Origin of the sequence: Massilia mucilaginosa (genome assembly GCF_011682145.1) — a bacterium.
In the GTDB taxonomy this organism is placed as follows: domain Bacteria; phylum Pseudomonadota; class Gammaproteobacteria; order Burkholderiales; family Burkholderiaceae_D; genus Telluria_A; species Telluria_A mucilaginosa.
On record NZ_WHJH01000011.1, the window covers coordinates 1 to 56842 of the forward strand.

Annotated in this window: 50 protein-coding genes, 1 tRNA gene and 1 pseudogene (1 of these 52 cut by a window edge); 27 read left to right on the plus strand and 25 right to left on the minus strand. The window is 64.6% G+C overall.

The annotated features are described in order from the left end of the window. Nucleotides 1-178: 178 nt before the first annotated feature. Nucleotides 179-2131, plus strand: a complete 1953-nt coding sequence (locus tag F2P45_RS11760) for a PAS domain S-box protein (protein ID WP_166874598.1) — start codon at nucleotides 179-181, stop codon at nucleotides 2129-2131. An 84-nt stretch (nucleotides 2132-2215) separates the two neighbouring features. After that, nucleotides 2216-2647, plus strand: a complete 432-nt coding sequence (locus tag F2P45_RS11765) for a group I truncated hemoglobin (RefSeq protein ID WP_166874601.1) — start codon at nucleotides 2216-2218, stop codon at nucleotides 2645-2647. 56 nt (nucleotides 2648-2703) lie between these two features. Here the strand turns inward: F2P45_RS11765 and F2P45_RS11770 are convergent, their stop codons facing one another. Both F2P45_RS11770 and F2P45_RS11775 read right to left on the minus strand, forming a co-directional pair. After that, on the minus strand, nucleotides 2704-3408 hold the full coding sequence (locus F2P45_RS11770; RefSeq protein WP_166874604.1) for an anti-sigma factor: 705 nt from the start codon (nucleotides 3406-3408) through the stop codon (nucleotides 2704-2706). Continuing rightward, on the minus strand, nucleotides 3405-3995 hold the full coding sequence (locus F2P45_RS11775) for a sigma-70 family RNA polymerase sigma factor (RefSeq protein WP_166874607.1): 591 nt from the start codon (nucleotides 3993-3995) through the stop codon (nucleotides 3405-3407). Before F2P45_RS11775 ends, F2P45_RS11770 begins: the two co-directional genes overlap by 4 nt. A gap of 217 nt (nucleotides 3996-4212) precedes the next feature. On the opposite strand from F2P45_RS11775, the gene F2P45_RS11780 reads away from it, so the two are divergent. After that, nucleotides 4213-5094, plus strand: coding sequence for a DUF3034 family protein (locus F2P45_RS11780; protein ID WP_229505050.1), 882 nt, complete (start codon nucleotides 4213-4215; stop codon nucleotides 5092-5094). Between the two features lie 69 nt (nucleotides 5095-5163). On the opposite strand, the gene F2P45_RS11785 is transcribed toward F2P45_RS11780, so the two are convergent. The 5 genes from F2P45_RS11785 to F2P45_RS11805 all read right to left on the minus strand — a co-directional run bounded on the left by F2P45_RS11785 (nucleotide 5164) and on the right by F2P45_RS11805 (nucleotide 8720). Continuing rightward, complete coding sequence (locus F2P45_RS11785) at nucleotides 5164-5718, minus strand: peroxiredoxin family protein (RefSeq protein ID WP_229505041.1); 555 nt, start codon at nucleotides 5716-5718, stop codon at nucleotides 5164-5166. A 67-nt stretch (nucleotides 5719-5785) separates the two neighbouring features. Then, nucleotides 5786-6424 carry a BON domain-containing protein gene (locus F2P45_RS11790; RefSeq protein WP_166874616.1) on the minus strand — a complete coding sequence of 213 codons (639 nt, stop codon included), beginning with the start codon at nucleotides 6422-6424 and terminating at the stop codon, nucleotides 5786-5788. Beyond that, on the minus strand, nucleotides 6417-7013 hold the full coding sequence (locus F2P45_RS11795; RefSeq protein ID WP_054265336.1) for a phosphoheptose isomerase: 597 nt from the start codon (nucleotides 7011-7013) through the stop codon (nucleotides 6417-6419). Before F2P45_RS11795 ends, F2P45_RS11790 begins: the two co-directional genes overlap by 8 nt. A 68-nt stretch (nucleotides 7014-7081) precedes the next feature. Further along, the gene (locus tag F2P45_RS11800) at nucleotides 7082-7441 is read right to left on the minus strand and encodes a YraN family protein (protein ID WP_166874618.1); all 360 of its coding nucleotides are present in this window, start codon (nucleotides 7439-7441) and stop codon (nucleotides 7082-7084) included. A gap of 1 nt (nucleotide 7442) precedes the next feature. After that, nucleotides 7443-8720 carry a penicillin-binding protein activator gene (locus tag F2P45_RS11805; RefSeq protein WP_229505042.1) on the minus strand — a complete coding sequence of 426 codons (1278 nt, stop codon included), beginning with the start codon at nucleotides 8718-8720 and terminating at the stop codon, nucleotides 7443-7445. Nucleotides 8721-8732: 12 nt separating this feature from the next. On the opposite strand from F2P45_RS11805, the gene rsmI reads away from it, so the two are divergent. The 3 genes from rsmI to F2P45_RS11820 all read left to right on the plus strand — a co-directional run bounded on the left by rsmI (nucleotide 8733) and on the right by F2P45_RS11820 (nucleotide 11791). After that, entirely contained in the window at nucleotides 8733-9644 is a 912-nt protein-coding gene (gene rsmI, locus F2P45_RS11810) for a 16S rRNA (cytidine(1402)-2'-O)-methyltransferase (RefSeq protein WP_166874621.1), read from the plus strand. 298 nt (nucleotides 9645-9942) lie between these two features. Next, a complete protein-coding gene (locus tag F2P45_RS11815) occupies nucleotides 9943-10731 on the plus strand; it encodes an alpha/beta fold hydrolase (protein ID WP_188130135.1) in 789 nt (262 codons plus the stop codon). A 55-nt stretch (nucleotides 10732-10786) separates the two neighbouring features. Beyond that, nucleotides 10787-11791 carry an alpha/beta hydrolase gene (locus F2P45_RS11820; protein WP_166874624.1) on the plus strand — a complete coding sequence of 335 codons (1005 nt, stop codon included), beginning with the start codon at nucleotides 10787-10789 and terminating at the stop codon, nucleotides 11789-11791. A gap of 43 nt (nucleotides 11792-11834) precedes the next feature. Here F2P45_RS11820 and F2P45_RS11825 read toward each other — a convergent pair whose 3' ends face one another. Further along, nucleotides 11835-12494 carry a hypothetical protein gene (locus F2P45_RS11825; RefSeq protein ID WP_166874627.1) on the minus strand — a complete coding sequence of 220 codons (660 nt, stop codon included), beginning with the start codon at nucleotides 12492-12494 and terminating at the stop codon, nucleotides 11835-11837. Nucleotides 12495-12570: 76 nt separating this feature from the next. On the opposite strand from F2P45_RS11825, the gene F2P45_RS11830 reads away from it, so the two are divergent. Next, nucleotides 12571-12647: transfer RNA gene (locus F2P45_RS11830), tRNA-Pro, on the plus strand. Between the two features lie 76 nt (nucleotides 12648-12723). Here F2P45_RS11830 and F2P45_RS11835 read toward each other — a convergent pair. Next, the gene (locus F2P45_RS11835; RefSeq protein ID WP_166874630.1) at nucleotides 12724-13239 is read right to left on the minus strand and encodes a cupin domain-containing protein; all 516 of its coding nucleotides are present in this window, start codon (nucleotides 13237-13239) and stop codon (nucleotides 12724-12726) included. 110 nt (nucleotides 13240-13349) lie between these two features. Here F2P45_RS11835 and F2P45_RS11840 point away from each other — a divergent pair, with 110 nt between their 5' ends. Then, nucleotides 13350-14246, plus strand: a complete 897-nt coding sequence (locus F2P45_RS11840; protein WP_166874633.1) for a LysR family transcriptional regulator — start codon at nucleotides 13350-13352, stop codon at nucleotides 14244-14246. A 4-nt stretch (nucleotides 14247-14250) separates the two neighbouring features. On the opposite strand, the gene F2P45_RS11845 is transcribed toward F2P45_RS11840, so the two are convergent. From F2P45_RS11845 to F2P45_RS11890, 10 genes are all read right to left on the minus strand, one after another. Continuing rightward, nucleotides 14251-15162 carry a hydroxymethylglutaryl-CoA lyase gene (locus tag F2P45_RS11845; RefSeq protein WP_166874636.1) on the minus strand — a complete coding sequence of 304 codons (912 nt, stop codon included), beginning with the start codon at nucleotides 15160-15162 and terminating at the stop codon, nucleotides 14251-14253. Between the two features lie 35 nt (nucleotides 15163-15197). Next, complete coding sequence (locus tag F2P45_RS11850; RefSeq protein ID WP_166874639.1) at nucleotides 15198-16127, minus strand: 2-hydroxyacid dehydrogenase; 930 nt, start codon at nucleotides 16125-16127, stop codon at nucleotides 15198-15200. A gap of 41 nt (nucleotides 16128-16168) precedes the next feature. After that, nucleotides 16169-18211, minus strand: coding sequence for an acetyl/propionyl/methylcrotonyl-CoA carboxylase subunit alpha (locus F2P45_RS11855; RefSeq protein ID WP_166874642.1), 2043 nt, complete (start codon nucleotides 18209-18211; stop codon nucleotides 16169-16171). 164 nt (nucleotides 18212-18375) lie between these two features. Then, nucleotides 18376-19404, minus strand: a complete 1029-nt coding sequence (bioB, locus tag F2P45_RS11860) for a biotin synthase BioB (protein WP_166874646.1) — start codon at nucleotides 19402-19404, stop codon at nucleotides 18376-18378. 16 nt (nucleotides 19405-19420) lie between these two features. After that, on the minus strand, nucleotides 19421-20227 hold the full coding sequence (bioD, locus tag F2P45_RS11865) for a dethiobiotin synthase (protein ID WP_166874649.1): 807 nt from the start codon (nucleotides 20225-20227) through the stop codon (nucleotides 19421-19423). A 1-nt stretch (nucleotide 20228) separates the two neighbouring features. Then, a complete protein-coding gene (bioF, locus tag F2P45_RS11870; RefSeq protein WP_166874652.1) occupies nucleotides 20229-21410 on the minus strand; it encodes an 8-amino-7-oxononanoate synthase in 1182 nt (393 codons plus the stop codon). A 3-nt stretch (nucleotides 21411-21413) separates the two neighbouring features. Continuing rightward, nucleotides 21414-22742 (minus strand): adenosylmethionine--8-amino-7-oxononanoate transaminase, encoded by a 1329-nt coding sequence (gene bioA / locus F2P45_RS11875; RefSeq protein ID WP_229505043.1) that lies wholly within the window; start codon nucleotides 22740-22742, stop codon nucleotides 21414-21416. Between the two features lie 13 nt (nucleotides 22743-22755). Then, nucleotides 22756-23541, minus strand: a complete 786-nt coding sequence (locus F2P45_RS11880; protein ID WP_166874658.1) for an enoyl-CoA hydratase/isomerase family protein — start codon at nucleotides 23539-23541, stop codon at nucleotides 22756-22758. 21 nt (nucleotides 23542-23562) lie between these two features. Next, nucleotides 23563-25170: a carboxyl transferase domain-containing protein gene (locus F2P45_RS11885; protein ID WP_166874661.1), complete on the minus strand. Its 1608-nt coding sequence runs from the start codon at nucleotides 25168-25170 to the stop codon at nucleotides 23563-23565. A gap of 12 nt (nucleotides 25171-25182) precedes the next feature. Beyond that, nucleotides 25183-25608 (minus strand): YchJ family protein, encoded by a 426-nt coding sequence (locus F2P45_RS11890; RefSeq protein ID WP_187367165.1) that lies wholly within the window; start codon nucleotides 25606-25608, stop codon nucleotides 25183-25185. A 150-nt stretch (nucleotides 25609-25758) separates the two neighbouring features. Here F2P45_RS11890 and F2P45_RS11895 point away from each other — a divergent pair, with 150 nt between their 5' ends. The 3 genes from F2P45_RS11895 (at nucleotide 25759) to F2P45_RS11905 (ending at nucleotide 27550) form a co-directional block, all read left to right on the plus strand. Beyond that, nucleotides 25759-26706 (plus strand): zeta toxin family protein, encoded by a 948-nt coding sequence (locus F2P45_RS11895; protein ID WP_166874664.1) that lies wholly within the window; start codon nucleotides 25759-25761, stop codon nucleotides 26704-26706. Beyond that, nucleotides 26703-27014, plus strand: coding sequence for a hypothetical protein (locus tag F2P45_RS11900; protein WP_166874666.1), 312 nt, complete (start codon nucleotides 26703-26705; stop codon nucleotides 27012-27014). The genes F2P45_RS11895 and F2P45_RS11900 overlap by 4 nt, the downstream gene beginning before the upstream one ends. 296 nt (nucleotides 27015-27310) lie before the next feature. Next, entirely contained in the window at nucleotides 27311-27550 is a 240-nt protein-coding gene (locus F2P45_RS11905) for a DUF2283 domain-containing protein (protein ID WP_166874668.1), read from the plus strand. A gap of 96 nt (nucleotides 27551-27646) precedes the next feature. Here the strand turns inward: F2P45_RS11905 and F2P45_RS11910 are convergent, their stop codons facing one another. Continuing rightward, on the minus strand, nucleotides 27647-28882 hold the full coding sequence (locus F2P45_RS11910; RefSeq protein ID WP_166874671.1) for a D-amino acid dehydrogenase: 1236 nt from the start codon (nucleotides 28880-28882) through the stop codon (nucleotides 27647-27649). Nucleotides 28883-29243: 361 nt separating this feature from the next. On the opposite strand from F2P45_RS11910, the gene F2P45_RS11915 reads away from it, so the two are divergent. The 10 genes from F2P45_RS11915 to F2P45_RS37240 all read left to right on the plus strand — a co-directional run bounded on the left by F2P45_RS11915 (nucleotide 29244) and on the right by F2P45_RS37240 (nucleotide 38903). Then, on the plus strand, nucleotides 29244-29984 hold the full coding sequence (locus F2P45_RS11915; protein WP_166874674.1) for a GntR family transcriptional regulator: 741 nt from the start codon (nucleotides 29244-29246) through the stop codon (nucleotides 29982-29984). Between the two features lie 71 nt (nucleotides 29985-30055). Next, complete coding sequence (locus F2P45_RS11920) at nucleotides 30056-30937, plus strand: N-acetylmuramic acid 6-phosphate etherase (protein ID WP_166874677.1); 882 nt, start codon at nucleotides 30056-30058, stop codon at nucleotides 30935-30937. A gap of 91 nt (nucleotides 30938-31028) precedes the next feature. After that, a complete protein-coding gene (locus F2P45_RS11925) occupies nucleotides 31029-32303 on the plus strand; it encodes an MFS transporter (RefSeq protein WP_166874680.1) in 1275 nt (424 codons plus the stop codon). After that, nucleotides 32300-33424, plus strand: coding sequence for an acyltransferase family protein (locus F2P45_RS11930; RefSeq protein ID WP_166874684.1), 1125 nt, complete (start codon nucleotides 32300-32302; stop codon nucleotides 33422-33424). The genes F2P45_RS11925 and F2P45_RS11930 overlap by 4 nt, the downstream gene beginning before the upstream one ends. Nucleotides 33425-33509: 85 nt before the next feature. Continuing rightward, on the plus strand, nucleotides 33510-35069 hold the full coding sequence (locus tag F2P45_RS11935; RefSeq protein ID WP_229505044.1) for a glycoside hydrolase family 10-like protein: 1560 nt from the start codon (nucleotides 33510-33512) through the stop codon (nucleotides 35067-35069). Further along, nucleotides 35066-36010, plus strand: a complete 945-nt coding sequence (locus F2P45_RS11940; protein ID WP_166874690.1) for an N-acetylglucosamine kinase — start codon at nucleotides 35066-35068, stop codon at nucleotides 36008-36010. The genes F2P45_RS11935 and F2P45_RS11940 overlap by 4 nt, the downstream gene beginning before the upstream one ends. A gap of 70 nt (nucleotides 36011-36080) precedes the next feature. Further along, the gene (locus F2P45_RS11945; protein WP_370663239.1) at nucleotides 36081-36896 is read left to right on the plus strand and encodes an N-acetylmuramoyl-L-alanine amidase; all 816 of its coding nucleotides are present in this window, start codon (nucleotides 36081-36083) and stop codon (nucleotides 36894-36896) included. A 17-nt stretch (nucleotides 36897-36913) separates the two neighbouring features. Next, a complete protein-coding gene (locus tag F2P45_RS11950; protein WP_166874695.1) occupies nucleotides 36914-37822 on the plus strand; it encodes a LysR family transcriptional regulator in 909 nt (302 codons plus the stop codon). Then, on the plus strand, nucleotides 37819-38430 hold the full coding sequence (locus tag F2P45_RS11955; protein WP_166874698.1) for a M15 family metallopeptidase: 612 nt from the start codon (nucleotides 37819-37821) through the stop codon (nucleotides 38428-38430). Before F2P45_RS11950 ends, F2P45_RS11955 begins: the two co-directional genes overlap by 4 nt. A gap of 167 nt (nucleotides 38431-38597) precedes the next feature. Beyond that, the gene (locus F2P45_RS37240; RefSeq protein ID WP_370663240.1) at nucleotides 38598-38903 is read left to right on the plus strand and encodes a GNAT family N-acetyltransferase; all 306 of its coding nucleotides are present in this window, start codon (nucleotides 38598-38600) and stop codon (nucleotides 38901-38903) included. A 432-nt stretch (nucleotides 38904-39335) separates the two neighbouring features. Here the strand turns inward: F2P45_RS37240 and F2P45_RS37245 are convergent. From F2P45_RS37245 to F2P45_RS11980, 4 genes and pseudogenes are all read right to left on the minus strand, one after another. Further along, nucleotides 39336-40286: pseudogene (locus F2P45_RS37245) on the minus strand (Fic family protein); the annotation flags it as partial. 193 nt (nucleotides 40287-40479) lie between these two features. Next, the gene (locus tag F2P45_RS11970; RefSeq protein WP_166874701.1) at nucleotides 40480-41196 is read right to left on the minus strand and encodes a hypothetical protein; all 717 of its coding nucleotides are present in this window, start codon (nucleotides 41194-41196) and stop codon (nucleotides 40480-40482) included. A gap of 13 nt (nucleotides 41197-41209) precedes the next feature. Beyond that, nucleotides 41210-42667 (minus strand): D-alanyl-D-alanine carboxypeptidase/D-alanyl-D-alanine endopeptidase, encoded by a 1458-nt coding sequence (gene dacB, locus F2P45_RS11975; protein WP_166874704.1) that lies wholly within the window; start codon nucleotides 42665-42667, stop codon nucleotides 41210-41212. 14 nt (nucleotides 42668-42681) lie between these two features. Next, nucleotides 42682-43920 (minus strand): spore maturation protein, encoded by a 1239-nt coding sequence (locus F2P45_RS11980; protein WP_166874707.1) that lies wholly within the window; start codon nucleotides 43918-43920, stop codon nucleotides 42682-42684. A gap of 149 nt (nucleotides 43921-44069) precedes the next feature. Here F2P45_RS11980 and F2P45_RS11985 point away from each other — a divergent pair, with 149 nt between their 5' ends. The 3 genes from F2P45_RS11985 (at nucleotide 44070) to F2P45_RS11995 (ending at nucleotide 49970) form a co-directional block, all read left to right on the plus strand. Next, nucleotides 44070-45791, plus strand: a complete 1722-nt coding sequence (locus F2P45_RS11985) for an ABC transporter substrate-binding protein (RefSeq protein WP_166874710.1) — start codon at nucleotides 44070-44072, stop codon at nucleotides 45789-45791. A 210-nt stretch (nucleotides 45792-46001) separates the two neighbouring features. Next, complete coding sequence (locus tag F2P45_RS11990) at nucleotides 46002-48830, plus strand: TonB-dependent receptor domain-containing protein (protein ID WP_166874714.1); 2829 nt, start codon at nucleotides 46002-46004, stop codon at nucleotides 48828-48830. A gap of 180 nt (nucleotides 48831-49010) precedes the next feature. Next, nucleotides 49011-49970, plus strand: a complete 960-nt coding sequence (locus F2P45_RS11995) for a S66 peptidase family protein (protein WP_229505046.1) — start codon at nucleotides 49011-49013, stop codon at nucleotides 49968-49970. 39 nt (nucleotides 49971-50009) lie between these two features. On the opposite strand, the gene F2P45_RS12000 is transcribed toward F2P45_RS11995, so the two are convergent. Continuing rightward, complete coding sequence (locus tag F2P45_RS12000; protein WP_166874720.1) at nucleotides 50010-50672, minus strand: hypothetical protein; 663 nt, start codon at nucleotides 50670-50672, stop codon at nucleotides 50010-50012. A gap of 751 nt (nucleotides 50673-51423) precedes the next feature. On the opposite strand from F2P45_RS12000, the gene F2P45_RS12005 reads away from it, so the two are divergent. The 3 genes from F2P45_RS12005 to F2P45_RS12015 form a co-directional block, all read left to right on the plus strand. Then, nucleotides 51424-53952, plus strand: a complete 2529-nt coding sequence (locus F2P45_RS12005) for a M4 family metallopeptidase (RefSeq protein ID WP_166874723.1) — start codon at nucleotides 51424-51426, stop codon at nucleotides 53950-53952. A 153-nt stretch (nucleotides 53953-54105) separates the two neighbouring features. Continuing rightward, nucleotides 54106-55290 (plus strand): type II secretion system F family protein, encoded by a 1185-nt coding sequence (locus F2P45_RS12010; protein WP_166874727.1) that lies wholly within the window; start codon nucleotides 54106-54108, stop codon nucleotides 55288-55290. Continuing rightward, nucleotides 55287-56842, plus strand: partial view of a GspE/PulE family protein gene (locus F2P45_RS12015; protein ID WP_166874730.1) — the 5' portion only. Its footprint extends 148 nt past the window's final position; 1556 of the gene's 1704 nt are visible here — the first part of the coding sequence; it begins with the start codon at nucleotides 55287-55289; the stop codon falls past the right edge of the window. Before F2P45_RS12010 ends, F2P45_RS12015 begins: the two co-directional genes overlap by 4 nt.

The window sequence follows — 56842 nt, forward strand, 5'->3', positions numbered from 1 at the left end:
AGGCACGAATCGTTTGCCCGGATTCGGCCTGCGCCTGCAGGCGCGCCGGCCAGAGTTCGTGCTTCGTTGGCTCTTGCATGTTCGTGACTCCTGAGTTGATGGAGTACCGATTCTGGATGCCGAAAATTAGCAATGGAAGGTGGGGTAAATAGACCGCTTACTCTCGACCAAGCGCGACATGACGCAGGCCAAGGCCGCGCGCGACACCCTGCTGATCGAAGCGAAGTTCCGCGACCTGCTCGAATCGACCCCGGACAGCATCATCATGGCCAACCCGACCGGCACCATCGTGCTGGCCAACGCCCAGGCCGAGCGCCTGTTCGGCTACGAAAGGGGCGAACTGAACGGCAAGCTGATCGAAGTCCTGCTGCCGGCCCGCTTCCAGCACGGCCACGTGGGGCACCGCTCGCGCTACTTCGAGCAGTCGCGCACGCGCACCATGGGTGCCGGGCTGGAGCTGTACGGCGTGCGCAAGGACGCGATCGAGTTCCCGGTCGAAATCAGTCTTTCGCCGATCAGCACGGATGCCGGGGCCTTCGTCATCAGCGCGATTCGCGATGTGGGCGAGCGCAAGAAGGCCGAACAGAAATTTCGCGGCCTGCTCGAATCGGCGCCGGACGCGATCGTGATCGTCAACCGCGACGGCGAAATCGTGCTGGTCAATTCGCAGACCGAAAACCTGTTCGGCTATCCGCGCAGCGAGCTGCTCGGCAAGAAAGTCGAGATCCTGATCCCGCAGCGCTTCGCCGGCCAGCATCCGCATTTCCGCACCAGCTTTTCGGCCGAGCCGCGCCCGCGCTCGATGGGCGCCGGGCTGGAACTGTACGGCTTGCGCCGCGACGGCACCGAGTTTCCGGTCGAAATCAGTCTCTCGCCGCTGGAAACCGAGGACGGCGTGCTGGTCTCGTCGGCGATTCGCGACATCACCGATCGCAAGCGCATCGAACGCGCCCTCAACGACAAGAAGGTCGAGCTCGAACGCGCCAACCAGGCCAAGGATTTGTTCCTGACCAGCATGTCGCACGAGCTGCGTACCCCGCTCAACGCCATTCTCGGCTTCGCCCAGCTGCTGGCCAACGAATCGCTGCCGTCCACCGCCGTGCAAAAGCGCAGCTTCGTGCGTAATATCCTGACGGCCGGCGAGCACCTGCTGACCCTGATCAACGAAATCCTCGACCTCGCCAAGATCGAATCGGGCACCCTGAGCGTGTCGCTCGAAGCGGTGATGCTGTCCGGCGTGCTGGACGAAGTGCAGGCCATGGTGGGCGACAGCGCCACCCAGCGCGGCATCCGCATGGTGTTCCCCAGGCCCGAGCCGCTGACGGTGGTGGCCGACCACACGCGCCTCAAGCAGATCATGCTGAACCTGCTGTCGAACGCCATCAAGTACAACCGCGAGCAGGGCGTGGTGGTGGTCAACGTCAACCTGATCGGCCCGGCGCGGGTGCGCATGTCGGTGCAGGATACCGGCAAGGGCTTGCGTCCCGACCAGCTCAGCGCCCTGTTCCAGCCGTTCAACCGGCTCGGCCAGGAAGGCGGCAGCGAAGAAGGCACCGGCATCGGGCTGGTGGTGACCAAGCGCCTGGTCGAGCTGATGGGCGGCACCATGGGAGTGTCGAGCACGGCCGGTATCGGCAGCGTGTTCTGGATCGAGCTGGAACTGAGCGGCAATGCCCCTATGGTGCAGGGCGTGGCCGCCGCGCCCGCGCCGCGCGCCCTGCCGGCCGTGGCCGAGGGCGACCCGTCGGTGTCGACCCTGCTGTACGTGGAAGACAATCCGGCCAACCTGATGCTGGTCGAAGAAATCGTCGGCTTCCGGCCCGACCTGGCGCTGATTTCCGCGCCCAGCGCCGAGCTTGGCATTGCACTGGCGCAGAGTTACCTGCCGCACGTGATCCTGATGGACATCAACCTGCCCGGCATGGATGGGTACGAAGCGCAGCGCCTGCTGCGCAACGACCCGCGCACGGCGCACATTCCGGTCATTGCGCTCAGCGCGAATGCGATGGAGCGCGACGTCAAGCGCAGCATTGCCGCCGGTTTTTTTGCGTACCTGACCAAGCCGATCGATATCGACGCCTTCACGGCGGCGGTGGACCGGGCGCTGGCGCCTGCGGCCGCGCCCGATTAGGCGCGTGGTTTTACGGCACAGCTGTTGCGGCGGATGCGATTCATTGTTAATTTCAACGCGCTGTTAACCCTGATCGGAGAGAGAATGAAAACGCTGTCTCAGCTTGTTTGCATCGGCACGCTGGCGCTGGCGACCGGCTGCGTCCACAGTCCCGCCACCGGCGACAGCACCTACCAGGGGCTCGGCGGCCAGGGCGGAATCAAGAAGATCGTGGACACCTTCGTGCCGATCATCATGGCGGACGCGCGCATCAAGGAATCGTTCAAGGATACCGACCTGAAGAACCTGTCGATGCGGCTGGAAGAGCAGTTTTGCGCATTGTCCGGCGGCCCGTGCAAGTACAAGGGCAAGGACATGAAAGATATTCACGACGGCTTGAACATCACCAACGCCCAGTTCAACGCCCTGGCCGAGGATTTGCAGGCGGCCATGGACAAGCATGGCGTGGCGCCGGCGGTGCAGAACAAGCTGGTGGCCAAGCTGGCGCCGATGCAGAAGGATATTGTGACGAAGTAGCGCGCCGCCGGCAGCATCCGTCGTTTCCGGCAATGCCAGAAACGACGGCGCCAACGTTACAACCTTACCCAGTTACCCTTGTACACAATCGGCCCGGTCGGTCCATTCGGGTCCGGCGAGCCGCCCTTCGGCTCCAGGGTCACCGCCAGCACCGCGATATCGTCGCTGATCGCATTTTCCGTCAACGTAAACCGGCCCTTGTTGTCAGCCAAAACCCCCAGCGAACGCGGTTTGCCCGACTTCGGCACCGCCCACAGATGCAGGCTCTTGTCGGCCGCAAGCTGGTCGCCGCCCACCACCCGCGCTTCGAGTGCGTGGTGCTTGCGGTCGGCGGTCAGCACCATGGCGGTCTGCGCCTTGTCGTCGCTCAGGGTCGCCACGTACGAAATGACCGGCGCATCGACCGGACGGTTGGTTAACACGACCACCAGCAGCAAGGCCGCCATGGTGGTCGACACCATGCCCAGGCTGCGCCAGAACGCCAGGTTCTCGTTCAGCCAGAAGCGCCAGCCGCCCGCCTTCCCGGCCTTGAGATCGAGACGCCGTTCGATTCCGGTCCACACGCTTTTCGGCGGCTTCACGTCACCGGCAAACTCGGCCATGGGCGCCAGGCGCTGCTGCCATTCGGCGGTGATGTTGCGCAAGTCGGCGTCCTGGTGCATCCAGCCTTCGAAACGGCGCCGCGCGCCGCCCCTGAGCGTGCCCAGCACGTATTCCGCCGCCAGTTTCTGGCGCAGCACGATGTTATGTCGGATGTTCATGTTTGCTCCCGTTTCGCGAGGCAGGTGCGCAGTTTTTCAAGACTGCGCCTGATCCAGGTTTTCACGGTTCCGACTGGTAGCTTCATCTGCTCGGCCACTTCGCTGTGCGACAGGTCGTGGTAATAGGCCAGCGCGACAACCTGGCGATGCATGCCTTCGAGCGCGGACATGCACCACGCCAGCGCTTTCGCATCGCCACTCATCTGCAACGCTTCGATCGGCGTCGCCTGCGGATCCTGTAGAGCATTCATGACTTCACTATCAAACTGTTCCGCATCTATTTCAACCGGGACGTCGCTGCGCCGGAGGTGGTCGAAAGCCTTGTTCCGGACAATGGTCGCCATCCAGGTCATCGGCGCTGCAAGATGGCTCTGGTAGTTCGCGGCATTGTTCCAGATCGCGACATAGCTCTCTTGCAAAACCTCTTCAGCGAGCTCGCGCTTGTGCAATATACGCAGCGCGAAGCCAAACAGTTTCGGCGAAGTTGCATCGTAGAGGGAACGGAAGGCGCCGCCATCGCGTTTGCCGGCTGCCAGAAGCCAGATGCGTAGTTGCTGCGGGTCGAGCGGATTGACGTCGGTGGACACTGAGCGCCTTGAAAGTGGGGTCGGGTGGCCGCGGCGTGGCGCGGAGTGCTCGGTGAGGTTATCCCAAAGCCATACCGGAATACAACAAACTTATTTGCAAAATACAGCAAAATAGTTGAATCCAATCGGGCGCCGTTTGCGTACGCAGTATTGTAAAGACGGCTAACTTTGGTTCGTGCAGCACTTATCACCCTAACGAGGAGAGAATATGCAGATCATGCGCGTGGGTGGCTTGTTCTTGGCGGCAAGTTTGACAGCCGGCACGGCGTACGCACAGGGCCGGCCCGACTTGGGCAAGCTGACCGCGACCGGCGGCGTGAGCCAGCTCGAAGGCGCGGGCGGCGGCGGCCTGACGCCGTGGGCCTTGATCACCGGCTACGGCAGCCGCGACAGCTGGGGCGCGAACGCGCACTACACCGGCGTGCGCACCCAGGATTACACCCTCGACACGGCCGGGGTGGCGCTCGGGCTGGCCGATCGGATCGAACTGTCGCTGGCGCGGCAGCACTTCAAGGGCAGCCTGGCGCCGCTGAACCAGCTCAGCATCAAGCAGGATATCCTGGGCGTGAAGGTGAAACTGGCGGGCGACGCCGTGTACGGGCAGGACAGCCTCACCCCGCAGATCGCCGTCGGCGCAATGTATAAACGCAACAAGGGCGTGGGCGGGCTGGGGGCGCTGGGCGTGACCAATGTGACGCAGCTGGGCGCGAAGGATGACAGCGGGACCGATGTGTACGTGGCCGCGACCAAGCTGCTGTTGCAGCAGAGTCTGCTGCTGAACGGCACCGTGCGCGCGACCAGGGCCAATCAGATGGGCTTGCTGGGGTTTGGCGGCGACAAGGGCGATTCGTACAAGGCGATGCTGGAAGTGTCGGCCGCGTACATGATCGACCGCCAGCTGGTGGCCGGCGTGGAATACCGCCGCAAGCCGCACAATCTGGGGGTGGACAATGAAAAGGCGTATTACGATGTGTTCGTGGCCTGGTTCCCGAGCAAACATGTGTCGGTGACGGCGGCCTACGCGGTGCTGGGGGATATTACGGTGTTCAACCCGACGCGCCAGCGCGGCGCGTATCTGTCGGTGCAGACGGGGTTTTGAACGCTACCCACCGAACCGACTTCCCGGCATTGCCGGAACCGACTTCCCGCGGAGGCGGGAACGACGAAATCAGCCCGCGATCGTCTTTTCCAGCAACTTATGCAAGGCCGGGAAATCCGGTTCCCCCACATAGCGCTTGATGATCTTGCCATCCTTGTCGATCAAAAACGTGGTCGGCGTCAAGGTCACATCCCCGAACGCCTTGGCAATATCCCCGCCGCTATCGAGCGCCACGGTGAACGGCAAACGGTTGGTCTCGGCATAATTGACCACGTAATTCGGCGCGTCGTACTTCATCGCCACGGCCACGAATTCCATGCCCTGGCCCTTGAACTTGTTGTACGTATCGACCATCTGCGGCATTTCCTTGACGCAGGTTACGCACGAGGTTGCCCAAAAATTGACCATGACCACCTTGCCGCGCAAGCTTTGCGAGCTGATCTTCTGGCCTTTGATGTCGATGAAGGTCACGTCCGGCGCGGGCGTGCTGCGCGCCAGCGAGGAATAGCCGATGGCGGCAATGGCCACCACCGCCGCGCCGATAAGCGCCGGTTTGAGCCAGGAAGTACGGGGCGGAGTCTGGGTGGACATGACGGTGGACACGGGAATGGAACAGAAAGTCATTATAGCCGCGCTGCAAAAACGCTGCCCGCGCGGCCATCCACAGGGGGCTGGACGCCCGCGCGTTGAACTACAGCTGGACCGACGACGAGCGTGGCGAGATCGCCTTGAGTTCCTCGTCGCTGATGTACTCCAGCACTTTGACCACTTTTTTCACGCCCGACACGCCGCGCGCCACATCGGCGGCGACCTGGCCTTCGCGCTGGGTCACGCGGCCCATCAGGAACACGGTGCCGCGCTCGGTGATGACCTTGAACGAGGTTGCCGAAATGGTCTGCATGTCCACCAGGCTGGCCTTGACCTTGGTGGTGATCAGCGAATCGCTCGACCGCGAGGTATAGGTCGCGGGCGAACCGATCTCGAGTTCGTTGATCACGATCGCCACGCCATCGATGTTGGCCACTTCGCGCTCGACCGCCGCCTTCATGGCTTCGTCGCGCACTTCGCCGGTCAGCAGCACCTTGCGGTTGAAGCTGTTGACGTTGATGTGCACGTCTTCACCGGTAATTTTCGGCAAGCGCATGTCGGCCTTGAGCGCAATGGCCTTGTCGTCGGCTTGCGCCCCGAGCGTGCGGCGGTCGGCCGTGGCCACCGCGCCAGCCACGGCGCCGCCCACGAACAGGCCCACGCAGCCCTGCAGGCTGCCCAGCAGGGCCACCGCGACGATGGCCTTGGCCAGCGGACGCATTGCACGTAATGAATCATTCATTCACATCTCCTCCGAACAGCGCGACGTCGATACCGTCGCAAATGCAGTGTATGGTCACCAGGTGGACTTCCTGGATGCGCGCGGTGCGCGCATGCGGTACGCAGATATGCACGTCGGCGTCGGTGAGCATCTTGCCGAGCGCGCCGCCATCCTTGCCGGTCAGCGCCACGATGCGCATTTCACGCTCGAGCGCCGCTTCGACCGCGGCAATCACGTTGGCCGAGTTGCCCGAGGTGGAAATGGCCAGCAGCACGTCGCCGGCCTGGCCGAAGGCTTGCACCTGCTTCGAGAAAATCTCGCGGTAGCTGTAATCGTTGCCCACCGCCGTCATGATCGAGGTATCGGTGGTCAGCGCCAGCGCCGGCAGCGGAAAGCGCTCGCGCTCGAAACGGCCCACCAGCTCGGCCGCGAAGTGCTGGCAGTCGGCAGCCGAACCGCCATTACCGCAAGCAAGAATCTTGTTGCCGTTCGACAAAGCGAAGAACATCAGTTCGATCGCCTGTGAAATGGGTTGAGCCAGGGCAGAAGCCGCCTGAATCTTGAGTTCGGCGCTTTCGTGGAAGTGGGCGAGGATGCGTTGAGTATTCATAGTGGGGGATTATAGTGCAGCAGCCCGCGAACCCGGAGAAGTACGATGAAATTTGCTCCGGTACGCTCTTACAACTGGATGGCGTTGCGCAGCCATTCCATGCGTTCGCCGTCGATGGCGATGACGTCGAAGCGGCACGGCGGCACCTGCGCAAAGCGCAGCAGGTAGGTCTGGGCCGCGCGCACCATGCGGCCAATCTTGGCGGGGGTGATGCTGGCGGCCGCGCCGCCGTGGCTGCTGCTTGCGCGCTGGCGTACTTCGACGAACACCAGTTCCTCGCCGTGGCGCAAAATCAGGTCGATTTCGCCGCCCCGGCAGCGGTAATTCGCTTCCACCAGGCGCAAGCCCTGGCTTGTCAGATAGTCGAGCGCTTTCTGTTCCCACTGCTGGCCCTGGCGCTGCTTGCCGCTCAGCCGGGCCGGCCACATCTTACTGCCCGCCGCCCGACGGCTTGAAGCTGCCGCCCTGGTAGACCGCGGTCGGCTGGACCCGCTCGAAGCGCGCCGGACCATCGCCGAAGCTGACCGACAGCCGTCCCGTCACGCCGTCCATGGTGAACGGCGCGCCCGGATGCAGGGTGATCTCGCGCGCCACGCGAAACGCATCGATGCCGAGCGCGTACAGGCGGTCGAGGTCGAGCGTGCGGCGGCTGGCGTTCCAGCGCGGATACACCATCACGGCAGGATGGTCGGGCTGGACTTCCCACGGCAGGTCGAGCAGGCGCACGCCGTCGAGTTCGGCCAGGGCCTTGCCCGGTTCGGTGCCCGGATTGACCGACGAGGTGCCGTAGGCCGGCACACTGGTGCCGAGCGAGGCGCGTACCTGGCGCAGCTGGTCGGCGTCGAGCGCGGTAAACAGCAGGGTCGGCTGTTCGGCATCGACCCGGTTTCTCAGCTGCGAGATGCCCGATTCGCTCAGGTAACCGTTGGAGGCGGCCAGTTCCACCGTCTGCGACTCGTTGCCCAGCTGCTTCCACTGGGCTGCGAAGGCATTGGCGATGCGGCGCTGCCAGGCGTTGGCGCCGGACACCACCAGTGCGCGCGCACCCGGATGCTCGCTCGCGGCCCACTGGGCCACCTGGCGCGCTTCGTCTTCGATCGACAGGCCCATCACCAGCAGATTGTGCGGCAGCGCGCCGCCGGTGCCGCGACCTTCCGGATGGTTCAGGGCGATGGTCGGCTTGCTGACGGCCACGCCGGCGCCGGCGATCGCGCTTACCGCCGAGCGTGCCAATGGGCCGACCACGATATCGTTCTCCGTCAGCGCGGTGGCATAGGCGGCCAGCACGTCTTGCGGGCTGTCACCGGTTTCGATCAGCTTGACTTCGAAGCCGGTGCGGTCGCGCTCGTAAGCGGCCATGAAACCGGCGCGCAGCGCGCCAGCCGGTGGGCCGAGCGCATCGGAACGCGTGGGCAGCAGCAGGCCGATGCGGGTGGCGGGTTTGCTGTCAACGGCCAGGTCGGCCGCGCGCGGATTTCCGCTGGGAACGCTGGCGCCGGGCGGCGCGTCGACCGGCATGGTCTCGACCTCGGCTTCCGGGATGACCGGTGCGATGATTTCCGGCGCACGCGGCGGGACCGGTGCGACGCTTGTGTTTGGCTCGATAGGCGCGCACAATCCCCCCGGCCTGTCGCAGGGCGTGCTGCAGGCACTCAACATCGTGAGCGCACTAACGGCGAACAGGCCCTTCAGACTTTTAATCAGCATTACCACTCCCAAATGACAGAATTCCAGACCAGTCCGATCGCCCAGCTTCCCGTCATTGGCGAGGCCGTGCATCAGTCCTATCCTACAGCAACCCTGTATATCGTGGCTACTCCCATCGGCAACGTCACCGACATCACCGTGCGCGCCTTGCACGTGCTGTCGCTGGTCGACGCGGTCGCTTGCGAAGACACGCGCAACACCGGCAATCTGCTGACCCGCTTCGGCCTGTCGCGCCCGATGATCGCCGCGCACCAGCACAACGAACGCGAAGTGGCCGACAAGCTGATCGCGCGCCTGCAGGCCGGCGAGCGCATCGCGCTGGTGTCGGATGCCGGCACGCCGGGCGTCTCCGACCCGGGCGCGCGCATTGTCGACGCTGTGCGCGCCGCCGGCCTGCGCGTGGTGCCGGTGCCGGGTGCTTCGGCGGCGGTGACGGCGCTCTCGGCCAGCGGGCTGGTCAACGACCAGTTCTATTTCGTGGGCTTCCTGCCGGCCAAGGCCAAGCAGCGCGAAACCGCCCTGCAAAAACTGCTGACGGTCGGCGCGACCATGGTGTTCTATGAAGCGCCGCACCGCATTCTCGATTGCGTGGAAGCGCTGGCCGGCGTGTTCGAGCCGGCGCGCCAGGTCGTGTTCGCGCGCGAGCTGACCAAGCTGTTCGAAGAAATCCATCGTTGCCCCTTGTCCGAGGCGCTGGCCTGGGTCAAGGCCGATGCGCACCGCGAAAAGGGCGAGTACGTGGTGCTGCTCGAAGGCGCGCAGGCCGAGGGCGATGCGGAGGAAGCCGAGGCCGAGCGCATCCTCAATATCTTGCTGGCCGAGTGTTCGGTCAAGCAGGCCGCCAACCTGACCGCGCAAATTACCGGGCGCAAGAAGAATGCCCTGTACGACCGCGCGCTCGAAATCAAGGGCCAGCAGGACTGATCTGCATCAATCGCACTTTCGCGTCATCGCCATTGTCCAAGCGTGACGCGGGCTGCTTCGAACCAACCGTCGTGCAAGTCGTCTCGGGGGACTATGCCCGGCGGCTGCCGCGGAGCAGCGCGCGTACCGGCGGCGCTCGAACATTCGGCCGATAAGAATTCTTTAAAAAATAGCTTGCTATTCGATAGTGCACTACTTATACTTCTTCACATGGACGGCAAACAAACAAACCGCCTGATGCAAAATGTAGTGCACTATACAATAGCCAACTAACTTAAATCTTTGAAAAGGAAACATCATGAAAGCCATCAACACCATCGCCCTCGCCCTGTCGATCACCGCCGCAGCCGCAGCAACCCCGGCACTGGCAGCGCCAGTCGCCGTCAAGCCAACCGTCATCCTGGTGCATGGCGCCTTTGCCGACGCAGGCAGCTGGAACGGCGTGGCCGCCAAGCTGCGCGCCGACGGCTACAGCGTGATCGGCGCGGCCAACCCGCTGCGCAGCGTCAAGGGCGACGCCAGCGTGGTGTCCGACATCGTCAAGAGCGTCAAGGGCCCGGTGGTGCTGGTCGGTCACTCCTACGGCGGCGCCGTGATCTCGACCGCCGCCAACGGCAACCCGAACGTGAAAAGCCTGGTCTACGTGGCAGCCTTCGCTCCGGACCAGGGCGAGACGGCACTTGAATTGTCCGGCCGCTTCCCCGGCGGCACGCTGGGTCAGGCGCTGGCCGAGCCGGTCTCCATCGCTGGCGGCGGCAAGGATTTCTACATCCAGCAAGACAAGTTTCATCAACAGTTCGCCGCCGACGTGCCGAAGGCCGATGCCCAGCTGATGGCAATCGCCCAGCGTCCGATCGCCGAAGCCGCGCTGACCGAAGCGTCCGGCGCACCGGCCTGGAAGAACCTGCCGTCGTACTTCATCTACGGCACCGGCGACAAGAACATTCCGGCCGCAGCACTCGGCTTCATGGCCGAACGCGCCAAATCGCGCAAAACGGTTGAAATCAAGGGCGCCTCGCACGTCGTGATGACCTCGAACCCGGCCGCCGTTGCCCGCCTGATCGAAGACGCCGCACAGACCAAGTAAGCCGATCAAATATATAGCTCACTACTTAATAGACATCAAACTAAAAGGAAACACCATGAAATCCGCTCTCGCCCTGACCCTGCTCGCCGCTTCCCTCTCGACCGCCCACGCAGCCAGCCTGCCCGGCGTCGAACGCAACACCGCGCAATTCCTGAAAGCGATCGAAGGCGGCAAGCCGCTCAACCAGATGACGCCCGATGACGCGCGCGCCGTGCTGGTCGGCGCGCAGGCGGGCAGCAAGGTGGCGCTGGCGCCGGCCGATGTGAGCGAAAAGACCGTCACCCTCGACGGCAAGGCGGTCAAGCTGAGCATCGTGCGCCCGGCTGGCGCCAAGGGCAAGATTCCGGCTTTCATGTTCTTCCACGGCGGCGGCTGGGTGCTGGGCGACTATCCGACCCACGAGCGCCTGGTGCGCGACCTGGTGGCCGGTTCCGGCGCGGCGGCGGTGTTCGTCAACTACACGCCGTCGCCGGAAGCGGGCTACGGGGTGGCGGTCAAGCAGGCGTATGCGGCGACCCGCTGGGTGTCCGAGAATGGCGACGCCATCAACGTCGACGGCAAGCGCCTGGCGGTGGCCGGCAACAGCGTGGGCGGCAACATGGCGGCGGTGGTCAGCCTGATGGCCAAGGACCAGGGCGCCCCCAAGCTGCGGGCCCAGGTGCTGATGTGGCCCGTGACCGACGCCAACTTCGATACGCCGTCGTACAAGCAGTTCGCCGACGGCCACTTTCTGACCCGCGACCTGATGGTCTGGTTCTGGGACCACTACACCAAGGATGCGAGCGCCCGCAAGGAGATCTACGCTTCGCCCCTGCAAGCGAGCAACGCGCAACTGCAAGGCTTGCCGCCGACCTTGATCCAGACCGCCGAATTCGACGTGCTGCGCGACGAAGGCGAAGCCTATGCCCGCAAGCTCGACGCGGCTGGGGTGGATGTGAAAAGCGTGCGCTACAACGGCATGATCCACGACTTCGGGCTGCTCAACGCGCTGGCCACCTTGCCGGGTACCCGCAGCGCACTTGAGCAAGCGTCGCAGGAATTGAAGCTGCGCTTGAAATAGGCAGTCGTGACCGGGCCTGCGCCAGACAGAACCGGTCGATTATCTACCACTTGCACCCGCTGTCCTTCTTGTCGAGCAGGAGGACGAGCGGGGCCAGCAATCCGCCGGGAATCCCATCTTTGCAGTCCGCCCGTTTCGCCTGGGCAATCACACGGGCTGCCTTGGTTTCGGTGGCGTACGGTGTGGGTGGAATCTGCGCCACCGCCATGCCGGCGCGCGCCGGGTCCGGTTTGGTGGCGATCTCGCGCGCAAACTTGCGGGCCGCGTCCGGATCGAACTGCGGCGGGCCGGACGGCGGCGCCACCGTGAATGCTCCGGCCGCAGTCGCTTCCGTCTCCGGCAACGCAATCACATCAGGCGCCATGATACTGTCGGCTGGCGCCTCTGTCGCCGCCTCCGCCTGCGCTGTTTTCTCCCTTTCCGCTTTGAACGCTGGCGTCGGTTTCAATGCCGGCTTCGGTTTCACCTCGGGCTCAGTCTTCGGCGCCGCTTCAGGCAGGATCTCCGCCGTCGGCGCGCGCAGCGTTACCACCAGCGCCTCGCGTGGCCCATCGGCATTGTCCTGCCACGGCGGCACCACGCCCTGCCGGTACGCGAACAGCAACAGTCCATGCAAGGCAATGGACACCGCGATGCCGGCACCAATCCGCAGCAAAACGCGGTCATTCACGGCCGGACCATGGGCAGGTGCGTAAAAATTCATCTATTTCTTAGAAAAATGCGAAAAAATCATACTGATCCTTGACCAAGTGCATTCCCTCCGCTATGATTCTTGTCCTCGGAGTGTGGCGCAGCCCGGTAGCGCACCTGGTTTGGGACCAGGGGGTCCAAGGTTCGAATCCTTGTACTCCGACCATGATTTGATATGCAGGCTGATGAAGAAGACCTCATCAGCCTGTCATACTCCCCCGGCAGCATCTCTTCCAGCAACATCATTCTCCGTCCCAGTAGTCGACCGATTGGCCAATGTGGCCTACTGTCCGTTGTGGCAAGGTGTTTGCACCGCCGCCCGCATCGAGCAGCAGTGTCGCATACTTCCCGGAATCGGGAAATTCCACCACTTCCGGCGATTGGTTCGTGCTCAGCGCCAGATAGCGCAACTCCCCCTCCCCTGTATTGATAATCTGATGTGCCGTCTCCTGCCCGCCCGCCGGACACGCAACAATATCGCCCTGCCGCAACGCATAGCTTTCGTCCCCGATCCTGATCAATCCACACCCTTGGACAACGATGAACACCTCTTCGTTCACCCGGTGGTTATGAAAAGGGAAGGCGCGTTTGCCGGGCGCCAGCGCGGTCAGGTTGCAGCCGAGGGCGCGCATGCCGATCAGTTCGCCAATCATCGCCATGCGCGGCGCAAAACGCTCGGCGGCGGCACCGGTGGCCGCGTACTGCGGCGGCAACGCTTGCGGCGCCAGTTGGTCGAGGTTGATGACGGGATGGGGCATGCGGCTCTCCTTTGCATAACGATAAGTCATTATAGAAGTGCGGCGCGGGAAGAAAAACAGCGGCAAGCGTAATACACTGTCAATCTGAATTGACAATCGATCGCCCATTTATGCTGAACCTGAACCGGCTGCAAATGTTCGTCGCCATCGTCGAGACCGGCTCTTTCACCAAGGCCGCGGCCAGCCTGGACGTCACCAAGGCCATGCTGAGCTTCAACCTGAAGCAGCTCGAAGGCGAGCTCGGCGTGTCGCTCCTGACGCGCACCACGCGCCGCATCGCGCTGACCGATGCGGGCCAGCGCTTCTTCGACAGTTGCGTGCAGGTGCTCTCGCAGGCCGAAGCGGCCATCGACGCGGCACGCAGCAGCCATGCGGCGCTCACCGGCACGCTGCGCGTGACCTCGACCGCCGAATACGGCGCGCACATGGTGGTGCCCGCGCTGGCCGCATTCGCGCGCGAGCATGCCGGTTTGAAGGTGGACTTTTCGGCGTCGCCCGGATTGGCGGACCTGGTGTCGGACCGGTTCGACCTGGCGCTGCGTTTGGGCAGCCTGCGCGACTCGACCTATCGCGCGGCGCTGATGGCGCGCTTTGCCACCCTGCCGGTGGCCAGTCCCGATTACCTGGCGCGCCACGCGGCGCTGGAGACGCCGCAGCAGTTGCAGGCGCTCGATGGCATCTTCCACGCGCGTTTTGAAGGGCCGTTAAGCTGGACGCACACGGCCAGCGGCGACAGCGTCGCCACCACGCATTCACGGCAGCGCATCGTCACCGACAACGCCGCCGGCATGCGCAGCTTTGCGCTGGCCGGTGCGGGCGTGGCGATTTTGCCGGAGTGGCTGGTGCAAGATGATATGGCGGCGGGACGCCTTGTGCGGCTACTGCCCGCGTATGCGTTGCCGGAACAGGGCGTGTATGCGGTCTATCCGAACACGCGCCACCTGCCGGCCAAGGTGGCGATGTTCATCGCCTTCCTGCGCGTGTTTCTTGCCAACCGGGAGGCGTGATAGCTTATCCGGCGCGCTTGGCCGCAATCGCATTGCCCGCGCGGCTCGACCCCTTGCGCCCCAGATGCTGCGAAATGAACTGCCCCGCATCGACCACCATATCGAGATCGATTCCGGTTTCGATCCCCAGCCCCTGCATCAGATACAGCACATCCTCGGTCGCCACGTTCCCGGTCGCACCCTTGGCATACGGGCAGCCGCCCAGTCCCGACACCGACGAATGAAAGATCGACACGCCCACTTCCAGGCTGGCATAGATATTCGCCAGCGCCTGCCCGTACGTGTCATGAAAGTGGCCGGAAATCCGGTCCAGATGAAACTCCTGCGCCGCGCGCAGCATCACCGCCTGCGTCTTGCGCGCGGTCGACACGCCAATGGTGTCGGCGATGTCGATCTCGTCGCATCCCAGTTCGCGCATGCGGCCCACCACGTCGGCCACGGCGTCCAGCGACACCTCGCCCTGGTACGGACAGCCGAACGCGCAGCTGATGCTGCCGCGCAGGCGCAGCCCGTGTTCCTTGGCGGCCTTGGCCACGCTCTCGAAGCGCGCAATCGATTCGGCGATCGAGCAGTTGATGTTCTTCTGCGAGAACGCCTCCGAGGCCGACCCGAAAATCACCACTTCGTCAGCCCTGGCCGCCAGCGCCGCGTCAAAGCCCTGCATGTTGGGCGTGAGCGCCGAATAGATGGCGCCGGCGCGGCGCGTGATCCCGGCCATCACCTCGGTGCTGGTCGCCATCTGCGGGACCCACTTGGGCGACACGAACGACGCCGCTTCGATATTCGCAAAGCCGGCGCGCGAAAGGCGGTCGACCAGCTCGATCTTGACGGCGGCGGACACCGACTCCTTTTCGTTTTGCAGGCCGTCGCGCGGCCCCACTTCGACGATCTTGACTTGTTGCGGCAGGGTGCTCATGGCGGTTCCTTGTTCGAAATGTGATACAGGCGCGATTAATACCCGCGTACGCGGTCGACCACGTCGGCCACCGGCTCGCCGCGTTCGAGCGCGCCGATCTTGCCGGCGATCTGCGCCACGCTTTCGCTGCGCAAGGTCAGCGCCGAGATGTGCGGCGTGATGGTGATGCGCGGCTCGTCCCAGAACGGGTGCGGCCCCGGCAGCGGCTCGTTGCGGAACACATCGAGCGTGGCGCCGGAGATATGACCCGAGCGGATCAACGTCAGCAAATCCGGCTCGGCCAGATGCGCGCCACGCGCCACATTGACCACATACGCCCCTTCGGGCAGCTTGGACAGGTTGGCGCGCGCCAGCAGGTTGGTGGTGTCGGGCGTGAGCGGCAGCATGCACACCAGCACCCGCGTGCCGCGCAAGAATGCATCGAGGCCGTCTTCCCCGGCAAAGCAGGTCACGCCGTCGATTTCCTTGTGGCCGCGGCTCCAACCGCGCAGCGGAAAACCGAACTGCGCCAGCGAATCGAGCACGCGCCGCCCCAGCATCCCCATGCCCATCACGCCGACCGTGAACTGCGCCTTGTCGAACTGCGGCAGCGGCGCCCAGACGCCACGCCGCGCCTGCCGTTCGTATTCGTCGAAACGGCGGTAGTAGCGCAGTACCGCGTGCGCCACGTACTCGGCCATCTGGACCGCCATGCCGGCGTCGCCCAGGCGGATGATCGGCACCGGCGGCAGCGCATCGCCGAACTTGAGAATGGCATCCACCCCGGCGCCGGTCAGGAAGATCGCCTTGACCCTGGCCAGCTGGTCGAGCAGCGCCGCCGGCGGCGACCACAGGACCGCGTAATCGCAAGGCGCGCAGGGCACGCCTTCCTGCCAGACCACCACCTCGGCTTGCGGCAGCACGCTGGCGAAATCGCGGACCCACGGCTCGGTAACGCCGTCGGCCCGATGTAGAAGAATGCGCATGCTTGTCTCCACTATGGGTTTCTATTTTTATGGTCTGCTTTTTATGCAGCCTTGAATGCCAACAGCGGTGCGCCGTCGGCGACCTGGTCTCCTACCTGATACAGGATTTCTTCAACCAGCCCGTCGCCTGGTGCGCCGATGGTATGTTCCATCTTCATCGCTTCCATGATGACGAGCGGGTCGCCCTTCTTGACTTGCTGTCCTTTGGTGGCCAGTACCGCCACCACTTTGCCCGGCATCGGCGCGGTCAGGCGCCCGCCTGCGGCTTCGGCTTCGCCGGCGTGCGCCATCGGGTCGTTATAGACCAGCACAAAATGCCGTCCGCCGGTGAACACATGGAAGGTGTCGCCGTCACGCCGCACGGCGCCGTGGATCGAGGTGGCACCGAGCTTGATCGACAGTTCCGCGCCAGCTCGCGCGGTCACCGCCAGTTCGGCGTCGATGCCATTGACCGACAAATCCCACCCGTGCGGGCGGTACGTCAGGCCGACCTTGTAGGCCTTGCTCACTTTCGCCGCCGAGTACTCGTCGCTGAACGAGAGCTGGCGCTGGTAGGCGCTGTTCAGGCGCCAGCCGAGCGCATTGCCCCACGGGTCGGCCGCGTTGTGTGACTGGCCGATCGAAGACTGCTTCTCGGCGCCGGTCAAGGCCACGGCAGCGAGCGCCAGCGCGCCGACCGGCGCCGATTTCGGTGGCGGGAACAGGGTATCGGCATTGCGTTCGATCAGGCCCGTATCCAGGTCGGCAGTCGCAAACGCGGTGCCTTCGACCAGGCGCTTGAGGAAGGCGATATTCGTGGCCAGGCCAACGATCTGGAACTCGGCCAGCGCCTGCGACATGCGCGCCAGCGCCTGCGTGCGGTCCGCGCCCCAGACAATCAGCTTGGCGATCATCGGATCGTAATACGGCGAAATGGCGTCGCCTTCGCGCACGCCCGAATCGATGCGCACCGCCGCCGGGGAGCCGCCCGGGGTGCCGCCGAGCTCAAAGCTGACCGCACCCGGCGTATCCATGTGGCGCAAGGTGCCGATCGACGGCAGGAAGCCTTTTTCAGGATTCTCGGCGTAGATGCGCGCTTCGATTGCATGGCCGTGGATGCCCAGTTCGGCCTGCGTTTTCGGCAGCGTCTGGCCGTTGGCCACGCGCAGCTGCCACTCCACCAGGTCGGTCCCGGTGATCATTTCGGTCACCGGATGCTCGACCTGCAGGCGCGTGTTCATTTCCATGAAGTAGAACGAACCATCCTGGTTGGCGATGAATTCGACCGTGCCCGCGCCCACGTAGCCGACCGCGCGCGCGGCCGCGACCGCAGCCTCGCCCATGGCTGCGCGGCGCTCTGCCGACATGCCCGGCGCCGGCGCTTCTTCCAGCACCTTCTGGTGGCGCCGCTGCACCGAGCAATCGCGCTCGTGCAGGTAGACGCAATTACCGTGGGTGTCGGCGAAGACCTGGATTTCGATGTGGCGTGGACGCAGCAGGTATTTTTCGGCGAGGACCTTGTCGTCGCCGAAGGAGCTGATCGCCTCGCGCTTGCACGAAGCCAGCGCCGCCTTGAAGTCTTCCGATTTTTCGATTACGCGCATGCCCTTGCCGCCGCCGCCGGCGCTGGCCTTGAGCAGCACCGGGTAGCCGATGCGGTCGCCCTGCTTTTGCAAGAAGTCCGGGTCCTGCTCGTCGCCGTGATAACCCGGCACCAGCGGCACGTTGGCCTTTTCCATCAGCGACTTGGCAGCCGACTTGGACCCCATCGCGCGCATGGCCGAACCCGGCGGGCCAATGAACACCAGGCCGACTTCGGCGCAGGCGTCGGCAAACTCCGCGTTCTCGGACAAGAAGCCGTAGCCGGGGTGGATCGCTTCGGCGCCGGTGGCCAGCGCCACGGCGATGATCTTGTCGCCGCACAGATAGCTCTCTTTGGCGGCGGCGGGGCCGATCAGCACAGCTTCATCGCATACCGCGACATGCTTGGCGTTCGCGTCAGCCTCGGAGTACACGGCGACAGTCCTGATGCCCATGCGGCGCGCGGTAGCGGCTACACGGCAAGCGATTTCGCCACGGTTGGCGATGAGGATTTTTGTGAACATGCGTGGGTCTCGATCGATTGTTGTTCTAACGGGAGCCTCGACAAACCTACTGCGCGGCGTCATTGTCGCCTTGCGATGCTCGCCGTACCTTCGTACGACTGCGCTTCTCGGACGAAACTGACGCCGCTCGCTACGGTTTTTCGAGGCCCCCTGGGTTGTTGGGATCAGCCGCCGCAGCTGGCCTTGGGCGCCGATTCCAGGGTCGACGCGCGCGTGACCAGGCCCAGTTTGGCCAGCAGGACGCGGTCATCCTCGGCTTCCGGGTTATCGGTCGTGAGCAGTTTGTCGCCGTAGAAAATCGAATTGGCGCCGGCCAGGAAGCACATCGCCTGCACCGCTTCGCCCATCTGGCGGCGGCCCGCCGACAAGCGCACGCGCGCCTCCGGCATGGTGATGCGCGCCACCGCGATGGTGCGCACGAATTCGAACGGGTCGAGCGGGTCCATGCCGTGCAGCGGCGTGCCTTCGACCTGCACCAGGTGATTGACCGGCACCGATTCCGGGTACGGGTTCAGGTTCGCCAGTTGCGCGATCAGGCCGGCGCGTTGCAGGCGCGATTCGCCCATGCCGACGATGCCGCCGCAGCAGACCTTCAGGCCGGCGCTGCGCACGCGGCCCAGCGTGTCCAGGCGGTCCTGGTATTCGCGGGTCGAGATCACGTTGCTGTAGAACTCGGGCGCGGTATCGAGATTGTGGTTGTAGTAGTCGAGGCCCGCTTCTTTCAGGCGGTCGGCCTGGCCTTCTTCGAGCATGCCGAGGGTGGCGCAGGTTTCCAGGCCCAGTGCTTTGACTTCGCGCACCATCTCTTCGACCTTTTCCATGTCGCGCTCTTTCGGGCTGCGCCAGGCGGCACCCATGCAGAAACGCGTGGCGCCGTTGGCCTTGGCCTGGCGCGCGGCGTCCAGCACCGTGTCGATGCCGAGGATCTTCTTGGCTTCAACGCCGGTGTCGTAGCGCGCCGCCTGGGGGCAGTAGCTGCAGTCTTCCTCGCAGCCGCCGGTCTTGATCGACAACAGCGTGGCCAGTTCGACGTCGCCCGCCGGGAACTGCTTGCGGTGCACGGTCTGGGCCTTGAACATCAGGTCGTTGAACGGCAGCTCGAACAGCGCCAGCACGTCCGCCAGCGGCCAGGTGGCCGTGTCAAGCAGATTGATCGCCGCCGCAGGCGGGTGGAAAGAGAGAGTTTGGGACATCGTGGTTCCTTCAGGTTCAGTCGCGCGCGGACGGCCAGCCAGGCAGCCCCGCGAGATCAATAAATTTGGCCGCTTCGGCAGCCGTCGGCTGGTCGAGGTACGGGATGCGCCCGAGCAGGCGCGCCGGGATGCGTTCGGCCAGCGCGTCGACATTCTCGTCGGCGAAGCGCATGTCCGGGTCGATCTCGTTGACCACCCAGCCGGCCAGCACCAGGCCGCGCGCGATAATCGCTTCGACCGTCAGGAGCGCATGGCTGATGCAGCCAAGGCGCAAACCCACTACCAGGATCACCGGCAGGTTGAGTTGTTCGGCCAGCTGGGCGCTGTCGAAAAGGTCCGAAAACGGTACCCGGAATCCGCCCACGCCCTCGACCACCACGGCATCCGAGGCGGCCGCGATTTCGGCATAGGCGGCGATGATCGGCACCGGTTCGATGGTCACGCCATCGAGTTTGGCGGCGATGTGCGGCGCACAGGCTTCGCGCAGCATGTAGGGGGTGGTGATGTTGACCGGCAGGTGCACGCTGCTCTCGGCGACCAGCATGTCGGCGTCGTCGTTATGCAGTTCGCCGTCGCGCATGGCCGCGCCGGCGGCCACCGGCTTCATGCCGCAGGCGCGCACGCCCCCGGCCACCAGCGTGTGCAGGATCGCGGCCGAGACCAGCGTCTTGCCGATTTCGGTGTCGGTGCCGGTGACAAAACAGCAGAAGCGCGACGGCAGGCCTTCGGCCGCCAGCGACGGCTGCGGCTCGGCCACCAGTACGGGGTCGGCACCCGGCACCGGTTCGGTCACCACGGGTACGATGGGGTCATTGAGGCTCATCTCACGTCCTTTCCAGGTCGTTGAGCACAGCGGCAAGCTGCGCGACTTCTTCATGCGTGTGCGCGGCCGACAGGGTCGCGCGCAGGCGCGCAGTCCCTTCGGGCACGGTCGGAGGTCGGATCGCCGGCACCCACAGGCCGTGGCCGTGCAGGCCGGCGCCGATGCGCAGGACTTCTTCGTTGGTGCCGATCACGATCGCCTGGATCGCGGTGGTCGACGGCACCCGCTGCCAGTGTTTCAGGTCGAGCTGTTCGTCGAAGGCGGCGATCAGCGACGCCAGGTGCGCGCGGCGCGAAGCGCCTTCGTCGCCGCCGATGATGCCGATGCTGGTCAGGAGCGCATGCGCCAGCGCCGGCGGCGCTGCGGTGGTGTAGATGTAGGGCCGGCCGCGCTGGATCATCAGTTCGATCACGCTGGCGTGCGCCGCCACGAACGCGCCGCCCACGCCGGCTGCCTTGCCCAGGGTACCCATGTAGACGATATTCGGCGAGCGCAGGTCGAAGTGTTCCAACGCGCCGCGTCCATGCGCGCCCAGCACGCCGAAGCCATGGGCGTCGTCGATCACCAGCCAGGCGTGGTGTCGCTCGCACAGCGCCAGCAGTTCGGGCAGCGGCGCGATATCGCCATCCATGCTGAAGACGCTGTCGGTGACCACCAGCTTGGCCGTCGCATTGCTGGCGGCGAGCATGGCGCCAAGGGCCGCCAGGTCCGCGTGCGGATACACCTTGACCGAGGCGCGGGCCAGGCGGGCGCCATCGATCAGCGAGGCGTGGTTGAGCGACTCCGAAAAAATCTGGGCGTCGCCATCGGCGCCGAGCGCGGTCAGGATGGCCAGGTTGGCCATGTAGCCGGTGCAAAAACTCAGCGCGCGCGCCGATTCCAGGTGCGGGCCGACGAATTCGGCCAGCCGGTCTTCCAGCCGCTGGTGCGCCACGCTGTGGCCGGAGATCAGATGCGAAGCGCCGCTGCCGGCGCCGTACAGGCTTGCCCCTTCGCGCAGCGCGTCGACCACGCGCGGGTGCGCCGCCAGGCCCAGGTAGTCGTTGCTGGCAAAGGCCAGCAGCGCGCGTCCGCCCACCGTCAGGCGCGGCTTGCACGGGGTTTCGACCACGCGCCGTTCGCGCGTCAGGCTTTGCTCGTCGAGCTGGCGCAGTTGACTCTCGATTGTGTCGATCAGTTTCATCAATCAGCTCGCAATCACGGAGTCGAACACGGCGCGGGTGCGCTCGGCCAGGCCGTCGCTTTCCTCGTCGCTGAGGATATACGGCGGCATCAGGTACACGGTGCGGCCGATGGGGCGCAGCAGCAGTTCGTTGTCCAGCGCGCTGGCAAAGAAGCGGCGCGAGAAGGTGGCCGCGCGCGCGGCGTCGGGTTCCACCGCGTCGAAGGCCCAGATCATGCCGCGCTGGCGGAAATTGCGCACGCGCTCGTGTTGCGCCAGCGGCGCCAGGGCCATCGTCAGGCGCGTGGCGCGCGCGCGGTTGCGGTTCAATACATCGTCTTCCTGGAAGATCTGCAGGGTCGCCAGCGCCGCGCGGCAGGCCAGCGGATTGCCGGTGTACGAGTGCGAATGCAAAAAGCCGCGCGTGACATCTTCGCTGTAGAAGGCCTGGTACACCTCGTCGCGCGTGAGCACCAGCGAGAGCGGCAGATAGCCGCCGCTGATGCCTTTAGAGAGGCACAGGAAGTCGGGCCAGATGGCGGCCTGCTCGCAGGCGAAAAAGGTGCCGGTGCGTCCGCAGCCGACCGCGATTTCGTCGAGAATCATGTGCACCTGGAAGCGGTCGCACAGTTCGCGCACCAGGGTCAGGTAGAGCGGGTCGTGCATCGCCATGCCGGTCGCGCACTGCACCAGCGGCTCGATGATGATGGCGGCGATGTGGCCGGCGCGTTCTTCGAACAGCTTTTCCACGTCGGCGGCGGCGCGCCGCGCCACGTCCTGCGCGCTTTCGCCTTCCTGCGCGTTGCGCGCGTCCGGCGACGCCACCACGCGCGCGGCGCGCAGCAGCGGGCCGTAGGCATCCTTGAACAGGGCCACGTCGGTCACGGCCAGCGCGCCGATGGTTTCGCCGTGGTAGCTGCCTTGCAGGCACACGAATTCCTGCTTGTCCGACAGGCCCGCGTTGCGCCACGCATGAAAGCTCATTTTCAGCGCGATTTCCACCGCCGAGGCGCCGTCCGAGGCGTAGAACGCGTGGCCGAGCACCTTGCCGGTCATCTCGGACAACTGCTCCGACAGGCGCACCACCGGTTCGTGCGTGAAGCCGGCCAGCATGGCGTGCTCCAGCCGGTCCAGCTGGTCCTTCAGGGCCGCGTTGATGACCGGGTTGGCGTGGCCGAACAGGTTGACCCACCATGAACTGATGGCGTCCATGTAGCGCTTGCCCTCATGGTCGTACAGCCACGCACCGCGCCCGTGGCTGACCGGGATCAAAGGCACCGTTTCGTGGTGCTGCATCTGCGTGCAAGGGTGCCACACGCTGCGCAGGCTGCGCGCTACCCAATCCTGGGACATGTCCGCCATCCTGTTACACCAGCCACGACGGCTTGCGTTTTTCGAGGAAGGACGCCACGCCTTCGCGCCCTTCGCTTGATGCGCGCACCTTGGCGATGCGTTCGGCGGTGTCGACCACCATGGCCGCGTCGACCGCTTGGCCGGCCACCTCGCGCACCAGTACCTTGGCTTCGCGCACGGCGTTCGGGCTGCTGGTGACGAGCGCGTTGACGATCGCCGCCACATGCGCGTCGAGCGCGTCGGCAGGCACGATATCGTGCACGAAGCCGATGCGGTGCGCTTCCTGGGCGCTGAATTTTTCGGCCGTGAGGAAGTAGCGGCGCGCCGCGTTCTCGCCCATGGCGCGGATCACGTACGGCGAAATGGTCGCCGGGATCAGGCCCAGTTTGACTTCGGACAGGCAGAAGCTGGCGCTGTTGACGGATACCGCGATGTCGCACGCGGCCACCAGGCCCATGCCGCCGGCGTAGCAGTCGCCCTGGATCTTGGCGACCACCGGTTTCGGGCACAGGTAGATCGCGCGCAGCATCTCGGCCAGCTTGGACGCGTCCTCGCTGTTTTCGGCGTGCGAGTAGCCGGCCATTTTCTTCATCCAGTTCAGGTCCGCGCCGGCGCAGAAGGCCGGGCCGTTCGCATCGAGCACGATGGCGCGGATGTCGTCGCCGCGTCCCAGTTCATCGAAGGCCAGCGACAGTTCGGCGATGGTGATTTCGTTGAAGGCGTTGCGCACGTCCGGGCGGTTCAGGGTGACGGTGGCGACCTTGTCGGCGGTGGCAACGGCGAGAGTTTGATAGTCCATGCGATTCCTTTACCTGAAGCTTTACATGCGGAAGACGCCGAACTTCGTGTCCGGGATCTCCGCGTTGAGGGCGGCCGACAGGCCCAGGCCGAGCACCATGCGGGTGTCGGCCGGATCGATCACGCCATCGTCCCACAGGCGCGCGGTGGCGTAGTAAGGGTGGCCCTGGTGTTCGTACTGGTCCTTGATCGGCTGCTTGAAGGCGGCTTCTTCGTCAAGCGACCACTGGCCGCCCTTGCCTTCGATACCGTCGCGCTTGACCGTGGCCAGCACCGACGCGGCCTGGTCGCCACCCATGACCGAGATGCGCGCATTAGGCCACATCCACAGGAAGCGCGGCGAGAACGCGCGGCCGCACATGCCGTAATTGCCGGCGCCGAAGCTGCCGCCGATGATGACCGTGAACTTCGGTACCGCCGCCGTGGCGACGGCCGTGACCATCTTGGCGCCGTTGCGGGCGATGCCTTCGTTTTCGTACTTGCGCCCGACCATGAAGCCGGTGATATTTTGCAGGAACACCAGCGGGATCTTGCGCTGGCAGCACAGTTCGATGAAGTGCGTGCCCTTCAATGCCGACTCGGAAAACAGAATGCCGTTGTTGGCGATGATGCCGACCTTGACGCCATAGATATGGGCGAAGCCGCAAATGAGGGTGGTGCCGTAGCGCGCCTTGAATTCGTCGAAGTCGCTGCCGTCGACGATGCGGGCGATGACTTCGCGCACGTCGAAGGGTTTGCGCGTATCGACCGGGATCACGCCGTACAGTTCTTCCGGCGCGTACTTCGGTTCGACGGATTCGCGCAGCGCCATCTGGGCCGGTTTCACGCGGTTCAGGTTCGAGACGATGGTGCGCGCCAGCGACAGCGCATGCAGGTCGTTCTGCGCCAGGTGATCGACCACGCCCGACAGGCGCGTGTGCACGTCGCCGCCACCCAGGTCTTCGGCCGTGACCACTTCGCCGGTGGCCGCTTTGACCAGCGGCGGGCCGCCCAGGAAAATCGTGCCCTGTTCCTTGACGATGATCGACTCGTCGCTCATGGCCGGCACGTAGGCGCCGCCGGCGGTGCAGGAACCCATGACGACGGCGATTTGCGGGATGCCCTTGGCCGACAGATTGGCCTGGTTGAAGAAGATGCGGCCGAAATGGTCGCGGTCGGGGAACACGTCGTCCTGGTTCGGCAGGTTGGCGCCGCCCGAGTCGACCAGGTAGATGCACGGAAGGTTGTTCTGGTCCGCGATTTCCTGCGCGCGCAGGTGCTTCTTGACCGTCATCGGGTAATAGGTGCCGCCCTTGACGGTGGCATCGTTACAGACGATCACGCACTCCTGGCCGGACACGCGGCCGATGCCGGTGATGATGCCGGCGGCGGGCGCGGCGCCGTCGTACATGTCGTAGGCGGCCAGTTGCGAAAATTCGAGGAAGGGCGTGCCGGGATCGAGCAGCATCTGCACGCGGTCGCGCGGCAGCAGTTTGCCGCGCGCGACATGCTTGGCGCTGGCGGCGTCGCCACCACCGGCGGCGGCCGCGGTGACCTTGGCGCGCAGGTCGTCGACGATGCGTTGCATGGCTGCGGCGTTGGCCTTGAAGTCGTCGCTGCGCGGATTGAGTTTGCTGTCGATGTGGGGCATTGCGATCCTTTTTTAGTCCGGGAAACTGCCGTCCAGGTAGTACCAGCGCGCCACGCCGTCGTGGGTCTCGCGAACGAAACGGCTCACTTCGTGCAGGCGGTGCGCGCGCCCGCCAATCTTGTAGCGGGCGACGAATTCTACGGTATCGGCGTCCGGCGATTCTAGCAGGTTTGCTTGACGTTTACGTAAACGTAAGGCAGATTTAATCTCCAGTCCGAGCCAGCGGGTTTGCTCGTTTTCGCCGACGATGGGATCGGCCGGTACCGTGCTCGGGTGCCAGGTGGCGCGCAGGTAGGCCTCATTGCCCTGGGTGTAGGCGCTGTAGCGCGAGCGCATCAGGGTTTCGGCCGTCTGAGGCACGGCGTCGCCGCTCAGGAAAGGAGCGCAGCAAGTGGCGAAGGTGGCGCCGCCGCAGGGGCAGGTGGAGGGAGAGGGCATGATTGTTTGCAGAAACAGAATCTTGCAATTATCCGCCATATTGCCGCTGACGATGGAACGGTCCGCACATTTGCGTGCGCGCAGACTGTGCTCATCGAACGCTGTTAAGTTTGATGTCGTCGATTGACATTTTGCGTTGACAGGCGATCCATGACCAAGAACTTTGCCAGGCCATTGCTGGACCACGAAAGCATCGAGGCGTTTTTATGCGGGTGCCTTAATATCAGGCACGAACTCAGGCTGCACGGCGGCGACAAGCTCGATCTCCTCGAATTGTGCAAATGCATTCGTGATGCGGAGCGCGCGTCGGAAGCGGCGCTGGAAAGCTCGACAATGACGAGCCGGCGCAACCGCGTGCCGCAATACCGCAGCGATCTGGCACGCGACGGTCTGCGCCGCCAGATTGTGCGAGAGCTTATCAGTAACGACAGGCTTGGTTCTGACGACGATATTCGTCTTGGACATGGTGGCTCGAAACCACATGGGCAAGAAGCGCACCCCGGGGCATGCGCCTATATTGTGACCGGCCTGCCAGCGTCGGGTAAGTCGGCACTGGTCAGCGCAATCTCGGATCGCCTGGGAGCAATGGTGCTCGATTCGGATTTTGCCAAGCGCAAGCTGCCTGAATTTGCGCACGCACTGGCCGGACCGATGCTGGTTCATGAGGAGTCACGTCTGCTTGTTTTTGCGAACTCCAACCCGCCATCGTTGTCAAAGTACTGCATGTCGAAAAGACTGAACGTCGTTGTGCCGCTCGTGGGCAATGACGAACGTCGTTTGAAAGCTGTACGCCAGTCCTTTCGCGCACATGGGTATCGGGTTCACCTGACAGCCCTGTTGCTGAGTCGAGCCAAAGCAACAGAGCGGGCGCTTGTGCGATTTCTGGAAACGGGACGCTACATTCCGCTCAGTATGATCTTCGACAAATATGCGAACGATCCTGTTTTGAACTATTACAAAGCATGGATGGATGCCGATACCGGCAAGGATGCCGGATGGGCGTCATTGGGAGCGTTGGTTGCGGCGAACAGTCCGCTGCGAGTTCACAGCTTTAGTTCGCATGCCAACCCGGCCGCACTATGGGAGCACGCAGCATGAAAAAGACATCACTTCGCAAGAATCGCTTTTCTACGGAATCAGCCCGGTTGCCGGACGATTTCCCCATGCGCAAACTCAGCAGGAAGCCGCGGTCCTACCGCGCCAATTCCAGCAGCGCTCGCTTGAGCTTAAGAGAGATGATGATGCGCCAGTGGGATGACTCCGGCATTGCGGAGCTTCTGGGCGCAGGTATGGGCCGGCCGATTTCTCCGGAAGCGCAGGCTTTCTACGACCATATCGACGCCGTAAAGGCAGGCAAAGCAACATGGGATGAATATGAAAAACCTGTGGTCAGCGAGGCGGCTTGAGCGCGTAACCCAAGCCCTTCCAGGCTGATCGGCGACGCATCGCCGCGCATCACGTCAGCCAATATGCTGGCCAACCCGCACGCAAAGGTCAAACCCAGCGATCCGCGATCCACCTTCGTCCTCCATGCGCTTTCGGACACGCTCTGATCGCATGTCAAAGATTGTTGCATGCTGGAATCCTCGCCGCCCTTGGGACGCCCCCTCCTCCGCTGCTGTCCGGCCTACCCGAGAACGCCTTGTTCCGGGAGTGTGTCGTGGCTGGTACGCGTTGTTGACTTGTAGATTGGGAAATCGTTATGGCGAATGGAAAAATTGAATTCAAGCTTGCTGAGCCCGATCTTGAAGAAGATCCGGATCACGATCCCGAGGACGATCTTCAGGTTGCGTATCTGAGCCTTCCCGATCACCCGGCAGTGCGCGTGGCCGGCCGTGGAAAAATGGCGCGTCTATCCGATCTCATCGACTATGAAGGCGCGGATATTTTCCTGGACTTCGACGCTGCCGGACGTCTTATCGGCATCGAAGTCCTGGCATAGCGGCCGAATCCGCCGGGACTGATCCAACGCTTCCCTGTGCCCTTTGCGTACCGCATGTTTCCGCTCCGGCTCACTTGGGCATCACGGCATGCCTGTTCAGCCCCGCAGCCCCAGCCCCTCCAGGCTGATCGGCGGCGCCTTGCCCCGCATCACCTCGGCCAATATGCTGGCCGACCCGCACGCAAACGTAAACCCCAGCGGCCCGTGCCCCACGTTCAGCCACAAGTTGCCGAGCGGCGTGGCCCCGATGAGCGGCGCGCTGCCGGGCGTGGCCGGACGCAGCCCCGCCCACGCGCTCACCTGCCCGTAATCGGCCGCCAGCGGCATCACCGCGTGCGCCTGGCGCAGCAGGCCCGCGATCCGGCCCGCGTCGAGCGAGGCATCCTCGCCCACCATGTCGACCATGGCCGCCACCCGCAACTGCGCGCCGATGCGCGCATACAGCACCTTGCGCTCGAAGTCGGTCACGCTGATCTCGGGCGCGCGGTCGCCCGGCCGGACCGGCGCGGAGAGGCTGTAGCCCTTGAGCGGATATAAGGGCAGATAGATGCCGGCGGTGGCCGCCAGGGTACGGCTGCGGATGCCCGCCGCCAGGACAAAGTCGTCGGCGGCCAGCATGCCGGCGCTGGTATCGAGCCAGCGCACCGTGCCGTTCTCGACCAGCAAGCTGCGCGCGTCGCCGCGCACCACCCCGCGAAAACGCGGATGCGCGCGCAGGCGCTGTCCCAGCCCGACACAAAACGCGTGGCAGTCCGCCACCGCCTCGCCGCGATTGAACATGCCGCCGGCCAGCACCGCCTGCGCCGCCGCCAGCGCCGGCTCGCGCGCCACGCACTCGGCCGCCGACAGCACGTCGCCGCCCTGTGCCGCGCGCGCCGCCGCGGCGAAGACCTTGGGCGAGCGGTACACCACCAGCTTGCCCGCCTCGCGCCAGGCAAACTCTTCTTTAGGCAGGATGCCGTCCAGCCGCTCCATCGCTGTGCGGCTCAGCTCGCCAAGTTGGAGCAGGCGCGTCGTGGTGCGGCGGTGCGTGTCCGCATTGCAGTGCGCCACGAACTGCGCCAGCCAGCGCCACTGGCGGCGGTCGGCCTCGGGCCGGAAGCGCAGCGGGCCATCTTTCTGCACCAGCCAGCGCAGCGCCTTGAGCGGCACCCCGGCGTCCGCAAACGGCGCCACATAGCGATAGCTGAGCTGGCCGCCATTGCGGAAACTGGCGCCCGCGCCGAGCGTGGCTTCGGCTTCGAGCAGGGTCACGCCGAACCCGGCCTCGAGCAGCCACCAGGCCGATGCCAGTCCCACCACCCCGCCGCCGATCACGATCACTTCCCGCATGCCGCTGCACCTCCCGCTACCTTGACGCCCCCAGCTTACGGACTGGGCGCCGCGTGCGCCAATGAATCGTGCAGCCACGCCCATAACCGCCGCTCATGAGTCTTGTCGATGAAATAAGAACTCTGGCCCCTTTGTCAGCACGGCATAAAATTTCCGCAGCGGCGCGGGAGCCGGCCACCCAATCAGGCTAGAATGTACGACCAGCGCCACATTATTTTGCCGCCAGCTATAACGTGCTGATATGCGCGCGGTGAATAATTTCATACTGGCGCATACTGACCGGCAGCGGCATTGCGACTACACTATCGCGCGCGCCGGCATGACGGAGCAGCACAGGACCATGACCATGAGCGGAACCGTAATGAGCACTACCCACACCGATTTCAAGGTCGATTCGAACGACAACTCCCCGCTGTACATGCAAGTGGCGCGCAAGCTGATCCAGGATGTGCGCGACGGGCGCTATCAGGTCGACCAGGCATTGCCGTCCGAACGGCTGCTGTCCGAACAGCTCGACGTCTCGCGCGTCACCGCCCGCAAGGCCATCGACCAGCTGGTCGAGCAGGGCCTGGTGGTGCGCCGCCGTGGCTCCGGCAACTACGTGGCGCCGCGCATCGAGCAGCCGCTGTCGAACCTGTCGAGCTTTTCCGAGCAGTTGCAGCAGCGCGGCTACCGCCCCGGTTCTCAGTGGCTCAGCCGCTCGGTGGTGGTCGCCTCCGCCGACGAGCAACTGAGTCTCGGATTGTCGCCGAATGCCCGCGTGGCCCGCCTCGAACGCCTGCGCCTGGCCGACGATGTGGTCATGGCCTACGAGGTCAGCGTGATTCCCGCCAGCGTGCTGGCACGGCCGGAAGCGGTCGGCAACTCCCTGTACGAGCACCTGGCCACCACCGGCCACACTCCGGTGCGCGCGCTGCAGCATATTCGCGCCATGAATGCCGGCGCCGTCCTGGCCGGCCAGCTCGGCGTGCCCGAAGGCCAGGCCGTGCTGTACATCACGCGCGTGGGCTACCTGGAATCGGGCCAGGCGGTCGAACTGACCCATTCGTATTGCCGCAGCGACCACTACGACTTCGTGGCGGAGATGCGCCGCGTCGCCTGATGCGATTCTTTTCATACTGAACGCTGCCTGTTTGGCATTACACTAGCCGCATCCCCAGCAGCGGAGCGGCCATGTTGAATACCGAAACCCCGGACCGGCAGCATGCGGCCCTCGACCAGTATCCGACCGCCGAGCTGGTCGACGCACTGGTCGACGACCAGTTCAATGCGGTGCGCGCGGTGCGGGCGGCATCAAGCCAGATCGCCGCCGCCGTCACGGCCGCGCTGCCGCGCATCGAAGCCGGCGGGCGCCTGATGTATGTGGGCGCCGGCACTTCCGGCCGTCTTGGCGTGCTCGACAGCGTTGAACTGTATCCCACCTTTTCCTGGCCGCACGAACGCGCGCTGGCGCTGCTGGCCGGCGGCATCGACGCCATGTTCGTCGCCGTCGAAGGGGCCGAGGACGACACTGCCCAGGGCGCGGCCGACCTGCGCGCCTTGAATCCAGGACGCGACGACGTGGTGCTGCTGCTGGCCGCTTCCGGCGCCACCCCCTACGTGCTGGGCGCGCTGCAAGCGGCCAGCGAGGCCGGCGCGCTCACGGTCGGCTTCGCCAACAATCCCGATGCGCCCGTGGTGCGCGGCGCGCAGATCGGCATCACGCTCGACACCGGCCCCGAAGTCATTTCCGGCAGCACCCGCCTGAAGGCCGGCACTTCCCAGAAAATCGCCCTCAACACCTTTTCGAGCGCCTTGATGGTGCGTTTACACAAGGTCTACGGCAACCTGATGGTAGACTTGAAACCAAGCAATGCCAAGCTGGTGCTGCGCGCGGTCCGCCTGACGATGTTTGCCACCGGCGCCGACGAGGCCGCCGCCCGCGCGGTGCTGGAACAATGCGATTTTCATGTCAAGGTCGCCATCGTGGCCCTGACCAAAAAAACCAGTATCGGCCAGGCCAGGGCCCTGCTTGACAGTGCGCGCGGCAGCGTACGCCAGGCACTGGCCGCTTGACGCCATCCCGTGACGTGCGCGGGCCGGCGCCAGCGGCCCGCCCTGCCTGCATGATCACGAAAGAACAATAAGAACTGCGATGCAAACTGCGATGCAAACCAAGCAAGACAGAAGCCCCTGGCTGTGGGTGCCTTCCCTGTATTTCGGCCAGGCCATTCCCTACGTGGTGGTGATGACCCTGTCGGTCCTGATGTACAAGGACCGCGGCGTCGGCAACGACGATATCGCCTTTTACACGAGCTGGCTGTACCTGCCCTGGGTCGTCAAGCCGCTCTGGTCGCCGCTGGTGGACATGGTGCGCACCAAGCGCTGGTGGATCGTCTCCTTGCAGCTGGCCATCGGCGCCGCGCTGGCCGCGGTCGGCTTCACGATGCACCTGCCGGGCTGGTTCCAGATGAGCCTGGCCGTGCTGTGGGTGATGGCCTTCTTTTCCGCCACCCACGACATCGCCGCCGACGGCTTCTACATGCTGGGCCTGAAGCAATATCAGCAAGCCGCCTTTGTCGGTGTGCGCAGTACCTTTTACCGCCTGGCCACGATTGCCGGCGGCGGCGCGATGGCCATGCTGGCGGGCAAACTGACCACCAGCACGGGCGACGTCGGCTTTGCCTGGTCGGTCGTGTTCTTCGTGCTCGCGGCGCTGTTCAGCGGCCTGTTCGCCTATCACAGCGTGGTGCTGGGGCGGCCGGCCGAAGACAAGACCGTGCTCGGGAGCGAGAACAAGCTGGCCGAGTTCTTCGCGACGTTTGCCTCTTTTTTCGGCAAGCGCGATATCTGGCTGATCCTCGGTTTCATCCTCACCTTCCGCCTGGGCGAATCGCAATTGCTGAAACTGGCGATTCCCTTCATGAAGGACCCGGTCATCAAGGGTGGGCTCGGCATGACGACCGCGCAGGTCGGGCTGGCTTACAGCACCATCGGCATCATCGCGCTGACCCTGGGCGGGCTGCTGGGCGGCTTGCTGATTTCGCGCTGGGGCCTGAAACGCTGCCTGTGGCTGATGGTGTTCGCGGTGCACCTGCCCGACGTCGTGTTCGTGTACCTGGCCACCGCGCTGCCACAGGATTTCGTGTTGATCGCGGCCAGCATCGCACTGGAACAGTTCGGCTACGGCTTCGGTTTCACCGCCATGCTGCTGTACATGATCATGGTCTCGGACGGCGAGCACAAGACGGCGCACTACGCCATCTGCACCGGGCTGATGGCGCTCGGGATGATGGTGCCGGGCATGTTCAGCGGCAAAATCCAGGAATTCCTGGGGTACCAGAACTTTTTCATCTACGTTTGCGTGATGACGATTCCCGCTTTCCTCATGGCGGCGCTGGTGAAGATCGATCCTGAGTTCGGCAAGAAAACCGATCAATGACGGCCCCAGCCCGCCTGACTTCGCTGGATGCCTTCCGCGGCTTCACCATCGCGGCCATGACCCTGGTCAATAATCCGGGCGACTGGGCGCATCTGTATTCCCAGCTCGCCCACGCCCAGTGGCACGGCTGGACCTTCACCGACTGGATTTTTCCGTTTTTTCTTTTCATCGGCGGCGTCTCGATGGCCTTCTCGCTGGGCCGCCTGGCCGCAGCCGGGGCCGACAAACCGGCCCTGCTGCGTAAACTCGCGGTGCGCGCCGGCATCATCTTCCTGATCGGCCTGGCGCTGAACCTGATCCCGGGTGCCGACTTGTCCACCGTGCGCATCCCCGGCGTGCTGCAACGGATCGCCATGTGCACCCTGCTGGCCGCGCCCATCGTGCTGTATTTCAGCTGGCGTCAGCAAGTGCTGTGGATTATCGGCCTGCTGGCGCTCTACAGCGTGCTGATGCTGCTGGTCCCGGTGCCCGGCATCGGCGCCGGCGTGCTCGAACCGGGCCAGGACTTTGGTGCTTACATCGACCGCCTGCTGCTCGACGGTCACCTGTGGCCGCAATCCAAAACCTGGGATCCCGAAGGCTTGCTCTCGACCATCCCGGCCCTGTGCAGCCAACTGCTGGGCGTGCTGGCGGGGCGCTGGCTGTTGTCGAACCACTCGCGCAGCGAGCAGACCGTCTGGATGCTGCTGGCCGGCCTGGCGCTGCTATGGATCGGCGCCATGCTCGACGTAATTCTCATGCCGATCAACAAGAGCCTGTGGACACCATCCTTTTGCCTGTTCATGACCGGCTGGGCGCTGATCGTGTTTTCCAGCTTTTACTGGTTGCTCGACGCCAATCCCCACGCGGCGATCCGCACCGCGGCGGCGCGCTGGAGCACCCCGCTCATCATTTATGGCATGAATGCACTCTTCATTTTCGCGTTTTCCGGGCTGGTGTCTAAAATGCTGGGTTTTATCGCGCCCGGCGGCGTCAGCCTGGCGGCGCGCCTGTATGCACAGGTGAGCGCGCTTGGCGTGTCGCCGGTCAACAGCTCTTTGCTTTATGCTCTGCTGTTTAATGCGGCAATGTTCTTGATCGCATGGGGCATGTGGCGCAAGAAGTGGTTCGTAAAAGTTTAAATTGGGGAATGGTTTGCAGCCGAACAGGACAAGACGCGCATTCGCGCGAGCAGGAGTAGCCGGCGCCATGGCGCTGAGCGGGTTGATGACAGCGTGCACCACGAACACGCCGGTGGCGCCGGGCGCGGCCTATGGCGTGACGCCCAGCCCGGCCACCATCCAGGGCGGCAGCGAGACCGTGCCGCCGCTGGCGCCGCGCGAGTTCCGCGCCGCCTGGGTCTCGACCGTGGCCAATATCGACTGGCCCTCGCGCGCCAACCTGCCGGCCGAAAAACAGCAGGCCGAGGCCATCGCCATCCTCGATCGCGCCAAGGCCATGAACCTGAACGCCATCGTGCTGCAGGTGCGGCCGAGCGCCGACGCCATCTATCCGTCCAAGCTGGAACCGTGGACCGAGTACCTGAGCGGCACCCAGGGCCAGGCCCCGCAGCCGTGGTACGACCCGCTCAAGTTCTGGGTCACGCAAGCCCATGCGCGCGGGCTGGAACTGCACGCCTGGTTCAACCCCTACCGCGCGCGCCACGCCACCGCCAAGTCGGCGCCGGCGCACGACCATATTTCCAAGTCCAATCCGGCGGCCGTGAAGACCTACGGGCGCTTTTTGTGGATGGACCCGGGCGAAGAATCGGCGTCGAAACACACCCTGGACGTGATCCTCGACGTGGTGCGCCGCTACGACATCGACGGCGTGCACCTGGACGACTATTTCTATCCGTATCCGATCGAAGCGCCCGGCGCCAGCGGTGCCGAAACTGCCGCGCTCGACGGCGCTTACGTGCCCAAGGCCGAGCTGGAGTTTCCCGACCAGCCGGCCTGGCAGCGCTATTTGCTGTCCGGCGGCAAGCTGGACCGCGCCGACTGGCGGCGCCAGAACGTCAACAAGCTGATCGAAGCGATGTACACCGGCATCCACCGCGAGAAAAGCTGGGTGCGGGTCGGCATCAGCCCGTTCGGCATCGGCCGTCCGGACCGGCGCCCGAAAGGCATCGTCGGCTTCAGCCAGTACGACAAGCTCTACGCCGACGCCGAACTGTGGCTCGCCAACGGCTGGCTCGATTATCTGTCGCCGCAGCTGTACTGGTCGATTGCCCAGGCGCCGCAGGCGTACGACGTGCTGCTCGACTACTGGGTGGCGCAGAACGGCAAGCGGCGCCATATCTGGCCGGGACTGTTTACCAGCCGCATCGGTGCTGCCAGCAAAGGTTTCCCGGCCAGGGAAATCGTGCAGCAGATCGGCGTCACGCGCAGCCGCGCCGGCGCCGGCGGCCACGTGCATTTCAGCATGGTGGCGCTGATGGAAAACCGCCAGGGCCTGACCGACCAGCTCAAGGCCGGTCACTACGTCGCCCCGGCGCTGGTGCCGGCCTCGCCATGGCTGGGCAACGAGACGCCCGGCGTGCCGACGGTGACTGCGCGGCGCGAGGGCAACGGCGTCGCGCTCAAGCTCACGGCCGGCAAGTCGAATGCGCAGTACGCGATCTGGTCGCGCCACGGCGGCGAATGGCGCTTTGCCGTCGTGCCCGCCTCGCGTGCCGACTGGACCGTGCTTGATGACGCCAGAAACGGCCCGGCCAGCGCCGTGTTCGTCAGCGCGGTCGACCGCCTCGGTAACGAAAGCGAACGCGTGACGGTCCTCAAGCCATGAGTGGACTCGGCCTTGGCATCGATGCCGGCGGCACCTGCACGCGCTGGGCGCTGGCGGCGCCCGATGGCGCCATCGTGGCCGAGGGCGAGCAGGCAGGCTTGTCGGCCTTGCAGATGGGCAGCAGCGACGGCCGCGCCAAGGTGCGGGCGAGTTTTGCCGCGCTGGCCGCCAGCGTGCTGGTCCATGGCCAGGCGCAGGCCGTGCGGGCCGGCTTGACCGGTTTCGGCGGCGACGGCGCGCTGTTGCGGCAGTGGCTGGCCGCGCCGCTCGGCTTGCCGGTGGAATCGGTGCTGCTCTCCAGCGATATCGACATCGCGTATCTCGCCAGTTTTGCGCCGGGCGAGGGCTATCTGGTGTACGCCGGGACCGGCTCGATCGGTGCGTGGATCGATGCCGATGGCGTGTCCCACCGTGCCGGCGGACGCGGCGTGATCCTGGACGACGGCGGTGGCGGCTTCTGGATCGCGCGCGAAGCGCTGCGCCACATCTGGCGCAACGAGGATGAAGAACCGGGCCGCTGGCGTTCGTCGCCGCTGGCGCGGGCCGTGTTTGCGCAGATCGGCGGCGACGACTGGGCGCTGTCGCGCCAGTTCATGTACGGACAGGAGCGCGGCGAGGTCGGGCGGCTGGCGCTGGCGGTGGCGGCCAGTGCCGAGGCCGATCCGGTCGCGGGCGCGATTTTGAAAGAAGCGGGACGCGAACTGGCGCGCCTGGCGCGGGCCTTGACGATGCGCTTCGGCGCGCGCCCGGTGGTGCTGGCCGGCCGCGCCGCCGCGCTGCATCCGCTGATTGTGAACACGATGCGCGCCGAATTGCCGGATACGATAAGCTTGACGCAAACGACCGCCCGCGCTCATCATGCAGCGGCGCGTTTAGCCGCCACCGCCACCGTCGTTCCCGCGCAGGCGGGAACCCAAGTTCCTCATGTAGCCACCGACTGAGCTGCGAACTTGGGCTCCCGCCTGCGCGGGAGCGACGGAGGTAAATTTGACATTGCCTCTACCTCTACATTTGCCGATGAAAACCCTGCTAGCCGCCCTCCTGATCGCCCTGCTCACCGGCTGCGCCACCGGTCCCGTCATCGACCACACCTACTCGGCCAAAGGCCAGAGCAGCCGCGTCAAGTTCGTGGTCCTGCATTACACGGCCATCAACCTGCCGCAGTCGATCAAGGTATTGACCGAGCAAACGGTGAGCAGCCACTACCTGCTGACCGACGAAGCCGTGCCCGTCGTCTACGGCCTGGTCGACGAAACGCGCCAGTCCAACCACGCCGGCGTATCGAACTGGAAAAACTACACCCTGCTCAACGGCAGCTCAATCGGCATCGAAATCGTCAACCCCGGCTTCACCGAATCCCCGGCCGGCCGCATCTGGTACCCCTTCCCGCAAGCCCAGGTCGACCGCCTGATCGTGCTGCTGCAAGACATCGTCAAGCGCCACAACATCCCGTCCGAAAACATCCTCGGCCACAGCGACATCGCCCCCCAGCGCAAGCAGGACCCCGGCCCGCTGTTCCCATGGGACCAGCTGGCCCGGCACGGCCTGGTGGCCTGGCCCGACGCCGCCAAGGTCGCCGCGGCGCGCCCCGTCTTCGACCTGATGCTGCCCGACGTCGCCTGGTTCCAGGCGCGCCTGGCCATGGTCGGCTACGCGGTGCCGCAGACCGGGCTGCTGGACGAAGCGACCCGCAACGTCATCGCCGCCTTCCAGATGAAATACCGTCCAATCACCATCGACGGCGCGCCCGACGCCGAAACGGCGGCCCTGCTCGACGCCCTCACCACGCCCGCCGTGAAACCGGTCGCCGCGAAAACGGCGGCATAAGCGGAGCCGATAGCACCATGCGCCTGCGCCACATCGAAGTCTTCCACGCCATCATGCAGGTGGGCACGATCAGCGGCGCGGCCCAGGTGCTGCACATTTCGCAGCCGGCCGTGACCAAAGTGCTGCAGCATTGCGAGCTGCAACTGGGCATGCCGCTGTTCGAGCGCGTGCGCGGGAAACTCTACCCCAAGCCGGAAGCGCACCGCCTGTTCGCCGAAACCGAAAAACTGCACCGCGACCTGCAAGGCATCCGCCGCCTCGCCGCCAGCCTCAAGGGCGGCGCGGTCGACACCATCCGCCTGGTGGCCACGCCGACCATCGCCGTCAGCGTGCTGCCGCAGGCAATGACGGTGTGGCGCAAGGCGTTTCCGCACACGCGCTGCGAGCTCGGCACGCACCACACCAGCGAAATCGTCCAGACCCTGCGCCTGGGCGAAGCCGACCTGGCGCTGTCGCTGCAAGACCCGCACCACCCCGGCATCGTCGCCGAAGCGCTGGCCGAGGGCGTGATGACCGTGATCGCCCCGCCAGGCAGCTGGAGCGCGGACCTGTGCGGCCAGCCGGTCGGCGCCGATGGCCTCAGCGGCGAACTGATCGGCCACGCCGGCAACGACCCGCTCGGCGAACAGCTGGTGGCCGCCTGCGAGGCGCAGGGCGTCCATCCGGTGTTCCACACGGTGGTGCAGACCTACCAGATCGCCCGCTCGCTGGTCGAGGCCGGCGCCGGCATGGCGGTGGTCGATCCGTTCACGGCGGCGTCGGCGCAGGATGCCAGGGTGCAGCGGCGCGCCTGGACCCCGCCGATTCCCGTGCAGCTGTTTTTGCTCACCGCCAGCAATGCGCCGCTCTCGCACGGCGCCCGCGCCCTGGTCGCCAGCATCGGTGCGGCCGCGCGCCAGTGCCTGCTGCGTGGCGTGCCGCCATGATCGACGGCTTGCCGATAGAACAGGTCGGCCGGTGCGCCGACTTCCGCCACTTGTCGAGCATTGACGGGATTGCGGTCGACCTGCGCTACGCGGGGGTGGACAACTTCACCGGACGCGACCTGTATTCGCCGTTCGACTGCGCCTGGCTGCACGTCGATGCCGCTAGCGCGCTGGAACGGGTGGTGGCCTGGCTGGCGCGCGCGCGGCCCGGCTGCACCGCGCTGATCCTCGATGCGCTGCGCCCGCAGCGGGTCCAGGAAGCGCTGTGGGACGCGCTCGACGGCACCGGCCTGCGCATGTACCTGGCGCCGCCCGAGCGCGGTTCGATCCACTCCTTCGGCATGGCGCTCGACATCACCATTCTCGACGAGCACGGGCGCGAACTCGACATGGGTACGGGCTTCGACGACATGAGCGAGCGCTCCCATCCGGCGCGTGAAGACCTGCTGCTGGCGCGCGGCGAGCTGACGCCGCTGCATGTGCAAAACCGGCAACTGCTGCGCGCCGCGATGGCGCAGGCCGGGTTTGCAGGCATTGCCAGCGAATGGTGGCATTTCGATTATGGCGACCGCGACTGGGTCAGACAAACCTTTCAGCGCGTGCTGTAAGGCATCGCCAGCGCGTGGCATCCCGGACTGTTACCATAAAACAATCTCAACAACGCCCGCCGCCTCTTCCCATGAATATCAGCCTGAACGACCAGATCGGCGACGCCGAAGTCATTGCCTTGTACCGCGCCAACGAATGGTCCTCCGCCGGCAAGCCCGAGCAGCTGATGGCCGCCTTGCGCAACTCGCACAGCCTGGTGACGGCGCGCGAGGATGGCGTGCTGGTCGGCATCGGCAACGCCATTTCCGACGGCCACCTGGTGGTCTACTACCCGCATTTCCTGGTCGACCCGGCGCACCAGCGCAAAGGCATCGGGCGCCTGATGATGCAGGCGCTGTGCGCGCGCTATGCCGGTTTTCACCAGCAGATGCTGACGGCCGACGGCGACGCGATCGCCTTCTACGAATCGCTGGGCTTCACGCGCGCCGGCCGCACCGCGCCGATGTGGATTTACGCAGGTACCGAACACTGAGCGGACAGGGCGGCCTTCGTCAATCCAGGCTTGGGTTTCTTTCATGCCGAGCCGGTAGCGCGCACAGTTAAAATCGGCAAGGATGTTCAGTTCCTGCGTGAGCAGTTCCTGGAACCTTGCCGTGTCCTCGGCGGGCAATTCCAGTGAAGCTATTGCCTCCGCCATCGGTTGACGCCGCCGGACCACCGCTCCCACCGATGCGCTGAGTGCTTCGCGATACTTCACGCGAAAGGGATCCGGCGCATCCAGGGCTCCCGCCACGGCCTGGTACTTGGTCTGGGAGCGCCGATAGGTCCATTCGAAGAGGTCAACCGCCATCGACACATCGCACGCCTCATACACACCCATCATCGCCAGCGCATAGTCGTCACGGTCGACATCGAGAAACGACAGTGGCGCCTGGTTATACAGCATCAGCGGAATATTGGCGGCGATCCGGCTCACGCGCTTGTTGCCGTCCTCGAAAGCCTGGAGGTACGCCAGGTTCACCCAGAGGAAAAAGGATGCCTCCAAAGGGTTCTTGATTTGCTGCGCCTTCAGGATGATGCGCTCGAACATCTCTTCCAGCACCGCCGCGACTTGGGACGGAATATACGTGCTGCCGCTGACGTTGACTACTTGCGTGCGCATCGTGCCGAGTGACGCGGCATCAACCAGCAGATCGTGCATGAGTATGGCATGCACATTGCAAACCAGACGGGTGTTAAGCCCTTGCAGGGGAACCGCCTCCACAATGAATTCAATGGCAGCTTTATGATTGAGCAGCATGATGGCATCGCTGTCGGTCGCGGCAGCGCCGCTTTTGAACAGCCTCTCCGTATCCATCAGGGTGTAGCGATTCCCTTCGAGACGAGAGGATGACCATGACAGGTCGATCAGCAATTGCTCCAGCACTTTACGGGCGTAAGTCCCCGCCGGAAGCCGGCCGGGGAGGTGGCCGAGCGCAAGCAGTTCGTCCGCGAGTTCAGGAGACAGCAAGAAAGTGTCGTCGGGCTTGTAGTTGTCGACAAATTCCCGGCGATACGTGACGGGGGTACGGGCCGCCACAGGCCGTGTCAGGTGTTGCCGGAGCTGCAGGCTGGCGGCGCTCCAGCGGGGTCGCTCGTCGGTGGAGATGGCGCTGGTGGGCGTGGCTGTTGCTGTCGGTTCAGGGGCAATAGTAGCCTCGCTTGTCAGCAGGCGATATCGCGTTGCGCGGGCTTTGCCCATCATCTCGACGTGGGCGGTCGACACCAGCTTGGCCAGCATGCGCTTGATAGCATCCTTGCTTGATCCGGTGGCATCAAGCAGTTGCGACGATGAGACCAGCTCCTTCCCACCCACGGTCATGGCAGCCATGATTTGCAGCAGATCTGCGGTGGTCAGGCGGTCGTTATAGTGCATAAATCACCTCAATAGTCTGAGTCGATTCTACCTAAACCACGCCTTGTTGGGAGTATCGGTGCACTTTTTCGAAGTATTGATGCATTTTCGTCAGAATCGGTGCATTTTTTCCGAGTATCGGTGCATTTCTTTGGGAATCGGTGCAGTTTTCGGAGAATCGGTGCAATTTCGGAGAATCGGTGCGATTCATGGCTCAGCGCATCTTAGTGCGGCGGCGCAAGGTCAGGTCGTGGTAAATCACCACCATATTGGCCGACACAAACATCGGCACCAGCGCGCACAGCACGACGGCGATCAGCGTCGCCACCACCGCTTCGACCATCCGGTTCGACAGCGACACCATGTTGACGTCGAACGCGTTGACGCAGAACACCACCGGATAGACATAGCTGAATCCGAACGCCACATGCCACCAGTGCCCGCGCACCAGGCGCAGGCTGCCCGTCAGGGCCTTGATCACCGGCAGCCCATCGACAACCAGCGCGATCCACCAGAACGACAGCGCAATGAACAAATAGGTACCGGGCACGATGAGCATGAGCGAGCCGGTCCCGACCGCCAGCATGAACAGCGCCGCCCCCGCCAGGCACGGCAGGAAGCTGCGCAGGCCGCGCCGCAGCGCCTCGCCCGCGCTCGCCGATCGCCCGTGCGCGCTGGCGTGCACCTGAACCACCAGTGGCGCCATCAGCGCCGGGCACAGCAGCAGGAAGGCGCCGATCAGGTACAAGGCCCAGGCCTGGCCGAGGTATCCCGCCTCGCCCAGAAGGTAGCCCGTCCCGAGCAGCGCGAACAGCAGCACCATCGGCAGCAGCGCATACGGCAGCGCGCGCGTGAAACTGGTGTAGAACAGATGCAGCGCGGCGCGCATCAGTTCGAGCGGCGCCAGCGGCGCCGGCGCGAGCCTGGACAAGACCGCTGCCGGCTTAATTCGCCACTCCCGAGCGCGCCACCCAATCGACCAGCGCATCGAGCACCGCACGGCCCTTGCCGTTGCCGATCAGCTCGCTGTTGATCATGGCCACCACCACGCATTGCTGCCCGCCGGCATCGCGCACATAACCGGCCACCGCCACCACATTGCGCAAGGTGCCGGTTTTCAGGCGCGCACGCTGGGCCGCCGGGCTGTCGGCCAGGCGCCGGCGCAGGGTGCCGTCCACCGCCGCGATCGGCAGGCTGCTGACGAATTCGGGCGCCCAGTTGCTGCGCAGCGCCGCTTGCAGCACGCCGCCCATCTGCGCCGCGCTGATGCGTTCGATGCGCGACAGGCCCGAGCCGTTTTCCAGCACCAGCCCGCTGTCGTCGATGGCGCGCGCACGCATCCAGTCGCGCACGGTGCGGTCGGCGCGCGCCACCGTGCTTTCGCCGGGAATGGTGGCCAGCGCGCGGCTGCCCACCACCGGATCGGCTTCCAGGCTGCCCAAGGTCAGGAACACGGTGCGCGCCAGGGTGTTGTCGGAGCTCTTGTTGTAGTCGCGCACGATGTCGGGCAGGCTGCGCGAGACGTGCTCGGCCAGCAGGCGCGTGGCCGGCGGGCTGGCCGCTTCCACGGTCTCGCCCACCAGCACCCCGCCGAGGCGATGCCAGGTGGCGCGGAACAGGCGGTCGAGGTAATCCTGGCGGTCGAGCACGTTGACCCGGTACGACCTGGCGCAGTGTTTCGGAAAACTGCCCTTGAGCAGCACCGTGATCTTGCCCGTGCGCTCGCGCCGCACCTCCGGCGGCTTCCAGCCGTTGGCCCAGCTGCCGCAGTCGGCGTCGATCAGGGTCATGGCCGATGTCACCGTCACGCCCTCGAGCGCCGGAGAGGCCGCCACCGCCACCGTGCCGGCGCCAGAGCGCAGGTCGAGTTCGAGCATGTTCTTGTTGACCATCAACGCGTCGGGAATCACGTTGGTGTAGGCCTCGGGCGATTCGTCGAATTGCGGCGCGCCGATATCAAGCCGGGCCGGGTTGAACAGCTCGCGGTCCAGCAGCAGGCGCCCGTCGATCTTGCGGATGCCCTGGTTGCGCACCGATTGCAGCATGCGTTCGAGCACTTCGCCGCTGAAATCGGCATCGGCCCCGCCGCGCAGCACCAGATCGCCGCGCAGCACGTCGCCAGTCACGCCGGCGCCGCTGCGCAGTTCGGTGCGGCCGCGAAACGCCGGCCCGAGCTGGTCGAGCGCGACGATCGTGGTCACCAGTTTCATGGTCGAGGCCGGGTTGAGCGGACGCTCGGCCAGGTGCGACAGCAGCGCCGCGTCGCCGCGCAGCACCAGCGCGCTCATGGCGTCTTCCGGAATGTTGGCGTCGAACAGCAACTGGCTGACCGGGGCCGGCAACTGGGCGCTGGCCGCTTGCGTGAAAGCGAGCAGGACGGCAAGGGCGAGGGGTCGCAGCATCTTGATTCTCATAATCAGCCGAAGAACAGGTAAGCGACGAAGATTGCAGCGACCATACCGGCCACGTCGGCCAGCAGGCCGTACGAAATCGCGTAGCGGGTTTTCCTGATGCCGACCGAGCCGAAATACAGGGCGATGATATAGAAGGTCGTGTCCGCCGCACCCTGGAAGATGCAGGCCAGGCGGCCGACGAACGAATCGACGCCGTAGGTCTTCATGGCGTCGATCATCATCGCCTTCGAGCCGCTGCCCGAGAGCGGCTTCATCAGCGCGGTCGGCAGGGCGCCGGTAAAGCTGGTGTCGAGGCCGAACTGGATCAGTACCCAGTTGACGCCGCCGACGATCAGGCCCAGTACGCCGGAGTTGCGGATCACGCTGATGGCGACGAGCATGCCGACCAGGTAGGGAATGATCGTGATCGAGGTCTGGATGCCGCCCTTGGCGCCTTCGATAAAGGCTTCGTAGACATTGACCTTGTTGCGCATGGCTGCGACGATGAAGGTGACGATGATGGAAAACAGGATCAGGTTGGCGCCCACCCTGGAGACCAGTTCGATCTCGGCCTTGCTCAGGAAGAACGCGAAATAGCAGACCAGAGCGACGATGGCCGCCGTGGTGCCGCCGAGCCAGGCGAGCACGACCCGGTCGAGCAGATTGATGCGCTGCTTGAGGGCGACCGCAATGATGCCGACCAGGGTTGCCACGTAGGTCGCGATCAGGCAGGGAATGAAGATATCGGATGGGTCCTTGGCGCCCAGGATCGCGCGCTGCGCCATGATCGACAGGGGAATGACGGTCAGGCCCGAGGTTTGCAGCACCAGGAACATGATCTGCGCATCGCTGGCCTCGTCCTTGTTGGGGTTGATCGACTGCAGGCTTTCCATCGCTTTCAGGCCGAACGGGGTGGCGGCGTTGTCCAGCCCGAGCATGTTGGCGGAAAAGTTCATCACCATGTGGCCGTTGGCCGGGTGGTCTTTCGGTACGCCGGGGAAAATGCGCGAGAAGAACGGTCCGATCACCCTGGCGATGAAACCGACCGCACCGGCCTTCTCGCCGATGTTCATGATGCCGAGCCACAAGGTCATGATGCCGGCCAGGGGCAGGGCGATCTCCATCACGCTCGAGCGGGCCGATTCGAAAGTGCCATCGATGATCTTCCTGAAGATATCGGTATCGCCGAGGAAAATCCACTGCGCCAGCGCCGCCAGGAAGCCGACCAGGAAAAAGCCGGACCAGATGTAATTTAATGCCATATCGTATTCGTTTCGCGTAAGAGATGATGTTGCAGCGAGAGTATAGGCGCAGGTTACCGCGAATTAAGCAAACCATGCAGCTTGGCTATGTAAAAAGTCCGGCGCCGCCGCCGTGGCCTATCATACGCACCGGACCACGAGGATTTTCCATGACGATTCGCCGCCTGATTGCCACCAGCGTTGCCGCCCTGCTGCTCGCCGCCCCCGCGCAGGCGAGCGAGAAAGTCCTGCACACCCTGCTGACCACCAGCGAAACCGGGCTCGACCCGGCGGTGGCGTCCGACATCGCCACCCTGAGCCTGCTCGAAAACCTGTTCGACCCGCTGCTGCGCTACGATGTCGACGCCCGTCCGGTGGCCCTGCGCGCCAACGCCGCCATGGCGCTGCCGGAGGTGAGCGCGGACGGCCTGGTGTACACCTTCCGCCTGCGTCCCGGCATGCTGTTCGCCGCCGATGCGGCCTTCAAGGGCGAGCGCCGCGAGGTGACCGCCGCCGACTATGTTTACAGCCTCAAGCGCCTGTACGACCCGGCCATCAAGTCGCCGTGGCTGTTCCTCTTCGAGGGCAAGCTCAAGGGCGACGTCGCACTCAAGGAGGCGTTCAGCCAGTCCACCGAGATTGCCGGCCTGCAGGCACCTGGTCGCCACACCCTGCGTATCACCCTCTCCGCGCCCGACAAGAATTTCCTGTTTTACCTGGCCATGCCAGCATCAAGCGTGGTGGCGCGCGAAGTGATCGACGCCTATCCGCGCCAGGCCGGGAATCATCCGGTCGGCAGCGGTCCGTTCCGGCTGGGCGAGTGGAAGCGCAGCGACAAGATCGTACTGCTGGCCAACCGCGACTGGGGCGTCACCTGGCAAGGCCAGCGCCTGCCGTTGCTGGACAAAGTCGAGGTGCGCATCGCCGAGGAATTCCAGGGGCGCATGCTGGGCTTTTTGAGCGGCGAATACGATTACCTGGAGCAGGTGCCGGAATCGCTGACCGACATGGTGATCAGCAACGGTCGGCTGAAACCCGAACTGGCCGCGCGCGGCATCGTGCTGAGCCGCTTTCCGGTGCTGCAGACCTATTACATGTGGATGAACATGGAAGATCCGCTGCTGGGCGGCTACGGCAAGGACAAGGTCGCCCTGCGCCGCGCGATTGCGCTCAGCTACGACAGCGCGGAAGATATCGGCCTGCTCAAGAAAGGCTTCGCCCTGCGCGCCGAGTCGCCGTTGCCGCCGAATGTGCTCGGCTACGATCCCGCCTACCGCACGCCGGTGCCGTACAACAAGGCACTGGCCCAGGCGCTGCTGGAGCGCTTCGGCTACCGCCAGCGCGATCCGGACGGATTCCGGCGCGGCCCGGACGGCAAGCCCGTCACCCTGACCATGCACAGCGAAGCGACCGTCGGCGGGCGCCTGCGCGACGAACTCTGGCGCAAGAACCTGAACGCCATCGGCCTGCGTGTGGTGTTCCGGACCGACAAGAAGACCGAAATCATCAAAGCCTCGCGCCTGGGCAAGGTGCAAATGTTCGAGAGCAACTGGATCGCCGATTTCCCGGATGGCGACAATTTTTATCAGTTGCTGTACGGCGCCAACCGTGGCCGCGCCAACTATGCGCGCTTCAATTTGCCAGCCTACAACGAGCGCTACGAACAGGCGCGCCTGCTGGGCGACTCGCCGGCGCGCCAGAAACTCTATGGCGAAATGAATCAATTGATTCACGCCTACAACCCTTGGGTACCGCTGAGCCACCCGCTCTCTGCCGACCTGCAACATCCGTGGTTAAAAAACTACAAGCGCCACCCTGTCGAATTCACCACGTGGCGCTATCTCGACATCGATCCGGAACAGCGCACCCGCGCCAGTAAAATGGCCCGGTAATGCAAGCTGCATACCGCCGCGAGCCATTCGGCAAGCCATTCGGCAAGCCATTCGGCAAGCCATTCGGCAGGCCATTCCCTGAAGTTATAGTTGCTTCAGGAAATTTCATTGGTTGTCCCACTAGCCAGCGCGTAGGCTCGTTCGATTCATGACGTCTTGCCAAGAAAAATAATGTGTGCTCACAGAGCATCAAAAACCCAAGGAGAAACCGTGAAGTCAAGCAAGCTAGCGCAAACGATGGCCCTGATGTTTGTGGCCGGCTCAGCCGCCGCGCAGGCAGCCGAGCAGCCCATGGCGCGTGTCGAAATCACCGGCAGCAGCATCAAGCGCATCGCCCGCGAAGGCGCCCTGCCGGTCGAAGTGATTTCGCGCAAGCAGATCGAAGCCCAGGGCATCGTCAACGCCGAGCAACTGATCGCCACCCTGAACATCAACGGCAACGGTTCCGACAACCTGGCCAGCAACGCCGATGTCACCTCCGGCTCGCAGCGCGGCAACAACGGCGCGTCCTCGGCCAACCTGCGCGGCCAGGGCGCCGACAGCACCCTGGTGCTGCTCAACGGCCGCAGGGTCGCCACGCACGGCATGAAAGGCTCGGCGGTCGACCTCAACGCGATCCCCTTCGCGGCGGTCGACCGGGTCGAGGTGCTGAAAGACGGGGCCTCGGCCATCTACGGCACCGACGCCATCGGCGGCGTGATCAACTTCATCCTCAAGAAAAACTACAAGGGCCTGGAAGCGCAGGCGTTCACCGACGTTACCGAAGCGGGCGGCGGCAATATTGCCCGCTACCAGGTCACGGGCGGCTTTGGCGACTTGCAGGAGCAGGGCTTCAATCTGCTGTTCGCCTTGTCCACCGGCGACAACAAGGCCCTGCGCGGCGACCAGCGCGACTTTGTGAACACTTTCCAGCCAGACCGTGGCGTCTCGGTCGACACGCGCGGCGCGCCGTTTGCCAATGTCTTCGCGACCAGCCTCGGCAACACAATTTTCAGCCGCGGCAGCAACACCGGGCCGGTGCGGCGCGGCACCACGCAAGCCTATTCGGGCGTGAGCCTGCTCGATTTGCCGGGCGGCGCCGGCTGCGCATCGATCGACGGCATGGGCGCCTACGACGACAAGCTGTGGGACACGCCGTCGGGCGGCCTCGGCTGCGCCTGGGATACCGGGCGCGCCGCCGTGCTGCAGCAGCCCGTCAAGAACAGCAACTTCGTCACGCGCGCCACCATGCGCCGTGGCGGGCACGAGTTTTTTGCCGAACTGGTCGGCGCCAAAACCGAGGTCGCCAAGCGCTTTTCGCCCAACCAGGTTTCGCCGAACGCGTCCACCTTCCCGGCCAGCTCGTTTTATCCAAGCACCGGCGCGGCCTACACCGAGGTGTTCAACGCGCTGGTGGCCGAGTTCCCGTCGATTGAAGCGAACCGCGGCTTGCCGATCGCCTACCGCTGGCGCTGCATGGAATGCGGCGACCGCGAAATCGCCACCGAAAGCAAAGCCGGCCGCCTGCAACTGGGCGCGGACGGCCAGATCGGAAAATACGACTACAAGGTCGGCCTGGCGCGCGCCACCAGCGAGTCCGAATCGGTCCTCGGCAAGGGCTACAGCTACACCGCTCCGCTGGCGGCCGCGCTCGGCAGCGGCCTGATCAATCCCTTCCTGAAAGCCGGCCAGACCCAGTCGCAGCAGGCGCTCGACCTGATCCGCGGCGCCTCGGCCGCCGGGGTCGTGCTGTACGGTGGCAAGACCACCCTGACCGCCTTCGACGCCTCGCTCTCGGGCGAGGTGTATTCCTTGCCGGCCGGCCCCATCATGGCCGCCGTGGGCACCGATATCCGCAAGGAAGAATACAAATTCAACGGCGACCTGCGCAACATCGCCGAGCGGCGCGCCATCCTCAACGCGCCCTTCGACGACGTCAATGCCCTGCCGCAAGTGAGCCGCGATATCCGCGCCTTTTACGCCGAAGTGCTGGTGCCGCTCACCAAGGAGCTGGACATTACCCTGGCGGCGCGCCAGGACCATTATTCGGGCTTCGGCAACACGCTCAATCCCAAAGTCTCGTTCCGTTACCAGCCGACCACGCAATTGCTGTTCCGTGGATCCTACAACGAAGGTTTCCGCGCGCCCTCGTTCAATCAATTATTCAATGGCATCACCGAATCGGCCTACGCCGGCAAGGACCTGGCCGACCCGGGCAAATGCGCCAGCGGCAAGGTCGACACCACCAGGCCCGGCTGCGAATCGATCGGGCCGGTGATCCTGACTGGCGGCAAGCCCAACCTGGGACCGGAAACCTCCAAGCAGGGCACCGTCGGCATGGTGTTCGAGCCATCCGCGCGTTTCTCGGCGAACATGGACATCTGGGAAGTGCGGCGCTTCGACACCATCAAGGAAGTCGACCTGCCGGTCATGCTGGCCAACTACGACTTGTTCAAGGAGCAGTTCTACCGCGACGAGGCCGGCAACCTGGCCGGGATCGACCGGCGCTGGATCAACACCGGCGCGGCGATTACGCGCGGCATCGAAGTTGGTGCCCGCACCAATGGCAAATTGTGGGCCGGCAACTGGGCGGCTGGCGTGGATGGTTCCTACTTGCTCAAGAAAAAGAGCAAACCTTTGGAAACGGCGCCTTACAGCAAGGATGAAGTTGGCGTGTTCAGCTTCACGGGCGACCTCGGCCTGACATGGAAGCACACCGCCTACGTCACCTTCGCCAAAGGGGCGTGGAGCGCCATGTTCCAGAACGTGTATCGCAGCGGCTACACCGACCAGGTGCTGCCTGGCGTGGCCAGCGGGCGCATCGTGCCGTCCAGTTACAATCCGAAAGTGGACGCGTATTCGATCTTTCATGCCAGCCTGAGCTACACTGGCGTGAAAAACCTGACCTTGACGGCCGGGATCAAGAACCTGTTCGACGAGGATCCGCCATTCGCCATTACTTACGACGGCAACACCGGCGCCGGCAGCTCGTGGGAACCACGCGTGGCCGACCCGCGCGGGCGTTCGCTGACCCTGATGGCCAATTACAAGTTCCTTTGATGGCCCGGGCGGGCGGCCCTGCCATGGGCCGCCTTTCCGAAAGCATGCATGTCCCCTAGCGACAAGATCAGCCGGCGCGCGTTTGCCGGCCTGGCGGCCGGCGCGGTGTTGCTGCCCTCCGCCGCGCACAGTGCGTCACCTGACGCGTCACGTAGTGGGTCACTTAGTGGATCACGACCGATGCCGCGCACCCTGATCAAACCTCCCCGCCTGCACGCCGGCGATGTGATCGGCCTGGTCGCCCCGGGCGGACGCATCAACGACGAAGCCATCACCTACGCGGTGGCGCGCATCGACGCGCTGGGATTCCGCCCCCGGCTGGCGAAGAACCTGCGCGCCGTGCATGGCGGCTACGCCGGGGCGGTGCAGCAGCGCGTGGACGACCTGCACGCCATGTTCACTGACCGCGACGTCAAGGCGATCTGGTGCGTTCGCGGCGGCTCCGGCTGCATTTCCTTGCTGGCGCACATAGATTACGCCCTGATCCGTGCCAATCCCAAGATACTGCTGGGCTATTCCGACATCAGCGCCTTGCAGCTGGCCATCCTGAAGCAGGCGCGGCTGGTGACCTTTCACGGCCCGGTGGCCCTGTCGGGTCCGTCGGACTACGCAGTCGAGCACATGCTGGCGGTGCTGATGCATCGGCAGGATAGCTACACGATCCCGATGGCGCTGGAAAACAGCCGGCGCGCCCTGCTCGAACCGCATTTTTCCCTGCGCACGGTGACCAGCGGCCAGGCCACCGGGCCGCTCATCGGCGGCAACCTGAGCCTGGTCAGCGCGCTGATGGGCACGCCGTATGCGGCGGACTTCCGCAAAGCAATTCTATTCCTGGAAGAAGTCAACGAAGCGCCCTACCGGATCGACCGCTGGCTGACCCAGCTCGACCTGGCGGTAGGCCTGCGCCATGCGGCGGCGGTGATGATCGGCATTTGCGACCGCTGCGGGCCGGAAGATGAAGAACCGTCCTTAACGTTGGATGAAACCCTGGACCTGCATTTGAAGCCGCTGGTGATTCCGGCCGTGAGCGGCTATTCGTTCGGCCACATCCGCCACCAGTTCACCCTGCCGCTGGGTGTGATGGCCCGGCTCGACACCGCGCGCCAGACCGTCACCCTGCTCGAGCCGGCAGTCTCCTGAGCCCCACCCCACCGGCGGTTGATCGACACCGGCGGTCGCTCAGTGCGACACGATCTGCGACAGTACCGAAAACGCCGGCCCGGTCTGCGACTGTTCCAGCAGCACCGTCAGCTCAGAAAACGTGCACATCATGGTGACCACGTTGATCTTGTTCCAGGCCAATTTTTTCAGCACGCCGTGATAAATGCCCGGCGTTTTCAAGGCGTCGGGATTGAGGCGCAGGGTCAGCGCGGTCAGGTTTTCTACCCGCGCAATATGGCGCTCGCTGGCAAAGGCCGATTCGACCATGTGGATCAGCGGCCGGCTGCATACCACCAGCATCTCGTGCACCCCGCGCGTGACCGAGACAAAACTGCCTGGATGGCGCTCGGCCAGGGCCAGCAGTTCACGCTGGCATTCGTTGCTGTGGTCCGATAGCCGGTAGGTCACCAGGGTCAGCTCGGTGCGCGTGGTCAATTCGCTGGTGCGCGGCGAAATGACGATCGGCTGCGATTGCGCCGCTTGCTGCGGCAATCGCTCGGACAGGCGCCGCAGCGCCATCACCACGGCCGCCTGCCCCACCGGCTTCCACAGGTCCGATTCGAGCTGGGGCCGCAACTGGCGCGCCAGCTCCGACAGGTTGATCAGCCCGAGCGATATCCCTTCCGTCAGGAACGCCGATTCCGACACTATTTGCTCAACTTTGGTCGCGATCGAAAGCATCTTTCTCCGGTCCTCACATGGGTAGCCGCCGCCCGTCCACCTGCGCGACATACGGCAAAAAGGCCCTGTCGCTGCACGCGTCCGTTTGTCGCTCTGTTACCGTGAATAAGTTCTCTTCGACTGTCCAACTGGCACTACCCGCGTGCCGCACTCTCCTGCCGCACGTGTACCGTCGGCAAGTCGTTCAGGTTGGCTGGGTTTTCTGGGAATAGGGCCTGGGCAACAGCACCGGAGGAGGAGACAAACATGCCCATGCATAGGTGAGGTGTGACGTCATGATTTTCCCGTTAACTGATTGCGCTTTATCCGGAGTGTGCCCCGTGCGCTTTAATCCATGTCGCCTGAGGGTTTTTCCCGGCAACTGAGATCGAGTGTAGACCGCATCCCCGCTCCAGCGCAATCGAATTGCGTTCGTTTTCCACGTGAATTGTTACATTTCCGCACGTCTTAGAGTGCGACGTCTAATAACTGCCGTGTGGAAAAAATGCGTCACATTTACGTAAGTCAACAAAACATTCTTCAGGCAATTTGCCTTGTATACCGTTCAGTTTCTCGAAAAGAATGTCTAAAACTGAACATTTAACGTCCATACGACCAAATCACCCATTTTTTTGACTTGGCTTAAGAAACAGGAATAGTGTGCATTCTCTCGCGTTCACCGGACCAACTCATCGGCGCGCTCGGGTGGCCGCCACAGCATCGTGGCCAGCATTTCATCTCATTCAATCACTGAACTACCAATGGAGAAATAATGAACTTCCGCAAAACTTTGCTCGCTGCGACGATTGCTGCACTGCCTCTGATGATGGTTGGCCAGGCCCTGGCGAACGCGCCGATCATGGCCGGTCCGACCGCCCTGCACTCGCCGCAGCAGGGCCAGGCCCTGGTCGCCAAGCTCGCTTCCACCCGCGCCACCCACGGCCTCGACGCCGACCACGGTTTTTCCATCACGGTCCAGCATCCCGGCGTGATCGGCACCCGCATCAGCCGCGCCGCCCACACCTACAAAGGGGTGCGCGTGTTCCAGTCCGAATCGGTGGTGGTGACCAACGATAACGGCGATATCGTCAGCGAGTCGATTGCCGACCGCCGCTCGGGCCTGGGCCAGGGCAGCGGCGGCAATGCCGCCCTGCGCGCGCGCAGCGCCGGCCTGAATGTGGTGCCGCAAGTGCAGGCCAGCGCCGCGATCGACATGGTCATCAAGAAAGTGTCGCCGAACGCCGTGCACCATGTGCCGCCGACCGCCGAACTGATCATCTATCCGATCGTCGTGACCAAGCGTGCTCCGGGCGCCCTGAACAAATCCGAAGGCCAGCTCAACGCGGTCGACCTGGTCGACGAAGTGAGCGACTACGCGCTGGCCTACCTGGTCAAGACGCGCATGATGGAAGGCATCCATCCAGTCTTCTACGACACCATCGTCAACGCCGCCGACGGCAGCGTGATCAAGCAATGGAAAGCGCTGCAGACCGTGGCCGGCACCGGCAAGAGCCAGTACAACGGCACCGTGCCGCTCAACACCAGCGAGTCCGGCGGCACCTTCACCATGAAGGATCCGTCGCGCGGCACCGGCGGCACCTATGGCATGATGGCCATCACCAACGCCAACAAGACTTCCAGCGCCGGCCAGGTCTACACCAACAGCACCAACACCTGGGGTGACGGCCTGCAATACAACGGCGGCAGCACCACCAACGCCAACGGCCAGACCGCGGCCGTGAACGCGATGTGGGGCTTGATGAACACCTACGACGCCCTGAAGAACGTGCTCGGCTGGCAGTCGCTGGACGGCAACAACACCTCCACCTACATCGCCGCCCACGTCAACAGCAACTATGACAACGCCTACTACAGCGATGGCTGCAAGTGCATGTTCATCGGCGACGGCGGCAGCGCCTTCACCAGCCTCGGTTCGATCGACGTGATCGGCCACGAAATGGGCCACGGCGTGACCAACGCCACCTCCGACCTGACCTACAGCGGCGAGTCGGGCGGCCTGAACGAGTCGAGCTCGGACATCACCGGCGAAGTGGTGGAAGCCTATGCGCGCGCGGGCGGCACCGGCACGGTCATCCCGAACACCGGCAACGACTGGGCCATGGGCAAGGAAATCAGCAAATCGGGCAACCCGCTGCGCTACATGTACAAGCCTAGCCTGGACGGTTCGAGCCCGAACGCCTGGAGCACCTCCCTCAAGAACCTGGACGTCCACTACAGCAGCGGCCCGAACAACCGCATGTTCTATTTCCTGTCGCAAGGCTCGAACGCCAGCTCCTCGTCCAACTACTACAGCCAGTACCTGGTCAAGAGCCCGGCCGCGATGACCGGCATCGGTAGCGACAAGGCCTTCCGCATCTGGTTCAAGGCCGCCACCACCAAGTTCACCGCCTCGACCAACTACGCCGATGCGCGCACCAAGGTGATCGCCGCCGCCAACGAACTGTATGGCGTGGGCAGCAAGGAATCGATCGCCGTCACCCGTGCTTACGCGGCCATTAACGTGGGCGCCGACGTCGACGAAGGCGGCACCCCGGGCGGCGGCGTGACGATCAGCTCGCAGCCAGCGAGCGTGACCGTGCAAGCCGGTTCCAGCGCGAACTTCTCGGTCACCGCCACCGGCGGCACCGCGCCGTACAAGTACCAGTGGCTGCGTAACGGCACGGAAATTGCCGGCGCCACCTCGGCTACTTACAGCCTGACCGCGCAAACCACCGACAGCGGCGCCGTGTTCAGCGTGCGCGTGACCGATTCGGCCACCAGCCCGACCACCGCCACCAGCGCCAACGCCACCCTGACGGTGGGCGGCGGCGGCGGCAGCTCCGAGCGCATTGTCAACGGCGGCTTCGAAACCGGCACCACCGGCTGGGCCGGCAGCACCGGCGCCATCGGCAGCTTCAGCGGCCAGTCGGCCTACGAAGGCACGCGTTACGCATGGCTGGGCGGCAACGGCACCACCACCAGCGAAACGCTGACCCAGTCGGTTGCCATTCCATCGACCGCCACCACCGCATCGCTGAGCTTCGCGCTGCATATCGATACCGCGGAAACCGAACGCGTGGCTTACGACCGCCTGACCGTCACGGTCAAGAATGCGGCCGGTAGCGTGCTCGCCACCCTGGGCACGTACACCAACCTGAACAAGGCATCGGGCTACCAGATCCGTACCTTCAACCTGCTGCCGTACAAGGGCCAGACCGTGACCCTGTCGTTTGCCATGCGTGAAGATTCGTCGCTGCAAACCTCGTTCGTGGTCGACAAAGTCAGTCTGGTAACGCAATAACCCGGGTGACCCCACAAGAGGATGGCTGGCTGTCCGTCCTCTTTTTCCAGCTCCGGCTTCGGCCGGGGCTATTTTTCTTTCAGGAGGGGTGATGTCACCTGGATAAGCAGGTCTTTATCGGATGCAGGGATTAATGAGTACAAAGGGTCAACCATGCAGTTTCAACTCCAGGTCCAGGCCGCCGCAGGCAGCCGCCAGCATATCGCCATCGATGCCCCCAGCGAAGCCGATGCCATCCGCATCGCCGCGCGCAAGGGCTGGCGCGTGCTTGCCATCGAGCGCCCGCAGGCGCAAGCCGAGCCGCGCCGCAAGCAAGCGTTTCCCCTCATGCAGTTCAGCCAGGAATTGCTGGCCCTGCTCGAAGCCGGGCTCAACCTGACCGAAGCCATCGCCACCTTGCACAACAAGGAAACCCAGCCGGCCACCCGCGCCACCATCGGCGCCATCTTGCAAACCCTACAACAGGGCAAGAGCTTGTCGGATACCTTGAACGATTTTCCCGCCATCTTCCCCGAAATCTACGTCGCCACCGTCCACGCGGCCGAGCGCTCCGGCAACCTGCCCGAAGCCCTCGGCCGTTTTGTCGCCTACCAGCTGCAATTCGAAGCGATCCGCAAGAAGCTGGTCTCGGCCGCCATCTATCCGGTCATGCTGCTGGTGGTCGGCAGCCTGGTCACTCTGTTCCTGCTCGGCTACGTTGTGCCCAAATTCAGCGTGGTGTACGAAACCTCGGGACGCGACATCCCCTGGGCCTCGACAATGATGCTCGGCTTCGGCCAGGTCATGGCGGCCCATCCTTTCCTGTTGCTCGGCGCGCTGGCCGCGCTGGTCGGCGCACTCGTGTTCGCGCTCGGACACCCGGCGATCCGCCAGCGCCTCATTCTCGCGCTGCTGCGCCTGCCGGTGCTGTCCGCGCGCGCGGCCGAATTTCGCCTCGCGCGCTTTTACCGCGCCCTGAGCCTGCTGCTGCACGCCGGCATTCCCCTGTCCAAAGGGCTGGCCATGGTCTCGGCCATGCTGCTCCCCGGCCAGCAGCAGCAGCTCGACGCGGCGCGCCGCGCGGTGCAGGAAGGCATGCCGTTTTCCAGCGCGCTGGAACAGAACCAGCTGGCCACGCCGGTCGCCCAATCCTTGCTCAAGGTGGGCGAAAACACCGGCCGCCTGGGCGACATGCTGGAGCGCTCGGCGCGCTTTCACGATGAACAATTCGCGCGCTGGGTCGACTGGGCCTCGCGCCTGCTCGAACCGCTGCTCATGACCTTCATCGGCGTGGTCATCGGCGGCGTGGTGGTGCTGATGTACATGCCGATCTTCGAACTGGCCGGGAGCCTGTCATGAACGCGCCCGGCTTTCCGCACAATCCGGTGTCCGGCGCGCCGCTGTCGGCCGCGCTGGTGCAGCAGGCGCGCCTGGCCGCACTAAGCCAGGGCCGGCCGATGCTGGCCGTGCTCGAAGAGATGACCGGCCTGGAACCGGAAGCTTTCGTGGCCGAACTGGCCGCGCTGTTCTGCTATCCGCTGTGGACCATCGGCGCGCTGCAGGCCGGCACCCCGGCCTTTGGCATGATGCCCTACACCGACTGCGCCCAGCGCGAGTGCGTGCTGATGGAGGGCCCCGGCGGCGCGCCCGCGCCCGTGCTGGTGCTGGGCGACCCCTTCGCCGACGATACCCTGCAATGGGCCGACGCCGCCCTCCCCGCCGGCTTTTCCGTGGCGCTGACGCACCCGGACGAGCTGACCGCCTATCTGGCGCAGCAGGAGAACGCGCAGCAAGCCATGGCCGGCATGGGCGGCGACGCCGACCAGGTCGAGAGCCTGGACCAGAGCATCGAAGACATCTCGCTGGTGCGCATCAGCGAAGACAGCAGCCCGGTGGTCAAGCTGGTCAACTCCACCATCTACGACGCGCTCAAGTTCCAGGCCAGCGACATCCACCTCGAATGCGACGGCGACAAACTGATCATCAAATACCGGGTCGACGGGGTGCTGGTGCAGGCCGGCCAGGTGCAGGGCTTGCAGATGGCCGAACAGATCATTTCGCGCATCAAGGTCATGGCCGACCTGGACATCGCCGAACGCCGCATTCCGCAGGACGGCCGCTTCAAGGTGCGCGTGAAAGGCGCCGAGATCGACTTCCGCGTCTCGATCATGCCGAATATTTTCGGCGAAGACGCGGTGCTGCGCCTGCTGGACCGGCGCGCCCTGACCGAGGCGGCCCAGTCGCTGCGCCTGGAAAGCCTGGGCCTGAACGCCGACGCGATTGTGCTGATCCGGCGCCTGGCCGCCAAGCCGCACGGCATGCTGCTGGTGACCGGCCCGACCGGCTCGGGCAAGACCACCACCCTGTACGCGGCCATCACCGAGATCAACACGGGGCGCGACAAGATCGTCACCATCGAAGACCCGGTCGAATACCGCCTGCCGCGCGTGCTGCAAATTCCGGTCAACGAAAAGAAGGGCCTGACCTTTGCGCGCGGCCTGCGTTCGATTTTGCGGCACGACCCCGACAAGATCATGATCGGCGAAATCCGCGACGACGAAACCGCGCAGATCGCGGTGCAGGCCGCGCTCACCGGCCACCTGGTGTTCACCACCCTGCACGCGAACAATGTGTTCGACGTGGTCGGACGCTTCTTGCACATGGGCGTGGACGCTTACAGCTTCGCCGCCGCCCTCAACGGCATCGTGGCGCAGCGCCTGCTGCGCCTCAATTGCGAACACTGCGCGGTGGCGGTCCCGCCCGACCCCGACGAACTGCGCGACAGCGGCCTGGCGCCCGAACAGGTGCTTGGCTGGCGCTTCAAGGCCGGCGCCGGCTGCGGCCACTGCCGCGGCACCGGCTACAAAGGCCGCAAGGCGGTGGCCGAAGTGCTGATGCTCAACGACGCCAT

Bases quoted from the DNA above. Each gene is read 5' to 3' on its own strand.
- F2P45_RS11765 (WP_166874601.1), top strand. From the start codon at position 2,216: ATGAAAACGCTGTCTCAGCTTGTTTGCATCGGCACGCTGGCGCTGGCG.
- F2P45_RS11820 (WP_166874624.1), top strand. From the start codon at position 10,787: ATGAAATCCGCTCTCGCCCTGACCCTGCTCGCCGCTTCCCTCTCGACC.
- F2P45_RS11940 (WP_166874690.1), top strand. From the start codon at position 35,066: ATGAGTGGACTCGGCCTTGGCATCGATGCCGGCGGCACCTGCACGCGC.
- F2P45_RS11770 (WP_166874604.1), bottom strand. From the start codon at position 3,408: ATGAACATCCGACATAACATCGTGCTGCGCCAGAAACTGGCGGCGGAA.
- F2P45_RS11995 (WP_229505046.1), top strand. From the start codon at position 49,011: ATGCCGCGCACCCTGATCAAACCTCCCCGCCTGCACGCCGGCGATGTG.
- F2P45_RS11920 (WP_166874677.1), top strand. From the start codon at position 30,056: ATGTTGAATACCGAAACCCCGGACCGGCAGCATGCGGCCCTCGACCAG.
- bioD (WP_166874649.1), bottom strand. From the start codon at position 20,227: ATGAGCCTCAATGACCCCATCGTACCCGTGGTGACCGAACCGGTGCCG.
- F2P45_RS11985 (WP_166874710.1), top strand. From the start codon at position 44,070: ATGACGATTCGCCGCCTGATTGCCACCAGCGTTGCCGCCCTGCTGCTC.
- F2P45_RS11785 (WP_229505041.1), bottom strand. From the start codon at position 5,718: ATGACTTTCTGTTCCATTCCCGTGTCCACCGTCATGTCCACCCAGACT.
- rsmI (WP_166874621.1), top strand. From the start codon at position 8,733: ATGACAGAATTCCAGACCAGTCCGATCGCCCAGCTTCCCGTCATTGGC.
- F2P45_RS12005 (WP_166874723.1), top strand. From the start codon at position 51,424: ATGAACTTCCGCAAAACTTTGCTCGCTGCGACGATTGCTGCACTGCCT.
- F2P45_RS11855 (WP_166874642.1), bottom strand. From the start codon at position 18,211: ATGTTCACAAAAATCCTCATCGCCAACCGTGGCGAAATCGCTTGCCGT.
- F2P45_RS12010 (WP_166874727.1), top strand. From the start codon at position 54,106: ATGCAGTTTCAACTCCAGGTCCAGGCCGCCGCAGGCAGCCGCCAGCAT.
- F2P45_RS11935 (WP_229505044.1), top strand. From the start codon at position 33,510: ATGACAGCGTGCACCACGAACACGCCGGTGGCGCCGGGCGCGGCCTAT.
- F2P45_RS11760 (WP_166874598.1), top strand. From the start codon at position 179: ATGACGCAGGCCAAGGCCGCGCGCGACACCCTGCTGATCGAAGCGAAG.
- F2P45_RS11825 (WP_166874627.1), bottom strand. From the start codon at position 12,494: ATGAATTTTTACGCACCTGCCCATGGTCCGGCCGTGAATGACCGCGTT.
- F2P45_RS11905 (WP_166874668.1), top strand. From the start codon at position 27,311: ATGGCGAATGGAAAAATTGAATTCAAGCTTGCTGAGCCCGATCTTGAA.
- F2P45_RS11815 (WP_188130135.1), top strand. From the start codon at position 9,943: ATGAAAGCCATCAACACCATCGCCCTCGCCCTGTCGATCACCGCCGCA.
- F2P45_RS11790 (WP_166874616.1), bottom strand. From the start codon at position 6,424: ATGAATGATTCATTACGTGCAATGCGTCCGCTGGCCAAGGCCATCGTC.
- dacB (WP_166874704.1), bottom strand. From the start codon at position 42,667: ATGCTGCGACCCCTCGCCCTTGCCGTCCTGCTCGCTTTCACGCAAGCG.
- F2P45_RS11780 (WP_229505050.1), top strand. From the start codon at position 4,213: ATGCGCGTGGGTGGCTTGTTCTTGGCGGCAAGTTTGACAGCCGGCACG.
- F2P45_RS11900 (WP_166874666.1), top strand. From the start codon at position 26,703: ATGAAAAAGACATCACTTCGCAAGAATCGCTTTTCTACGGAATCAGCC.
- F2P45_RS11915 (WP_166874674.1), top strand. From the start codon at position 29,244: ATGAGCACTACCCACACCGATTTCAAGGTCGATTCGAACGACAACTCC.
- bioF (WP_166874652.1), bottom strand. From the start codon at position 21,410: ATGAAACTGATCGACACAATCGAGAGTCAACTGCGCCAGCTCGACGAG.
- F2P45_RS11925 (WP_166874680.1), top strand. From the start codon at position 31,029: ATGCAAACCAAGCAAGACAGAAGCCCCTGGCTGTGGGTGCCTTCCCTG.
- F2P45_RS11880 (WP_166874658.1), bottom strand. From the start codon at position 23,541: ATGGACTATCAAACTCTCGCCGTTGCCACCGCCGACAAGGTCGCCACC.
- F2P45_RS11930 (WP_166874684.1), top strand. From the start codon at position 32,300: ATGACGGCCCCAGCCCGCCTGACTTCGCTGGATGCCTTCCGCGGCTTC.
- F2P45_RS11910 (WP_166874671.1), bottom strand. From the start codon at position 28,882: ATGCGGGAAGTGATCGTGATCGGCGGCGGGGTGGTGGGACTGGCATCG.
- F2P45_RS11890 (WP_187367165.1), bottom strand. From the start codon at position 25,608: ATGCCCTCTCCCTCCACCTGCCCCTGCGGCGGCGCCACCTTCGCCACT.
- F2P45_RS11950 (WP_166874695.1), top strand. From the start codon at position 36,914: ATGCGCCTGCGCCACATCGAAGTCTTCCACGCCATCATGCAGGTGGGC.
- bioB (WP_166874646.1), bottom strand. From the start codon at position 19,404: ATGTCCCAAACTCTCTCTTTCCACCCGCCTGCGGCGGCGATCAATCTG.
- F2P45_RS37240 (WP_370663240.1), top strand. From the start codon at position 38,598: ATGGCCGCCTTGCGCAACTCGCACAGCCTGGTGACGGCGCGCGAGGAT.
- F2P45_RS11885 (WP_166874661.1), bottom strand. From the start codon at position 25,170: ATGCCCCACATCGACAGCAAACTCAATCCGCGCAGCGACGACTTCAAG.
- F2P45_RS11850 (WP_166874639.1), bottom strand. From the start codon at position 16,127: ATGCGCATTCTTCTACATCGGGCCGACGGCGTTACCGAGCCGTGGGTC.
- F2P45_RS12000 (WP_166874720.1), bottom strand. From the start codon at position 50,672: ATGCTTTCGATCGCGACCAAAGTTGAGCAAATAGTGTCGGAATCGGCG.
- F2P45_RS11980 (WP_166874707.1), bottom strand. From the start codon at position 43,920: ATGGCATTAAATTACATCTGGTCCGGCTTTTTCCTGGTCGGCTTCCTG.
- F2P45_RS11835 (WP_166874630.1), bottom strand. From the start codon at position 13,239: ATGCCCCATCCCGTCATCAACCTCGACCAACTGGCGCCGCAAGCGTTG.
- bioA (WP_229505043.1), bottom strand. From the start codon at position 22,742: ATGTCCCAGGATTGGGTAGCGCGCAGCCTGCGCAGCGTGTGGCACCCT.
- F2P45_RS11795 (WP_054265336.1), bottom strand. From the start codon at position 7,013: ATGAATACTCAACGCATCCTCGCCCACTTCCACGAAAGCGCCGAACTC.
- F2P45_RS11800 (WP_166874618.1), bottom strand. From the start codon at position 7,441: ATGTGGCCGGCCCGGCTGAGCGGCAAGCAGCGCCAGGGCCAGCAGTGG.
- F2P45_RS11895 (WP_166874664.1), top strand. From the start codon at position 25,759: ATGACCAAGAACTTTGCCAGGCCATTGCTGGACCACGAAAGCATCGAG.
- F2P45_RS11840 (WP_166874633.1), top strand. From the start codon at position 13,350: ATGCTGAACCTGAACCGGCTGCAAATGTTCGTCGCCATCGTCGAGACC.
- F2P45_RS11845 (WP_166874636.1), bottom strand. From the start codon at position 15,162: ATGAGCACCCTGCCGCAACAAGTCAAGATCGTCGAAGTGGGGCCGCGC.
- F2P45_RS11805 (WP_229505042.1), bottom strand. From the start codon at position 8,720: ATGCTGATTAAAAGTCTGAAGGGCCTGTTCGCCGTTAGTGCGCTCACG.
- F2P45_RS11955 (WP_166874698.1), top strand. From the start codon at position 37,819: ATGATCGACGGCTTGCCGATAGAACAGGTCGGCCGGTGCGCCGACTTC.